Raw genomic sequence first — 57,671 nt, 5'->3', positions numbered from 1 at the left:
CGAATTTTCGGTGCGAAATTTTGCAAAATCAATGGAGGTAAAATGGAGGATTATATCGCAAAGTTAAGCAAAATAGGCAAGATTCGGCGTTACAAAGTCGATAACATTTTATTTTTTGAAGGCGAAATGCCACGCAAACTAACGCTACTTTTGAGTGGCAAAGTGCGATTAGAAAAGGCATTTGGCGATAGGCAAAAGGTGCTCCACACGCTAAAATCGCCCTGTTTCATCGCTGAATATCCCGCATTTGCAGAGAAAAGCTATCCTGCAAGTGCGATTTGCGCTAGTGAGTGCGAGATTTTAGAGATTGACTTAGCGACATTTCGCGCACACAGCGCAGAATCTAGCGCATTTTGCTTTGAGCTAATCGCCTCTTTGTGCCAGAAAATAGGCATTTTGGAGCGATACATCACGCAAAATACAAGTTCGCTAACGCAAAATCTAGCGCACTTTTTGCTAGAAAATAGCGCGAATCTCCCATCACAGCGCAAAATCGCCGAGATTTTAGGCACAAATCCGCAATCCCTCTCACGCATCATAAAATCACTCAAAGAAATGGGGATAATCACCACGCACAAGGGCAAAATCGTAGTTTTAGATTCAGCAAAATTGGGGAATTTTTAGATTTTGCGAATCGCTTAAAATCGCAGAATCTGCCCCTTTTTCTGTCATTGCGAGACTTGCTTGCAAGTCGTGGCAATCCACAGAATTGGATAAAGAAACTTCGGCTTTGCCTTGTTTTGCCAAATCCGCAAAAAATGCACCCAAATACAAATTGCTCCCTAAAATGCGTAAGATTCGCGCTCCCCTTTTGTAAAATTCACTGCCTTTTTGTAGCCTACTTTTCGTGCTAACGCTATCATTTTATCTTTATAAATCCCTGCGTTTTGCGGGGCGTGGGCGTCTGAGCCAAAAGAAATAGGGATTTCCATTTTATGTGCTAGGCTTAAAATCTCGCTGCTTGGGTAAATTTCAGCGATTGGCTTATCCAGCCCTGCGCCATTTATTTCTATTGCCATATCATTGTCTTTTATAGATTCAAGTGTGCGCCGAATCTCCCCTGCCACAGCGGGACTTGGGCGATTATTAAAAATTTTTAGCAAGTCAAAATGCCCAACAATGTCAAAATGCCCACTTTGCGCCATATTTGCGATGGATTTGAGATATTCGCGCCAAATGCTATCAATGTCCTTGTTTTCGTAATCGCCGATATACGCGGGATTATCAAAGCCCCATTCATTCAAAAAATGCACCGAACCGATTAGATAATCCACCTCACGCGCAGCTCTAAGCTCCAAAATCCGCGACTCAGTCATTTGTGGCTTTTTGTCGATAAAATCCACTTCAAAGGCTAATTTTATGTCGATTCGCCCACTAAATTCATCGCGAATCTCACGCACTTCGCGCATATAATCATCGACTTCATTTAAGCCCATTCGATAAGCCATATCGTGATTCATCGGCGCGTGGCAAGAAAAGCCAAAGGCGGTAATCCCGCGCGAAATCGCCATTTCTACATACTCTTTGCATTCGCCTACTGCGTGATTGCACCGCTTTGTGTGATTGTGTAAATCTGCAAATTTCATCTAACCATTCCTTTTTTTGTAGTCATTGTAGCCAAATTTTCGCACGATTTTAAGTTTGCCATTTTTTTTCAAAATCGCAAGGCTAGGGAGCGGAATGCCGTTGAATGAATTATTTTTTACAATCGTGTAGTGAATCATATCTTTGATGATGATTTTATCGCCGATTTTAAGGGGCTTTTCAAATTCGTAGTCCCCGATAATGTCGCCAGCAAGGCAACTAGGACAACCGAGTCGGTAAATGTTGTGTCGGGCGGTGGCAAATTCGTCTTGTGGCGATAAATCTGGGAGATTTGTTGTTCGCTTCGTCAATGAACCATCAGTTCTATTTTCTCGCTCACAACTGCACAACCCCGATTTCTCGCTCACAATACTAGAATTTGCATTTTGATTATTAGATTCTGCGTTTTTTTCATTAGATTCTGCGATTTTCGTTCGATTCGCAGAATCTAGCGCAGAATCTGCATTTTTTGCCTTTAAAACAACGGAAGGATTTTCGGGATGGCTTTCGTGGTTTTTTGAGATTTTTGGGGCAGAGACTAGACTAGCGGTCTGCGATGCCCCGAAAATCTCAAAATCCGCGGAATGCTTCTCTAAAGACAAATTGCCATCAAGCAAATCACCATTCAAAATTTTCGCTCCCAAAATCTCAGGCGTATATGGCATTTCAAGGCAATCTGGCATTTGTGTCGCCGCACTCAAATTTGTAATCGCAATATCCACGCCATTTCGCACAATATCCACTACTTCGCCCACAAGCACACCGCATTGCCATCCAATCGCCTCTCCGGGCTCTAAAATCACCTCTACGCCATATTTTTTGCGAAAGCGCGAAATGACGCGCACAAGGCGATTTAAGTCATAATCTTTGCGCGTGATATGATGCCCACCACCAAAATTTATCCACTCCATTTGCGCCAAATATTTGCCAAAATGTCGCTCAATAGCCTCTATCGTCCGCTCCAACGCATCGCTATTTTGCTCACAATGCGTGTGAAAATGAAGCCCCTTTATGCCTTTAAGTCCGTGCGTTTTTGCGCCTTTTTCAAACTCATCTGGCGTAATCCCAAGCCGACTAAATTTCGCGCACGGGTTATAAATCTCAGGCTCTACCTCCGAATACAGCGGATTTAGGCGCAAGGCAAGGTGCGCTTTTTTTGTAATGTCCCTAAAATGCGCGAGTTGATTGAAAGAATTAAAAATGATATGATTTGCAAAAGGCGCGATTTGGCGCATTTCACGAGCGGTAAATGCGGGAGAAAATACCGAAATCACAGCTTTTTTGTTATATTTGCGAAATTCCTCCAATCCCAAACGCGCCTCATAGTAGCCACTTGCAGTGATTCCGTCCAAATATTTTGCCACCATTTCAAAGCTACTCCAAAATGCAAATCCTTTTAGCGCAAGTAGTATTTTTGCCCCACTTTGCCTTTTGACCTTACCTAAAATCTCTAAATTTTCTTGCAATTTTGCTTCTTCTAAAATATAGCAGGGATTTTTTAGTTTTTTGGCGATTTTTGCGACAGATTCAAAGGATTCACGGCGTTTAAAGGATTTGTGGCACACAAGAGATTTGCGCGAATCTACCAAACTTTTCATATTTGTCCTTAAAATATTTTTAATCGCAGAATCTTTACAAATTTAAACTTTAAAAATATAATTTTTTGATAAAATTCGCAAATTTTTTTCGCAAAAAGGTAGAAAATGACGCAAGAAGAGTTAAACGAACTAATACTTGGCAACTTCGAAGGTGGCGAGATTTTAGGCGATGATGACGCAGAATCTAGCGCAGAATCTGCGAAGTTAGATGATAGAAATCCACTAGCGCAAGATGACAGCGAGGATGGCGAGGATAGCGACCCAAATGCCTACCGCGTGAGTGCCGATGATGAGTATCCGCCACCGCCCACGACAAAGCACAAGGTTGTAACACAGCTAGATGATGTCACAAAGGGCTTGGAGGTAAAGGCTACGCAGGTTTTTGACCAATTGGAGAATATCAGCGGTAATTTGGAGGCAAATATCAAAGATGTGAAAAATATCAAAAATTATCTTATCGCACAAAAGGATTTGTTTGAAAAACTCTCCGCGCAGTTCCCTAAAATAGCCACTTTTAAAGATTCGCTTCAATCGTGCAATGATATGATAAAGTGCGCAAATATCATCACCGATAGGTCAAATGAGAGCGCGGACGCGGTGCTTCAAGCGATGGATATAATGCAATATCAAGACATTCACCGCCAAAAAATCGAGCGCGTGGTGAATGTAATGCGGACTTTGGCGAAATACCTAAATGCGATGTTTGAGACGGATGTGAGCGATGAAAAGCGCGTAAGCTCGGCGAGTTACATTGATGGCGATAGTAAGGCAAATACGGTGGAGAGCGATGAGATTGAGAGACTTATCGCGGAGCTAGGCAAAAAATGAGTTTTCGCGGGGACAATTTGTCTTTGGGTATTCATTTCGCAGATTTAGCGAATCGCCACAAGGCACGGACACAAAGTCCGCTATCCTTGTGTCGATTCGCTAAAAACTACAAAAGCAACACCGCAAATACTTCGATTGTTGCTTCGCTTCGCTCGCAAAACAAGGCAAAGCCGAAGTTTCTTTATCCAATCCTACGGATTGAGATTCTGCGAATCGCAGAATCTAGTGAAAAAAACACGAATTTCGCAGAATCTAAACAAGATTCGTCATTGCGAGTGAGCGAAGCGAGCGTGGCAATCCAAAAAAAATTAAATCCGTGCGAAACACCAAAAACTCGCCCGCTTCGTGGTGCAAAAAATCGGATTGAAGGTTGCAGTAGTGCAACCGCCGATTTTTTGCTAGAAGCGGAAAAGCGAGGCTCTCCCCCTAAAAGCGAAAAGCGGCAGCTTTTGGGGACACAATTTAATAGTCGGGGGGAGCGGGCGGGGGGTGCAGCCCTTTTGCGAAAAGATTCAAGCGAATCTAAATGGCAAAATGGCGAAAATATCGCAGATTCTGCGAATAATATTTTATTTTGTCATATTGAGCGAAGCGAAATATCTCAAAAAAATAGAGATTTTTCGCCTACGGCTCAAAATGACAATTTTGTGGATTGCCACGATTTTGCTACGCAAAATCTCGCAATGACGGAAAACAGCGCATTAGATTCTGTGAATCAAATAAATTTCGCAGAATCTCGCGCCTAAAATTTCATAAATGAAAAAAGTCGAATTACTCTCCCCCGCAGGAAATTTAGAAAAACTCAAAATCGCCACCGCTTACGGCGCAGACGCACTTTATGGCGGAGTGAGCCATTATTCACTTCGCAATCGCGCAGGGAAAGATTTCACGCCAGAATCATTCAGCGATGGCATTGCATACGCACACAAAATGGGCAAAAAATTTTACATAACCATTAACGGCTTCCCATTCAACTCACAAATAAACTCACTCAAAAACCACATAGCGCAAATGCGCGACTTAAACCCTGACGCTTTTATCGTGGCGACAATGGGTGTTATGCGACTTTGCAAGGAAATCGCACCCAAAATCCCGCTTCACATCTCCACCCAAGCAAATGTGCTAAATGCGCTGGATGCGCAAGTATTCTATGATATGGGCGCAAAGCGCATTGTCGCGGCGCGTGAGATGAGCCTAAAAGATTTGTGCGAAATCAAAGCGCAGTTGCCACAGCTTGAAATTGAAATTTTTTGCCACGGCAGTATGTGCTTTGCGTTCTCAGGGCGTTGCCTTATCTCTGCGCTTCAAAATGGGCGTGTGCCAAATCGCGGGAGTTGCGCAAATGACTGCCGATTCGACTATGAATATTTCGTGCGCGACAAAGAGAGCGATAAATTAGTGGCGTTTGACGCACACGAATTTTATGCCAAAAACCCCGATAATGGCACACTTATGCGACTGCAAGAGAGCGAGTTTGGGACGCATATTTTTAACGCAAAGGATTTGAATCTCTCCGCACATTTGGGCGAAATCCTAAAAAGTGGCGCAGTTGATGCGCTAAAAATCGAGGGGCGCACGAAATCGCCCTACTATGCGGCAATCACAGCGCGGACTTATCGAATGATAATCGATGATTTTTATAGGGGGCAATCGCGCCAAAGTCTCTATGAATCCGAGCTAAACACACTTAAAAATCGCGGATTTAGCGATGGATATTTGGTGCGCCGTCCTTTTGAGCGGCTAGATACGCAGAATTTCAAAACCGCAATTAGCGAGGGGAGCTATCAAGTCAATGCCGAAGTGCTTGAAAATGGGGAGTTTGCGATTTGCAAGCACACGATTCGAGTGGGCGAGAAAAAAGAGCTAATCGCGCCTTTGGGTGCGCAAATCCAATGCGGACAAAGTGAAATAGGCGAGATTTACAAAGAAAATGACAAATATTTCGTCCGCTTTGATAAAATCATTTTGGCAGACGGCAGGGAGTTAGATGAGATTCACAGCGGAAATGTCAATGCCTTTAAAATGCCCGTAGGCGCACCAAAATTTAGCTTTTTAAGGGAGAAAAGTTCGTAGATTCTGCGAAAATTTGGCATTAGATTCTGCGAATCGCACGAAAATCGCAGAATCTGCGGTAAATTCTTATTAGATTCTGCAAATCACTTTGTCATTGCGAGGCAGTGGCGAAGCCACAACGAAGCAATCCAAGATACTGCGAACGCAGTGAAGCAACCATCCACAAAAAATAAAATGGATTGCCACGCTCACTTCGCTCGCTCGCAATGACGAAGTGGGGCAGATTCTGCGTTTTTGCAGAATCTAGCGCAGAATCTCGCAATGACAAAAAAATCGCACGAAATCGCAGAATCTAATAAGTCCTACATTTGCTTTTATCTTGCAATTTGCACTCATTTTTGTTTATATCATAAAAATCCACATAAAAGGCACTCACGCGCTTATCTTTATGCGTATTTATGAAGTCCGCCTCGTTAGTTGAAAATGTAAAAATGCACCCACCATTTGCGATAAATTCCTCTGCTAATTTCGCGCCCTTTTCATCACGCAAAATCTCCGTGTGCGTGGTTATCATAGGGATTTTGTGGCGCATTGCCATTTTGATACTCTCTGCTGAATCCCACGCACAAAACATTGGGTATTTAAAGCCCATTTTCCGCGCTTTGAAGTAGTTGCTTATGCTAAAAACTTCGATTAGTAGCCTATTTTTACCAAAATTTAGTTGCGATTCAAGCGCGGCAAAGTCATTTAGCTTGTCCGTTACCAAATATACGCTAGGATTCGCGCTAAAAATCGCATTTATATCCTGCAATGTAAGGGGGCTAAATCGCCCATAGATTTTGGCATTTTTTATATAATCCTTGCTTGGCGGGGCAAATGCGCTATCATCTAGAAAATCCACTAACGGCGCATTTGTGATTTTGTAGAAATGCTTATAATCGTGCGCAGCGAAAATCTCACCTTGCGAATCAAGCGATAAATCCAACTCAATAAACCTAAAACCCTCTTTTATGCTCTGCAACAATGCTTCTTTGGAGTTTGTATAAGTGAAAACTTCGCCTTTATCGATAATCGCGCCACCTGCGTGAGCGATGAAATTACGCGCATTTGGATTTTGCCCCCCCCCCGTTTGGATTCGCGCTATTTGCATTTTGAATCACAAGCGTATTAAAATCGCATTTGGGATTTTGCATATAATTTTGCAAATACGCCATTTTCACTCCCTTAAAATTCCAAAGTTTGAAATGATTATAAACGCCCACACTTGCGCCCACAATCGCCACAAATGCCACCGCCACACTTACCAAAATTTTAGTCTTTTTTGTCATTTTTGCACCTTTTTGATTTTTTTGATACCCACCCCCTAGCCCCCTCCGCAAGGGAGGGGGAAAAGTTAGATTCGCCCTCCGCAAGGGAGGGGGAATTTTAGATTCTACATATTTTATCCCCCCTCCCTTGCGGAGGGGGCTAGGGGGTGGGTATTATTCGCGCTTTTTCACTTGCCAAAAGCTATCATAAATTTTATTTCTCTGCATTAAAGATTTGTTAAAATCATCAATGCCAAATTCGTGCTCTAAAAGCGTCTCACCATAAAGCGGATTGCGCCCTAATCCAAATGCCTTTGTGCGAATCCCTATCGAATCTAAAATTAGTGGCGTTATGTCAAAATGACTTAATGTGCGATTTTTGGTGAGATTTGCGCGTGGCTTTTGGCTAAACTTCGCATTTATAAAGGCATTATAGACGAATCGCTTCGCACTTGGCGTGAAAATCTTACTTTCCATCGACAAATGGTCGCCCAAAATGATAATCGTAGTATTCTCCCCAAAGCGCGAATTTTGCACCCATTTCACAAAATCGCTGATAATTTTATCGGTGCAACGAATCGCACTTGCGTATGAAGAATCAAGTCCCGCACATTGCACATTATCCACCCACGCATTTTCCGTGCTATGCGTGTCAATCGTAGAAATATACAGCGCGAAAGGCTCTGAATCTGATAGATTTTCTATATGATTTTTAGCGAGTTTAAGTAATTCGGCGTCTTTTAGCCCCCAAATGCCTTGCAGATTTTGTGGCAGTGGATTTGGCAGAATATTTTGCGCCTGAAAATATGGCAAATCACGCACTTCTATACTATGCGATTCAAAGAAAAATTTATTGCCACCAAAACTCGAATCCGAATTGCTAAAATAAGCCTGTTTATAGCCCAACTCGCCCAAAATATCGCTCACACACACCGCCGAATCTAAAAAATGCTTATTTTTAAACTCATTGCCACCAATCGGCATATTTAGCGGAATCCCGCATAGATAGCTTATGCTCCCCGCAATCGTCCAGCCCGTGCCAGAAAGTTGCGTAATGCCACCAAGCGCGTCAGTGGTGGAAAAATTTGTATTTTTTAGCGCAAGTTGCGTAAGATTTGGGATTAGCTCACCAAAGGGCGAATATTCACTAGCAAGAGTGCGATTCCCCCCCCCCCCCGTTTGGTATATTTGCACCGCTGAAAGTGGATTCAAGCGATTCGGCTAAAATCACAATAAGATTTTGTTTGGGCGCAAATTCTGTGAGATTCGCGCTATCAAATGGCTTGTAATGCGCTTCATATAGATTTGAAAATTCGGTTTGCGTTTTTAGATAACGCGTGATTTTAAGTTTGTTGTTTGTGATATTTAGGCACAGCGCGAACAGCGCAAAGGCAAAGGCGAGTTTGCCTAGCGTTGCTTTTTTCAAAAATGCGTAAAATTTTGTCGCAAAATTTATGATGATTTTTAGCGTGATTTGCGGAAAAGTGATGACAAACGCACACGCAATGGCGGGGAGAATGACTTTTTTGACAAATGCGCCCACAAAAGGCGTGTTGTTATCTAACAGCGGAAATTGCAAGTGAAATAAAATCTGCCCGAAATCCACTTTGCCAAAGATATCTTTCACAAAATACGAGCTAAAAAGAATAACTCCGCCGATAAAAATTAGCGCGAAAACTAGCGTGAAAATAGCTACATTTAAGATTCTGCGTTTTTCCATAAAATGCCTTATTTTTAAAAATAAAACGCTAATTGTAGCAAAATTTATGCCACAAATCGCAGAATCTGCTATAATTCCCCCTTTTAGATTCTGCGAAAAGGACACATTTTGAAAAACATTCGCAATTTTTCTATAATCGCTCACATAGACCACGGCAAAAGCACACTAGCAGATAGAATCTTGCAAGTTTGCGGTGGCGTAGATTTGCGTGAATTAAGCGCACAAATGCTTGATACGATGGACATCGAAAAAGAACGAGGCATTACCATAAAGGCGCAAAGTGTGCGCCTAAATTACACACTTGATGGCGAATCCTACACGCTAAATCTCATCGATACGCCCGGACACGTGGATTTTAGCTATGAAGTTTCGCGCTCTCTTAGTTCGTGTGAGGGCGTGTTGCTAGTGGTTGATGCTACGCAGGGCGTGGAAGCGCAAACGATTGCAAATGTCTATATCGCGCTTGAAAACAACTTAGAAATTATCCCCGTGATAAACAAAATCGACCTCCCTGCCGCAAATATCGAGCGTGTAAAAGATGAAATCGAAAATGCGATTGGTATTGATTGTAGCGAATCTTACTGCGTGAGTGCCAAAAGTGGCGCGGGGATTAGCGAACTTTTGGAGGCGATAATCCGCAAAATCCCTCCGCCAAAAGGCAATGCAAATGCGCCATTAAAGGCGCTCGTTTATGATTCGTGGTTTGATAATTATTTGGGTGCGCTTGCTTTGGTGCGCGTGATTGATGGCGAAGTAGCGATAAATGATGAGATTTTGCTGATGAATACAGGTGCAAATCACAAGGTTTTGGGGCTTATGTATCCGCACCCACTGCGTCCGCAAAAATGCAACAAAATCGCGTGTGGCGAGATTGGCATTTTGAATTTGGGCTTAAAGCAAATTAGCGACATTGCCGTAGGCGATACCATTACGCTAAAAAATGCACAAGCCACGCAAGCGATTGCGGGATTTCAAAAGGCAAAGCCCTTTGTTTTTGCGGGGATTTATCCCATTCAAACGGATAGATTTGAGGATTTGAGAGACGCGCTTTTGAAATTACAGCTAAATGATTCATCGCTTAGCTTTGAGCCTGAGACTTCTATCGCGCTTGGATTTGGCTTTCGCATAGGCTTTTTGGGGCTTTTGCATATGGAGGTTGTAAAAGAACGATTGGAGCGTGAGTTTGGATTGGAGCTAATCGCCACTTCGCCCACCGTCCCTTACAATGTCTATCTCACAGATGGCAAAATGGTGGTTGTCGAAAATCCTAGCGAACTCCCGCCCGAGCAAAATATCGCGCGAATAAAAGAGCCCTTTGTCCGTGCGAGTGTGATTACGCCAAGCGAGTTTTTGGGCAATGTGATGAAGTTGCTGACAAACAAGCGCGGGATTCAAGAAAAAATGCAATATATTAACGAATCGCGCGTGCTTCTCATCTACCTAATCCCCACAAATGAAATCATTATGGACTTTTATGACAAGCTAAAATCCTGCACAAAGGGCTATGCGAGTTTTGACTATGAGTTTGTCGGCTACCGCGCGGGGAATCTTGTCAAATTAGACATAAAAGTCGCGGGGGACATTGTCGATGCGCTAAGCGTGATTGTGGATAAAAACAAGGCGTATGAAAAGGGCAAAAAGCTAGTGGGCGCGATGAAAGAGCTAATCCCGCGACAGCTTTTTGAAGTGGCGATTCAAGCCAGTATCGGTAGCAAGGTGATTGCACGGGAGACGATAAAGTCTGTCGGCAAAAATGTAACGGCAAAGTGCTACGGCGGGGACATAACGCGCAAACGAAAATTATTAGAAAAGCAAAAAGAGGGCAAAAAGCGAATGAAAGCAATCGGCAAAGTTGATTTGCCACAAGAGGCATTTTTAGCAGTGCTAAAAATTGACTAGATTCTGCGAAATTTATGAGATTTTGTGAGTTAGATTCTGCGATTTTTATGCGAGAGATTCTGCGCTTCGCATAAAAAATCGCAGAATCTGCGGTGTTTTCGCGCTAGATTCTGCGATTTAAATCATATTTTAGATTCTGCGCTATTTCGCAGAATCCGTCTTTAAGATTCTGCGAATTTCCACCGCACAATCCACAAAAAACACCACAAACAAACTCACCATCACACACGCAAGAATTACAAAAATATAGATTTTTTCGCCGTGTGTTTGGATATTTGCACTAATGATTTGCGCGGAAGTTAGCGTGTATCCGCGCTCAAACGCAATGCGATGCTTATCTAAATGAATATAATAGCGATTGATTGGCACACCAAGAAAACTCGCCTCTCTCGCCAAAAGTCCCGCCTCATCGCTATCCATCAACACCACAAATCCATCTTCGATAATGCGCTGTAAAAATGGATTTTTCTCGCTTAAAGTTTGCTGCAATAAATTAGCATCATTTTGCAAGTTTGTCGCAATGGGCGAAGAGTTTATAAACCCTACGATATTTTCTAAATGAAAATAAAGCGGATTCGCAGAATCTGCGTTTAATATTTGCGATTCTGCGATGGATTCTGCGTTTAAATCAAATTCACGCAAATTTATTTGCCAAATATCAAAATGTGGATGCGATGAATATTTTTTATACGCATCAATTAGGCGGTTGCTGTTGCGTAAAATATTGTGTATCACGCTATCTGGAAGCACGATATTGTTGTATTTATGCACTTTCAAAAATGCCTTTCGCAGTTGAAATCGCCCCTCCCTCTCCGCTTGAATTTGCGCTAGGACTTTGGCGTTGCTTTCATTTTGTGCTTTTATTTGCGCATTTATGTGCTCTAACTGCCAATGCGCAAAAGGCAACGCAATAATTAGCAAAACAATAAATGTATAGCAAAATAACTTCCATCGCCGTTTCAGCGTCAAAATAATCTCCAAACTATCGTAAGTTTTGAATAATTTTCGTGATTTTTTCATTGAACCAATCCTTTAAAAATGTAATAAAATGGTGCTAAATTTATCTCTGGATAATTGTAAAAATACATCGTTGTTTCTCTATCCAAAAGGTGCGGATTTTTGGTTAAATGTATATAAATAAATCGCAGGGCATAAATCATAAAAAATGGAATTATGATTAGATAAACTCGCCGTAACGCCACAAATACCACGAAATAAAATAGCATTTCATTTAATATAAAAAATGTCCGCCCCATTATAAATCCTACAAATTCATTCACCACGCACAGCAAGAAAAATATGCGGATATTTTTGGCAAGTGGGTCATTTGGAGATAAAAAATACAATCCAAATAAAGTAAGCGTGCTTAAAAATACCTGCGTTGCGCTAAGATGCGCTAAAAAGAATAAATTTGCCCCTTGTTTGCTTGTGTATGCTTTGAAATAAATGCTAACTTTTTGTGGCAAAATCCCGCTTAACATATTTGTAACATCAAGTACGAAATTATTTAGCATTACACTATCATAAACAAACGCCCCGCAGTAAGTCCAAATGAGCGTTAAGGAGATTTTAGGAAATGTGCGAATAATATAAAATCCACTAAAAATAAGCAACGAACTCAAATGAAACGCACTTGCGATAAATAAAAACAGCAATTTGAAACGCCACTTTTTCACACAAATCGCATAAAGCAAAATTACACTTCCAAATGCCTGCCTTGCAAGTCCAAGCACCCCAAGCAAAGGCACAAAAAATGTAAATGCCACACATCTTGCCCTTTGGTCTTTTGGAAAGTAGCGAAGCATAAATATTTCTAACCACACATAAAGCGCACTAAGAAAGCAAATATAACTAACTAAATCAAGCAAAATAGGTGAAAGGCGTGGAAAAATAAATGATAAGATTTTATAAAAACACGCCAGCCCGACTTCTAATCCATTCCCAAAAATAAAAAATGCCCCATCGATACCATCATAAATATCCAAATAATGCTGATAATATCTAGCAAAATCATCATCGGAGTTTAAAATACGCACAAAACGCGCCTTTGAAGCATAAATCACTGCTAAATTAAAAATCGTAGTTATGCCAAGCAAAATGCGCCACTCACGAGAAATAACGCCACTTAATGCAATCAGCACAAACATCGCAGAAATATACGCATAAAGCGGGGCAAATGGCGTAAGTGCCAAAGGCAAAATATATAAAAATGAAAGGTAATTTGCGCTGGTATTTTGGCGAGATTCTGCGGATGTTGCGCTATTTGCAGAATCTGTGGTAGATTCTGCGTTTTGTGAAATTTTCGCAGAATCTAGGGCATTTTTTATGAATTTAAAAGCATTTTTACAAGATGAAAGGGCGCAGAATCTGTCTAATTTTCTATTCTGCCCCCCCCCGATTTAGTTTCAAACATTTATTCATTATCCACCTTAAATTTTCGCAATAAAAAAGTTGCGATTGTAATATAAAAATAATTTAATTTTACTTAAAGCAGATTCTGCGAAATTATAATTTTTGCAGAATCTAATTATTTTGTCGCTTTAAAAAACATCGCAAGCCAATCGCGCTTTTTATTTTCTCGTCATTTTTCGTAGTTTCACCCACATTCTTTGCCATTCGCCTAGTTCTGTCAGTGGATGTCCGCCCCATTTGGTATTTGGCGGGAGATTTTTGCCAACAGCCCCGCGTCCAGCCACTTGCACGAAGTCGCCGATATGAATATGTCCGCCAGTCCCCGCCTGTCCGCCAAAAACGACATTGCGTCCCGTTGTCGTGCTACCCGCGAAGCCCACTTGTGAGACTAATAGGCTATGTTCGCCCACCACGCAATTATGCCCAAGTTGCACCAAATTGTCGATTTTCGCGCCCTTTTTGATAATCGTGCTTTCAAATACAGCCCTATCAATCGCCACATTCGCGCCGATTTCGACATTATCTTCAATCACCACATTGCCAAAATGCTCGATTTTGATATGCTCTCCAAACTTCGTGTGCGCATAGCCAAAGCCATCACTGCCAATCACGCTCCCCGCGTGAATCACCACGCCATTGCCGATGATTGTGTCGCGGTAAATGACGACATTTGGGTAAATGGTGGTATTTGCGCCGATTGCGACATTATCCATAATTACCGCATTTGGCATAATGGTGCTATTTGCGCCGATTGCGACATTTTCGCCGATAAATGCGCCACCAAAGATTCGCGCTGAATTATGAATCTTTGCGCTTTTTGGGGTGGATTTTAGGCTTTTTAGTTGTGGCGTTTTAAAAAATGCAGACGCCAAAGCAAACGCCAAATGCGGATTTTCTACAAAAATCGCGTTTTTGTGCGAAATTTTTTCGCCCATTTTTTTATGCACGAAAATCGCCCCCGCATTGCTTGAAGGCAATAAATCTAAATATTTATCTTTATCAATGTAGCTTATGTCATTTTGCGTTGCCAAATTTAGTGGCAAAAGTCCGCGCACTTCAAAATCATTCGCGCAAATCTCACCCACAAATGCCGAATCCGCCTTTTTAAAACTCTCAATTATTTCATATAATCGCATTTTGTCCCCTTTTTGCTGTAAAATCGCAGAATCTAGCGCAGAATCTCGCACGATTCGCAGAATCTAATTGCGCTCAATGGCAATCACGCCACTGCGGATAATCTCTTTTGGCTTAAATCGCTTCAAAGCCGAAATTAGGCTATCTATGCGCGAAGGCTTGTCAGTGGCAACGATTATGATAAATTTTTCATTTGCATTTGCGATTCGCCCATTATACGCCTTGCAAAGCACTTCAATGTCTGCGAGTGGCTCTGTGATGGCGATTTTGGCAAGTAGCGTTTCTTTTTCTAACATATCATTGTCCTCAATCACGCTTAAAACGGGGATTAGCTTGTGAAGTTGTTTGATAATCTGCTCCAAAACTTTTTCATCGCCACTTGTAACGATTGTGATTCGCGACAAACCTGAATCCACGCCATTATCTGGCTTTGGCGCAACGGTTAAGCTCTCAATATTATATCCGCGCCCAGCAAAAAGCCCTGAAATCCGCGCCAAAACGCTATGCTCATTTAGCACATTTACCGAAATAACTCTTCGTTTTTGCTTCATTTTAGCCCCCCCCCCCTAATTTAGCATCATATTATAAATCGCATCGCCTGCTGCAACCATAGGAAAGACGGATTCCATTCTATCGACTTTCACTTCCAAAAGGCAAGGCAATTGCCAATCTAGTGCGGTTTTGAATGCCTTTTCAAAATCCGCCTTTGTCGCCACGCTAAAACCTAATGCGCCAAAGGATTCGGCTAGTTTGACAAAGTCTGGCTGTGCGCTCAAATCCACGCTAGAATACCGCTCTTCATAGAAAAATGTCTGCCATTGTCGCACCATTCCTAAATAATTGTTATTTAGGATTATCGTAATTACGGGCAGTTTTTGCTCTACGCAAGTCATTAGCTCTTGGATATTCATTAGCACTCCGCCATCCCCCACGATTGCGATTGAATGCAAATCTTTTTTTGCGACTTTTGCGCCCATCGCAGCTGGCATTCCAAAGCCCATAGTGCCTAATCCTCCGCTTGTGATAGACTTTCGCGGACTTTTGAAATTATAAAACTGCGCAACCCACATTTGATGCTGTCCCACATCAGTGGTAATGACGGCATTATCTCCACAAATCTCACTTACGCGCTCAATAATCCATTGCGGTTTTAGGATTTTGTTTGAATCTTCATATTTGAAATGGTGCTTTTTGCGGTAAGATTCAAGTGTTTTTAGCCATTCTTTTGTTTTATTTTTGTCAAAATCGCCCAGATTCTGCGCCAAATTCACACATACGCGCTTCAAATCTCCCACGATTGGGAAATCCACATCAACGATTTTGCCTATTGAGCTTGGGTCAATGTCAATGTGCGCGATTTTGGCATTTTTGGCAAATTCGCTTAATTTGCCTGTGATTCTATCATCAAACCGCGCACCTAGCGAGATTAGCAAGTCGCATTCGCTAATTGCCATATTTGCAGAATAGCTCCCGTGCATTCCAGCCATCCCTAAAAATAGCGGATTATTATCGCCACAAACGCCCCGTGCCATTAGCGTTTCAACGGCTGGGATTTGTGTAGCCTCCATAATAGCGCGGATTTCACTAGCACAATTTGATAGATTCGCGCCACCGCCGACATAAAATAGCGGTTTTTTTGCCAAATCCATCGCGTTAATTAGCTTTGTAATCTGCCGTGAATTGCCCTCTAACTTCGGCTTATAGGTTTCTAGCACGATTTTTTCAGGGTAGCTAAATTCGCCTATCGTGTTTGAAATATCGCTTGGCAAGTCAATTAACACAGGTCCCGGGCGTCCGCTCTGCGCGATATAAAAGGCTTCTTTTAAGATTTTTGGCAATTCTTTAATCGACTTTACCAAATAATTATGCTTCGTGCATTGCCTTGAAATGCCCACCGCATCGATTTCTTGAAATGCGTCTGTGCCGATTTGCGTAATGCCTACTTGTCCGCTAATCACCACAAGCGGGATTGAATCCGTGTATGCGGTAGCAATGCCCGTAACGGCGTTTGTAAAGCCCGGTCCGCTTGTAACGATTGCCACGCCCACTTTGCCACTAGCCCTTGCATAGCCATCAGCTGCGTGAATCGCGCCTTGTTCGTGGCGCACTAAAATATGGCGAAAATATTTTTGCTTGTAAATTTCATCGTAAATAAATAGCACTCTCCCGCCCGGATAGCCAAAAACCACCTCCACGCCCTCCAAATGTAACGCTTCAATAAGCATTTTTGCGCCTGTCATTTTACTCATCGCAATCCCCCTTTTTAAAAAGTGTAGATTCTATTAAAAATATTGTAAATAAATCATAAAAAATCTACAATTTCACATTTACTTTTTACAAAATCGCAAAAAAGGACGCCAAAATGCCAAAAGCATTATCATTAAAATACCGCCCAAGCAAATTTAGCGACTTAATCGGGCAAGAATCCGTCTCTCAAACACTTTCCCTTGCGCTTACACTTGATAAAGTCTCACACGCCTATCTTTTCTCTGGGCTTCGTGGTAGCGGGAAAACAAGCTCTGCGCGAATCTTCGCCCGTGCTTTGCAATGTGAAAAATTTCCCGCACCTGAGCCTTGCAATGAATGCGCATTATGCATTGCTGCGATGGATGGCTCACATTTGGATATTATCGAAATGGATGCTGCAAGTTCGCGTGGCATTGATGATATAAAAAGTTTGATTGAGCAAATCGCCTATCCGCCGAGCTTTGGGCGATTTAAGATTTTTATTATCGATGAGATTCATATGCTGACAAAAGAAGCGTTCAACGCCTTTTTGAAAACGCTTGAAGAGCCCCCAAGCTATGTGAAATTTATCCTTGCGACAACTGACCCGATGAAACTGCCTGTTACAATTTTAAGCCGCACGCAGCATTTTCGCTTCAAAAAAATCGCGGTAAATGCGATAGAAGAGCATTTGAAGCGCATTTTGCAATTAGAAAATGTCGCATTTGAGGATAGCGCGATAAATCTGCTCTCACGCAACTGCGGTGGGAGTTTGCGCGATGCGATGACAAGCCTTGAACAGGCAATCATTTTTTCAAAAGAAAATATCACACTGCATTGCATTTCAGCGATGTTAGGCTCGCTAAATCCTACAAAAATCGATGAATTTTTTAGCGCGATTTTGGAGCGAAATGATGATAAAATCGATACGCTTTTAAGCGAATTTGAGGCGTATGAGGCGGAAAATGTGCTAAATGAGATGATTGATTTTTTGAAAAATAAATTATTAGAAAAAAATCCAAAGTTTAGTTTGGTTATTTTGGAGCGGTTTTTTAAGATTTTGGGCGAAGCGAAAAATATGCTAAATATTAACGCGGATTCGGGCTTTGTGCTACTTTTATCCGCGCTAAAAATGAAGGAATCATTAAAGATTCAAGATATTGATAAGGTGATTAGCAAATTAGAGAGAGAAGTTTTGGACAATTCGCAGAATCTGCTAGATTCTGCGAATCACACGAAAAACGCAGAATCTAATGCAAAAAACGCAGAATCTGACAATATTTCGTCATTGCGAGTGAGCGAAGCGAACGCGGCAATCCACAGGATTTGCGAACAAAGTGAAGCAACTATCCAAAAAAACAATAATATAGATTGCCACGATTCTGCTTCGCAGAATCTCGCAATGACAGGCAAATCAAATGCAGATTCTGCACCTAAAAATCAAACAGATTCAGCGCAAAAATTTAAAAAACTCATCGAAAAAATTTATGAACGCGATTACGAATTAGGCGAACTTTTTAGCAAAAATATTTCTTTTGTGAGTTTGGAAAATGGCATTTTGACTTGGGAGTCAAGGGCAGATTCTGCGGTGAAAGAAAAGTTGAAACCATATTTTAAAATCATCAAAGAGCTCGTAAATGAAGTTTTTGGCGAAGTGATAATCAAAAACGCAGAATCCAAAATCGCAGAATCTACCGCAGATTCAAGCAAAGTGATAGAAATGGTGGAGAGCATTTTTGACATAACCAAAAAGGAACGCGTGTGAGTGCTTTGGTGAGCGCAAATCTTGCGAATCTAAATGATATTTGCGAGGCGATTTGGGCGCGAATCAGTGGCAAAACTCACGCCATTTTTTTGCTAATTGGCGACATAGGCGCGGGGAAAACTACGCTTGTGCAGAATTTTGCGAAATTTATCGGCATAGATGAGAGTGTAACTTCGCCTACATTTAGTTTGCTACATATTTATGGCGATTCGCCCATTTGTCATATTGAGCGAAGCGAAATATCTCAAAGAGATTCTTCGGTCGCTTCGCTCCCTCAGAATGACAAAAACAATACAAATCAAACTGACAAAACAACTTACACGGCGCGAAAAATCTACCACTACGATTTATTCAACCGCGATTTAAGCGAAATGCTTGATTTAGGGCTTTTAGATTTGCTTGAATCAGACGGGATTCACTTCGTAGAATGGGGCGATTCGCGCCTTTTTAAGATTTTGAAAAATGCTTTTGAAAATATTTGTATTATTGCCATTAGCAAAACAAAAAATGCTAGAATCTACGCTTTTAAAGAGCAAATTTAAGGGAAAATAATGGATATTTTACGCGCAGAAAACCTAAATAAGCACATAAAAAAGACAAAAATCGTAAATGACATTTCGCTATCACTCGCTAGTGGCGAGGTTGTGGGGTTGCTTGGACCAAATGGTGCGGGGAAAACGACTACTTTTTATATGATTTGCGGGCTTTTAGTGCCTAGCAGTGGGAGAGTTTTTTTAAATGATGATGATATTACAAAACTGCCACTGCATAAGCGTTCAAATTTGGGAATCGGCTATTTGCCACAAGAATCTAGCATTTTTAAGGATTTGAGCGTGGAGGAAAATTTGGCATTTGCAGCGGAGGTAAATATCAAAGACAGCAGTGAACGAGAAAAGCGCATTGAAGAAATGTTAGATGCTTTTAACATTACGGCGATTCGCGCTAGAAAAGGCGTGAGTTTGAGCGGTGGAGAGAGACGGCGCGTAGAAATCGCCCGTGCGCTTACAAAAAGCCCCAAATTTATCTTGCTAGATGAGCCATTTGCGGGGGTTGACCCTTTGGCTGTGATTGATATTCAGCGCATTATTGAAAAGCTGGTATCCTTAAATATCGGTGTGCTAATAACCGACCACAATGTGCGAGAAACGCTATCCGTGTGCGATAGAGCCTATGTTATCAAAAGCGGGACACTTCTAGCGCAAGGCAGTAGCGAGGAAATCTATGACAATGAACTTGTGCGAATCCACTATTTAGGCGAGAATTTCAAACTATGAGCAAATTAAAGCTACGCCAAAGTCAAACTCTCAAAGCCAAATTAACGCCCACAATGCGCAATTTTTTGCCTATGCTAAAATGCGATACTTTGGAGATGAGCGAGACTTTGAGTGAATTTGCCGCGCAAAATCCCTTTGTCGAGGTGCAAAATAATCTCTGCACTTCTTTGCCATCAACGCCACCACCAAAGCCAAAGCCTTTTAAAAGCGAAAATTCCAAGCGATATATGAGCGATAAAATCGAGCAATTTACCACTTATGAAAAAAGCCTCTATGAAGTGCTTGAATCTCAAATCGTCCCCCCGCTTTTTCCCACGCCACTAAGCCAAGAAATCGCCTTTAAGATTATTGATAACATCAACGAAGAGGGCTATTTTGAGGGTGATTCGAGCGAAATTGCAGATTCGTTTGAATCGCATCTTGCGGTGGATTTGGCGATGGTAGAGCGCGTCCGTGCGAGATTTTCTAAAATCGACCCGCCGGGCGTGTGCGCGATAAACGCAAAAGAATCGATGATTTTTCAGCTTGATGATTTTGATTTGAGCGATGAGATTTATGATTTGGCGTTTGAAATCATCAATGATTTAGACAATCACAAGGCATTTAGCGCGAATCCGCACTATAAAATCGCAATGAAAATTATTTATAAGATTCGCCGAAGACTGCCCCCTGCGATTGAGTATTTTCCAAAGGATTCGCAAGTGTTGCCTGAAATCTTTATAAATCGCACGGTGGAGGGCTTTGAAGTGAGTTTGAATGATAGTTGCTACCCTGATATTTTAATCGATGAACGCGCCTTAAAGTCCAAAAATAGCGAAATTAAGGACAAATTACGCGAGGCGCGAGATTTGATAGATTCGATAAATATGCGAAAGGCGACTTTGAAAAAAATCGGGCTTATGATTTTGGAGTATCAATATGATTTTTTCGCTGGGGGCGATATAAAACCGCTTAAATTAAATGACATTGCCAAAGATTTGGGGCATAGTTCTAGCACCATTTCGCGCGCTGTGGCAAACAAATATTTGGAGTGCAATCGCGGTATTTTCCCGCTCAAGGCGTTTTTTAGCACGGCGATTAGTGAGGATACTTCAAATGCTTCGATTAAGGACTTTTTGCTTGAATGCGTGAGAAATGAGGACAAAAGCAATCCATTAAGCGATGTGAAGCTAAAAGAAATGATAGAGGGCAAATTTGCAGGTGTGAAAATCGTCCGCCGCACCATTACCAAATACCGCAAACAGCTAAATATCGAAAGCTCAAATGAGCGCAAAAAGCTATATGAAGTGGAGTTGTGATAGATTCTGCGAATGTGCTTTGAAAATATTGCTAGATTCTGCGTCAAATTCGCAGAATCTTGCGTGATTTTTGCACTAGATTCTGCGATTTGTCTTGAAAACAATGCGAGATTCTGCGATTTTATCGCAATATTTCGCCTATTTTCGCTCCGCATTTTTTAGCCGATTTGGGAATCTAAATTGCTTATTTTGGCATAACTTACAAATGGAGTTGTTTTATGCGCGTAACCTTTGGCACGAAATACAATCAAATGGATTATTACCAAAACACCTTGCAAAATCGATTGCAAAACGCAAATACCAAAATCGCTTCGGGTTTGAAAATCAAATACGGCTACGAAGATTCAAGCGTTTTTAACCAAAATCTAAAAATGGAATACGACATTCACTCACTAAATCAATCCATCGACATTGCCAATGACGCAAACACCCACACACTCCACACGGATAAGAGTTTGAGCGAAGTTTCAAAAACGCTTGATGAATTTAAAGTCAAACTCATTCACGCGGCAAATGACATTCACTCGCCCACTTCGCGCGGTGCGATTGCAAATGACTTACGCGCTTTGCGTAATCATATCCTTGCGATTGCCAATACAAGCGTGGGAGGCGAGTATATTTTCGCTGGGAGCAATATCAAAGTAAAGCCATTTAATGATGATGGTACTTACACGGGCAATGCCGAAAAGTTAGAGGCACTCATTGCCCCCGAAGTCAAAAGCGCGTATAATCTAAACGGCATTGAGCTTTTTCATAGCAGGGATTTGGATAGATATAAAAGCATTACAGCAAATATTCAAAGGCTAAATCAAAGCAAACTTCACCCTGCCATTATGGATAAGATGAATGCCACGCAAATCCCAAGCGAAGTTTTTATCGAAGAGGGCGATACACTGCGGGATTTGCTAGGCGACAATGACAATGATACGACAAATGATGAAATGGCGTTTTTTTATCTGCGTGGGAAACGCCCAGATGGCACGAGCTTTAAGGCGAAATTTGCCTTTGATGTAGCTTACAACAATCCACAATCCGCCACGCGAGTAAGCGATTTGCTCCGCAAAATAGGCGAGGCGTATGGCAACACTTCGCAAAATCAAGTCGTAGATGTCAAGCTAAATAAATGGGGGCAGATTGAAATCACCGAAACAAAGCCCGGTGGCTCAAATATCGACTTTCACTTAATCGCAGCAAATGCTGATGTCGATGATGTAAATACTTTGCACCAAAAGGGAGCGCGGGTAACAAGCTTTCAAAAAAGCGCGTTTTTAGGGGATTTTTCGCTCTCACAGATTCACGGAATCAAAAATAATTATGACGCAAGATACACGACTTTGGGCGTGGAGTTCGTTACAAATGACAATCAATACGCAAATAAGGCAACGCAATTAAGCGACATTTTTGGCGTGGAGGCACAGCGAATCGAAATTAGCGGAAAGCTACCAAATTCATCAACTCGATATGTGCTAGATTCTGCAATTGAGCCATTTTATATTGACATTGCAAATAACTCCGTGCAGGATTTGATGAATGCGATAAAGGCGCGATTTGGCGGGGATTTGAATGTCGAAATAAGCAATGGCAAAATAAATATCATCGATAATAATGTCGGCAGTTTGGAGCACGACCAAAAAGAGCCGCCGTTTAATGGACCAAGTGGCTTTGCGATAACTTTGCGGACGCTTGATTCGCAGGGCAATGAAAAAAATGCGATTCGCAATAGTTTTCAAACAAACTATGACAAAACGGCTTTCACGCACAAAGGCTCATCGCTAATCTCAAATATTTCGCAGATTCACGCTACAAGCGGAGAATACGCAAAAGATTGGACAAAATTAAGCGAAGTGGCAAACAAAGACTTAAATGGCGAAAAATACATTATGAAGCTAAAAGACCACAATGGCGCAGATATTGAAGCGGCAATCGAGCTAGGGGCTGAGGGCTCATATTTGCTTTTACCAAATCGTAGTAGTGGCAGTGGCGATTACCGAATCCCGCTTTATAATCCGCACGATAGACCGCCAGCCATTAGCATTACAGATGGCAATAATGTAACTTTTCGCCAGATTATGGACGCAATGACAATCGCACTAAATTACAGCAACCCCGAAGTGCAACGCTTTATCGATGCGCAAGGCAACGCTATTGATGGTGTGAGCGAGAGTGGCAAAAAGGATTATGAGCAACTCATCGAAATGGCAGGGCGCAATGTGAGCGTGTTTATCAATAATGATGGGCAAATTGAGATTCAAGATAAAATCCGCTCACTAAGTAGAATGAGTTTTATGATGTATAGCGCAAATAGTGATAATTTTAGCGCGGAGGCGATAGAAAATGGTGCGCCTAGCCTTACTTTTAACGCAAACAACGCGCTTACCATTGATAGGGCGCATATTAGTTTTTTTAAACAGCTTGATGAAATGATAGAAGCGGTGGATAAGGGGATTTACCGCCCTGACGCGCTTGGGGACAATTATAACGCTGATTTGCGCAATTTGGGCATTCAAAACGCACTCACGCTTTTTGACCACCTAAAAGACCACATTGAAAAAAATATCGCGCTAAATGGGAGCTATGGCAGGGTTTTTGAAAATAGCATAAGGCGCAATGAAGTCCTAAAAGTGCAGGTTGAATCAATAAAAAGCGACACAATCGGCGCGGATTTGGCAGAGACTTACAATAAATTCGCGCAACTTACAAATAATTATAACGCCGTTCTAGCATCGACAAGTAAGGTGAATCAAATGTCGCTAGTGGATTATTTGAGGTAGCGCAAATTTGTTCATTGCGTGGGTGCAATTTGTATTTGGGTGCATCTTTCGCGGATTTTAGGATTTTTGGGAGGCTCACAGACTCCAAGTCTAGCTTCGCTCCCAAAAATCCTAAAAAACCACAAAATCTCCACCGCAACTACTTCGATTGTTTGTAATGCTAATTTGTCATATTGAGCGAAGCGAAATATCTCAAACTCTCCCCCTCCCTTGCGGAGGGGGATTAAGGGGGTGGGTAAAAATCCATCATTACAAAAATTCGTGCAAATCGCAGAATCTTATAAAAAAAATTTGTCATTGCGAGATTCGGCGAAGCCGAATCGTGGCAATCCACACTGAATCGTCATTGCGAGTCCTTGCCAAAGGCAAGGCGAAGCAATCCAAATCACACGATTTTAAAAAGCAAATAAAATCAATGTTTCAAAATTGAATCAATAAATTATTTACATTTAGATTCGCCCAAAGTAAGCGATTCGCCTTTGTTTCAAAAGTCTCATTAGTGGATTGCTTCGGCGAATCTACGATTCGCCTCGCAATGACAAAAATATTTGTGAATCGCACAAAGTAACCCAAATCCCGCGAATCTAAATTCACATTAGATTCGCGACAAAAACCTAAAAGCTAAATGTATATCTAGCCATTATGCTAAATGTCTGCCCAAAAGTATCAGTTATCGTTCCTTCCGCGCCACCTTGCTTCAATTTATAAATCTCAATAGGCATAAAAGGCACTCGCACAGCCAACTCCACGCCGTGATGAGTGGCGATATTTGTCCGTAGCCCAAAGTTTAGCGCGACATCAAGCCCTGTGGTGCGGACACTCTGTCCCGCTTCTATCGCTTCTATCTCAACATATTTACCCATCAAAGTCGTAGCACCCACGCCAACGCCCACAAATCCGCCAAAATCAAGCATTTCATTTGACATAAAATTCCCCAAAAAATCCACATTAAAACCATAAGAAATCGCCATAATGTCAATTTTTCGTTTGCCACCGCTGATATGCTTTGATTTGCTGAGATTATGATAAAAGTCCGCATTTGTGTAGTATCGTAACCCCAAATATGGCGTGAAAAAATGCTTATGCCCCGCTACAAAGCCATAGTTTATCCCAGCTGAATCAGCGTTGTGCTTTATCGGTTTTGTTGTTGTTGTGGTTTGTTTTAAATGCTGTTGTGCGCCACCGCCACCGATACCAAAGCCTATGAATCCGCCACTTTCTTCGGCAAATGCGATATTTGCGCCACAAAAAATTAGTGATAAAGCGATTTTTGGGAGTTTGTGAGAAGTTGTAGAATGCGAGATTTTTAAACTCTTATTGCCCCCCCCCCTATTTGCGATTTTGCGTTGTCGAGTGTTTGTTTCATTTTGGTTTCTCCTTTTTGATTAAATTTCTCATAAACCCGCGCGAATCGACAATCCCCGCGAATCTATAAAGGGCGAAATTGTAGTGAAATTTTGATAAAAAATGCAAGTTTGTTTTTTTGGATGATTACTTCGCTTCGCTCGTAAATTCTACGAATTGCCACGATTTGCTTTGCAAGTCTCGCAATGACAAAACGAACATAGATTCTGCGATTTTCGTATAAATTTCGCAGAATCTCAAATCACGCTAGATTCTGCGATTCGCGTGAAAATTCGCATAAATTTCGCAGAATCTCAAATCACGCTAGATTCTGCGATTCGCGTGAAAATTCGCATAATTTTCGCAGAATATTGCAATTTATTTAAACTTTATTTAAATTTTTATGCTATAATGCGACATTTTATCAAAGGGGTTTTTGGTTATGAAAAGGATGAAAAAGTCGATAATTTCCGCCTGTGTGCTGTTTTCGCTAACTTCCGCACTATTCGCAGAATCTGCATACACTTTACGCAAACGCCCTAGCACCGCGCCTAGTGCCACGAAAAGTGCGCAAACTCGCCAAGCACCGCAAAGAGTGCAACGCACCACACCAAAAGCAACGCAAAATACGCAAAATCAATCGATGAGATTACGCAGAAACGCGCAGAATCTCAACACAAAAACCACCCCCAAAACGCAGAATCTACGCATCACAAACACGCAAAACCCACCCTCCACAAGCACGCAAAATCTACGCACTGCCACGCAAAACACTCGCGCCACTCGAAGTTTATCAAACGCCATTAGCACCACAAAAGGCGCAAGTGCTAGCACCATCACTTGGTCCTCAATCGGCGGGACGGCACTTGCAGGGGGCGTTGGCGGCGGGATTTATGCGCTTGTAAAACCGGATGAAAAGAAAGATAGCGCGACAAGCACTAGTGCGCCAAATCCCACACCACTGCCATTTTACAACCCGCCAAAGGTGAGACTTGGCGTAGTTGATTCAGGATATAATCCAAATCAAATCGCGCAACCTGACAAAAACTTCTACAATGTCGGTGGCGGCGGGCAAAATGAACCATCTCACGGCACAAATGTCGCAAAGTCCATTCGCGCACATAACGCAGAATCTGAAATGTATATGTATAGCGCAAGGTGCGGGAAAAACGGCATTTGCCCGACAAATGCAATGTATCAAAATCTTTATAAAAACGATGTGAGAATTATCAATGGTTCGTGGGGCGCGATGGTAAATACAGGCGGGACAAATACGCCTGTTGGGACGCTGAATTATTATTACACAAATCATTTTTATTACAATATGGCAAAGGAAGCGGCGAATAATAATCGCATTTTTGTATTCGCTGCGGGCAATCAAAGTTCGCGCCACGCGAATATGCAAAGCACAATGCCCTATGTGGTAAATGCGACAAGAAATCACGCAAATTTTGATAGAAAAGTGTGGGAAAACTCACGGCGCGGGTGGGTTGCCGTGACGGCGACTGCTCGGTGGAATAACTTGCTAGATACGCGCTATGCAAACTGGATAGGCGAGGAAGCGAAAAATTGGGGCATTGCCGTAGCACCGCATAATGTCGGCATTGGGACTTCGTATTCCGCCCCTGTAATCACAGGAATGCTTGGCAATATTTGGAATCAGTTCCCTTGGATGGATAATCATTTGGTTACGCAGACTTTATTCACCACTGCGGATAAATACACAATTAACAATACAAATAATTACAAAGGCGGAGGCGATAAGTGGCATAAGGGCGTAGTTACGGATGGTCCAAATAAAAAAGTCGGTTGGGGTGTGGCAAATCAAGCGCGTGCTTTGAAGGGTCCTGCGAGATTTGATACGCGCCTTTTGGTGTCTAGCGATAATGGCAAAGTGCAGGTAAATTTTGAGTGGCAAAACTATGAAAATTTAAATCAAGTAACTTTTGGTAACGATATCGCAGGTGATGCGGGACTACATAAATTAGGCAGTGGCGCACTTTATATGAGTGGGAAAAATACCTACACTGGGGAAACTCACATTGATGATGGGACGATTATTTTATCAAATGCGCTGACAAACTCAAAAGTGACGATAAACACGCAAGGCGCACTTTTCACGCAGAATCTTGCGTTTTTACCAAGTGGCACAACTCAACCAAACTCCGTAACTTTGGGGACACAAAATAGCGGTTATACGCTCACAAACTACGGATATTTTGGCGTTTTGAAAGATACGACTTTAAATGGAGATTACATAAGCAAGGGCAATGCCTCCACGCTAGGACTTGATGTGGATGCGAAGTTAGATGTGAAAGGTAGCGTGGATATGAGTGGCGGGAAGTTCGCATTTCACTCGCTATCCACCATTCCAAGTAGCAGTTACCAAACCAAAACTTTGCTTACCGCAAATGCTGTGAATAATTGGAATGAGAAGTGGAGCGTGGCGAGTGATTCAAGTGCGTTTTTACGCGTGAGTGGGGCAAAAATAAATGATAATAAAAATTTAAGCGTGACTTACAGGCGCGACTCTACAAATGGCGTTCTTACTCGCGCGATGGGTTACGCACCGCAGAATCTGCAAAATGTCGGGCAGGGCATTGATGCTGTGTTTAATAAACTATCGCGGAAAAAGCGTTCATTAGATTCTGCGGAAGATTCTGCAAAAGTGGCACAAATCGCAGAATCTACCGAATTCGCAGAATCTAGCGCAGTTATTGACGCAGAATCTGAGATAGATTTTTATAATGAAGCACTTGCACTTTTATCCATCCCGCTAAACCAAGCAGAGCAGGCGGTTACAAGCACGAGTGGGGAGATTTATGACTCAAATTTAAGCATTACACACAAAAGCGCAATGCTCTTAAATCGCACGATTGCAAGGCGACTTTACCAAATACACGATAGCAAAAAAAGTGGCATTTGGGCGGATATCGCCTACGCACGAAGCACATTGCAAGGCGATGGATTTGCGAGTGGTAAAATCACTCAATACGCCATAATGACGGGACTTGATGGCATTTATGATGCCAAAAATAGCGCGTTTGGCGGGGGCGTAATTTTTAGCGTGGATAGGGCAAGGGGCGATTTTGGCGCGGCAGGAAATAGCGATATGCTATCTTACGCACTTTCGCTCTATGGACTTGTATCTTATGAGGATTTTTATATGCTAGCAAGGGCGGGTGCGGGACTGCACGATACTAGCGTTATGCGAAAACTGCTCTTTGGCAGTAATGCGAACTTGCAAAATAAGCAAAAAGATATGTCTTATCACGGATACATTGAGATGGGTTATAACTTTAATGCAGGATTTTTTAGACTGACGCCATTTATCGCGTGGGAGGAAGACTTCCTAACGCGTAAAAAAGTGCAAGAGAATGGCACAAATGGTAGCAATTCAAGTTTTGCCCTAACCATCGATGCGGCGAAGTATCGGGTGAGTTCGGCGATTTATGGTGCGAAGGGATTTTTGAAATTTGGCGAGTTTAAGTTAGAGTATAGCGCGCTAAATATGTATGCGCCCACGCAAAATAGATTTTTATCAAAGGCGAGTTTTAGTGGCAATGGCGGGTCGCAATTTACAAGCGGTGGCATTCCACAAGCGAAAAATTTGGCGTTTGTAAGTCTTGGGGCGAGTTATGCCTTTTCAAATCTCATCTTGCGCGGGGAGTATAGTTTGTCAATAAATCCCGACACGAAAAGGAAAATCGAAGATGAGATTATAAATCTAAATTTAAGGTATGGATTTTAGATTCTGCGAAAATCGCAGAATCTAATTAAGATTTAAATCGCAGAATCTAGTGCAATTTTTTGGGATTTTTGGCGATTTTAAAGCAATTTTTTATGATTTTTTATATTTTTTTTGCGGAATTTAGATTCTGCTAAATATGGAGTTAGTATGAAATGGGAAGCAGGGCAGGACTTTATCGATAGATTGCGATTTGGTGTGATTAGCAAAGATAAATATAGGCGATTTAGGGCGGGGGTTCGCATCGCGCTTGGCAGTGCAAAATCTAGCGATTATCGCAATATTTGCGCTACGCACAGCATTTATGGTAAAATCTACTATCCATTTTATAATCTATCCGCACAAATGGGGGGGGGGGGGGAATCGCCCTTTATAATGAGTTTGGCGAAAAACTAGAAGTCTTTTTTATCCGCAATATTCATAACTCAAACGCCGGACTAAGACGCTCACGGCGCATTGTGTGGGATAATTACGACTTTGGATTAAAGAGGCATTTTTACACGGGGCATTCAATGTTGCAAACGATGGGACGCCCTACAAATCGCTACGGCGCACTTGTAGAATCTGAAAGTATCGCGCCTAGCGAATATAAAATTTTTAAAGAGCACAAGGGATTAGAAAAAGATTTTGATTTGATTTTTACTTATAGCGCAAGGATTTTGGATACGCTACCAAATGCGCGATTTGTGCCATTTGTGGCGCAAATTTGGAATGAAGATTCAATCGCGCCTGACTTGCATACCAAAAAGAGCAAAAATATAAGTTTTTTGAGTAGTGATAAGATTATGTGTGAATTGCATAAATTTCGCCTTGATTTGGCATTGCGTTGCAAGCGCGAAAATCTCTGCGACACCTTTGGGCGATTTGACGGCGGTGAGTATGTGAAAAATATCAGCGATACGCTCAATGACTACCGATTTACCATTTGTTTGGAAAACGACATAAGTCCATATTATTTCTCCGAGCGACTTACTAGCGCACTTGCAGCGCAAACTATCCCCATTTATTTGGGTGCAACGGAGATTGATAAGTTTTTCAATACTGATGGCATTATCCAAATCACCACAAAAAGCGACATTAAAGAAGTCCTAAAACAATGCACACCGCAAGAATACGAGCGCAGACTCCCAGCAGTGCTAGATAACTACAAACGCGTAATGGAGCAATACACAAGCAAAACGGATTATTTATGGGAGCATTATTTGGGGAAATGAGGGCGTAGATTCTGCGATTTTTTCGCAGAATCTAGCACAATTTTTGCAAAATCTAATTGCAGAATCGCAGAATCTAGCGCAATGTTTGCAAATTCGCAGAATCTCAATATTCCACCAGCGCGTAATAATCGCTCTCCCCAAGATACTTTGCATCGCTCAAAAATGCGCTATATCGCCTAAATTCGCTCTTTGGAAGCAAAATATAAAAACTCCCCTCCTTTGCCCTTAAATCCGCCGCAAACGCCTCAAACTGCCCATCTTTGAGATGCTCTCCAAAACTATAATGTTTATAGTATTTCCGCTCAAACGCCGGCACATAGGCGATTAACTGATTGTTTGTTAGCAAAAGTTTCGCGCCATTATTTTTAAACGCATTTAAAACAAGCGCATTTGTCGCCTCACCGCCTATTTTCATTTTTCGCTTGTATTCGCCTTTTATGACGCGCTCTTCGCTAAAATGCGCCACAATCAAACCGCCCACTACAAAAATCACAAAAATCGCCCCGACTTTTTTATACAAAAATGGCAAAATCCTCAAAATCACCTCAAAATAATAAATCATTATCGCGCTAATTGCAATCATCATCAAAGGCAGTCCGCCTTGCAAATTCCGCAAATCATAACTCAAATGCGTCCCCCAAAAGACAAAATACACAATCGAAGCAACACCCAAAAATCCAAAAATTCTATTTTTTATCCCAAGTGCCAAAATGCAAAGGCAAAAGAGTTGCGCGAACTTTTTATAGCGCGAAATCGCTTCATCAAATCGCTCAAAATATCCATTGCCAAGGTAGATTCTATGCCAAGTGTATTCGATATTTGTGGCGGGAGTGTTTAAAATGATTTTTTTATAAAGTGCGATAATCACCCAAGGTGCAAGAAAAGCGATGATGATAAAAATATTTAATATGATATTTTTGCCAATTTTGCGAAAAAATACTATTAACAAAAGCACATAAATCCCGCACCAAAATAACCCGCTTTGCTTGATTTCCGCGCTAATCCCAGCGGCAAAACTACCCAATAATAAAAATGCGCTAGATTCTGCGAAATTTATATGATTCGCAGAATCTATGACAGAATTTGCGCTAGATTCTGCGTTTTGCGCTAAATTCGCAGAATCTGCGTTTTTTAACAGCGCATTTGCCTTAATCAAAAGCAACGCAGAGATTAAAATCATCATCGCCACGGGCATATCCACATATCCCACATAAAATTCCCCGCTCCACCGAAAAAATGTCATATAAATCATCACGCAAAGTGCGATACCAAAGCAATTTGTGTTTAAAAAATTAGCACCAAAAATCTCGCCATCTTTTAAAATAAACAAACTTGCCACCGCCCCCACAAACATAAAATACCAATAAATCGCCACGCCGACGCCTTGAAAAGTCGATATTTGCGAACTTGCCACATATCCAAGCGACAAAAGCATTGGATAAAGTTGCGAGTAACCGCCCTCATTTAGGATAAATCGCCCCCTTGCCCACTCGCTTCCCCACCTATCCCACGAGACCACCGCATCCCACGCCCAAAAAATATCCGCCTTCAAAACTTTATTTAAAAAATAAAGTGCGATTAAAATGCTGATTGCAAATAAGATTTTTTCAAATCTTGTGCCTTTTTGCAAAATCTCATTTGGATTGATATTTGCGTAGATTCTGCGCCAAAACAAATATAAAAACACCAAAATTTCTAACGCAAAAATGCCAAGCACCACAAATTGCGTATAAAGTTTAGCAGTAACTAGCGCGTAAATTAGCACAAAATTAACACACAAACTAATCACAAAACTAAACACAATAAAAAACGCCACGCTAAAAAAGCGAATTTTTTTCGCCCTTTCAAGCACACCAAAAATAATACCACCCGGCAAAAACACCGCACTAAAAAATGACAAAATCGCAAAAATCATAATTCCTCCCTTTTATTTAATCTAAAAATTTTGCCCTAAGTCTAAAAATAAAAAATCTCTGCACCAAAAAACTAATGGCAAAGATTCCTGCTTCGCAAAATGGTTTTACCAAAATCTCGCTAATCCCGCTATGCGCGCTAAAAATAGCGATACTTTTCATAGAGATTAGCATTAAAATAATCGTTAACATTACATAAGATAGCATTTCAACCCACATATTGCCCTTACTTTTAAAGACAAATTTTTTCCCAACGATGAAATTAAAACTCCCCGCAACAATGCGTCCGCAAATCATCGCCCAAAGCAAAGAAAATCCCACCACAAAGCAAAACACAAACACCACATAATCAATTAGCGCGGTTAAAAGCGAGTTTCCAATATGCCGAAGCAAAACACAATAAATACTCAAACTATCAAAGATGGGATTAAAATGCGAACTTGCATTATTGTCAATGTAAATGGTTTTGATTGAGATTTGCAGGATTTTCACATCGCTATTTGCCGCTAAAATCAGCATTTGCATCTCAAACTCATATCCATTTTGTGGCAAGGAAAGCAAATTTTTGGCAAATGGAATATTAAATGCGCGAAGTCCGCTTTGCGTGTCTTTTATGTGTTTGCCAAAAAGTATTTTAAATGCGAGTGCTGTGAGTTTATTGCCAAATTTTGAGCGAAATGGCGTTTTAGATTCTGCGCTAAAACTTCGCACGCCGATGGCAAAATCAGCATTGTTTGCCAAAAATTTATCGCGCAAATTTAGCACATCTTTGATACTATGCTGCAAATCGCAATCCATTGTGATAATGCAAGAAGCATTTGGAAAAGCATTTATCGCATAATTTATGCCATTTTTTAGTGCCGCACCTTTGCCTAAATTTACCGCATTTTTTAGCACAATCGCAGAATCTAGCGCATTAAAAACGCAACCAAACGCACTTGGCGAACCATCATTTATGACAATCACAATAAAATTATATTTTTTCAAAGTGGAAGCAAGGGCGATTAACTCTTTGCTTGGTTTGTATGCTGGGATTAGCGCGATGGCGGAATGTAGATTAGATTCTGCGATTTTTGTGGGAAATGGCGCAGATTCTGCGATTTTTGCAGAATCTAAATTATTTTTTGTGATTTTCGCAGAATCTAAAATCCGCGAATACTTATTCTGCCCCCCCCCTATTTGTCATTTTAAAATTCATATTTTGCTCCAAATAAAAAATGCAAAATTCTAGCAAAAAATTTTAATATTTGCTAAAATTTCGCACTAAATTTTACAAAAAGGACAAATATGAAGTTTTTTTATATCAAGCGAAGTGAAGGCAACATCGCGCGAAATAGCGCATACGAAGCAAAATTATATCTTTTTGGCATTCCGCTAATTTCTAGATTGCAAATAGGGGGGGGGGCAGAAAGGGAAAAGTTGCATTTTGTTATAAAATCTTTGGCATCCCACTTTTCCAAAAATTCTCACGCAAAACTTTTTGCTTAGCGCACTCTCTAAATAGCGATATTGGCGAATACATCGCCACAAATGACAAAATCAAAGAGCATATTTTGCAATTGGTGGCAAACTTGTCATCGCAAGATAGAGATTTTATCATCCGCCAAATTGCTCGCATTTTAGAGACGCACAAATCGCAAAATCCAATCATTTCAAACCTTACGCAAGATGAAATCAAAGATTTGACAAAAATTTATTGGGAATTTTTCCAAAATATTTTTAAGATTAGCGAAAATCTCTATTATTACAGCGGATATTTTCTACCAATCAATCACTTTGAAATTAGCGTATTTTGGCATAAGCACAATCTTTTGAGACTTAAAAAGCAGACTTTGGAAATGATAAAAAGCAAAGATTTTATCGATGTGGGCGGATTTATAGGCGATAGTGCGATTATATTTGAGAGGGAATTTTGCGATAAAAATATTTATTGCTTTGAACCCACGAAAATAAATTTTAACTTAATGCAGCAAACCATCGCGCTAAATAATTCAATGCGAATAATCCCCATAAACAAAGGTCTTGGCGCAGAATCTACGGAGATGACGATAAATATCGCAGGGTCAAGTTCAAGCATTTGCTTTGAAAGCGATAGCAAAGAAAGTATCGAAATTGCCACGCTAGATGAGTTTGTAAGAGATAGGCAAATCGAAATTGGATTTATAAAAGTAGATATTGAGGGATTTGAAATGGAGTTTTTAAATGGTGCGAAAGAGACGATTGCCACGCAAAAACCAGCGATGTTAATTAGCATTTATCATCAAGCAAAAGATTATTTTGAGATAAAACCGCTGATTGAACGCTGGGATTTGGGATATAAATTTAAGATTTGCAAGGGAAGTGATTTTAGTTTGGTCGCCGAAACCGTGCTTTTGTGCGAGATTTTGTAGATTCTGCGATTTATGCAGAATCTCGTGAGGAATTTCGTAGATTCTGCGTTTTTCGCAGAATCTGGTGTGGGATTTTAGATTCTGCGAAATGATTTAAATTCGCAGAATCTTAGACTTTTACTTTGTTTCAATCAATTTTCTCCCAATTTTGCGGATTATAAATATCGCCCCTAACTTTCCAAACCGCCTCTTTTGCGTATTTATCTTTTGGATTTTTATTACCTTGAAAATATTTGGGATGAAAATGCACCACTTCCCTATTTTGCGGATAATTTTTCAGCGGATTTGGCGGGACTTTTTCACACCCGCCAATATATTCGCAAATCAAACTTGCCACATCGCTATTTATCATTAAACGCGAATCGCTTTTCATTTCGCCCCTAGCGTGCGGATTTTTCACTAGTAGCAAAGTATCGGTGTAATATCCGGGGAAATTATTCCCTGCGATTTTTAACTGCGGGTATGAATCCGCCCTCCCGTGGTCGCTCACAATAACAATCATCGTCCTATCATAAATACCTAAATTCTTTAATTTATCGATAAATCGCCCAATCTCACGCATCGCACACACTTCGGAGTTATATTTCCCCCAAAACATTTTTGGGATTAAATCCCTGTATTTTTGAGGTAATTTCGCCTTTGGATAGAGAGTGGGTAGGCAAGAGATATCATCCACCACAAAACTATCGTGCGTTAGTCCGCTTGCGATAAATTTTAGCGTTGGTTTATTTGCCCCAAGTGTGACATTATCGATGATTGTGCCAAGTTGCGAAATGTGGTGCGTAGCAAGATTTAGCGAGTGTGAGGATGCTCTAACCTCACCAAAGTGAATGCGCCACCTCGCTTCCTCAACTAGCAAAATCCGTGTGCGAAGCGAATATGGCGCATTTCGAAAAATCCCATAAGATAGCAAAGCATCCACATTCAAATCCGCCTTAATCTCCGCCAAAATATCCGCCAAAGCGAAATTATGCGTTTTTTCAAATGCGGTTTTGTAGTAATGATTATTTGTTTTCATCGAAAAATTTGGATTTGCGAGATTTTTGGTGATATTTGCTTCATTCACCGCATAGATGTCAAAATCCACGCGAAATCCCTTTTGCAAAAAATTAGAAGCGATATTTATGATAGCACTATCCCTCTCACTCTCCAAATCCGCCACGCCACGCGCATTTATTTGATACGAACTAAAATAGTCCCCACCAAAAACGCTAGGCAAAGAAGTATGCGTAAAACTCGATGCAGTCGTAGTATTATCGTAATGAATAAATCCATCTAGCATCGTTAGCAATGCAGGATTTTCCTCTTGCAAAATCTTAAAATGCGACCCGGTGAAGGCATCTAACATAAATACGATAATATTTAAACCATCCTTTGAAAACGCAGAAAAATGTGGATTTGGATTTTGTAAAATTGCAGAATCTGCGGAATTTTTGGAGTTAGATTCTGCGATTTTTGAGGCGTTTTGCGCTAATAAAATTTGCGATAATGAAATAAATGACAACGCCACAATGCTTAAAAACATAATTTTTATCCCTTTTAAAAATATATGCTTTGCAAAATATAGCACCAAAAACATCGCCACACAGGACAAAATTCCAATTGCCAAATCGATGAATTTATTATTTTTATGATAAATTTTGCTCGTATCTAAAAACATCATTTGCTCCATCGCTCCGTAATCGCCCACCAGCACGAAGCAATAAACAAACCCAATGCTTAAAACCACGCAAAATGCGAATGTGCCGATTTTCAAAAGTCTTGTTTTGTAGAAAAAACTCGTGGTGTAGATGATTGCACCGCTTGTGAGGATAAAAAATCCCGCTAGCGCGCATAAAGTCGAGGTCGTCTGCGTGGCGTCAAACTGCGTCACATCGCTTGAATACAGCGCAAATGGCGAGAAAACGCAGATTAAAAAGCAAATATTTAAAATCGCAAAGATGGAAATATCGCGGTAAGTTTTGTAGTCTTTGTCGCTCAAATCGCCGTGCGATGGGAAAATCGCACAAATTAGTTTGTGTGGGAATTTGGGATTTGGGGGAGATTCTGCGGATTTTTGGGGAGATTCTGCGAAATTCGTGCGATTCGTAGAATCTCGTGTAAAATTTGAAATTTTCGCAGAATCTAGCGCAGAATCTGTGTTATTTTTGCGATTAGATTCTGCGATTTTCGCAGAATCTTCGTTATTTAGCGCACCGCGCCATTCTCTCTCTCTCTCTCTCGTGGCGTTTCATTAAAATTCTCATCGAAAGTCTAAAAAATCTCATTTGCAAAATCCTAATTTGTGAAATTTAAAAGATGAAATTGTAGCAAATTTATCCCAAAAATAGTGCCATTTCATCGGCTAAAAAGTAGTTTGTGGCGTAGATTTTGCCGTTTTTGGTGCGAATCTTATCGCTGTCAAGCAAAATTTTTAAGCGATTTTGATTTGTGATTAGCGCGGGATTCACGCCTACTTCGCTACGAAATCCCAAAAAGATTTTTTCTAATCTTATGTCGCTTTGGCTTAAAATCTCGCACCGCACGGACAAAGGATTTGCCAAATACGCGCCAAAGTCGCTTTGCTTGTAGATTCGCGCCACTTGCAAATCGCCTTCAAATCGCGTCCTTTTGCCAACCGCCCCAAGCCCCACGCCGATATAGTCGTGGTAAGCCCAATAGCCCAAATTGTGGCGACTTTTTTGCAAGTCATCACGCGCAAAGTTTGAGACTTCGTATTGCGCAAATCCATTTTGCTCTAAAATCGCTTTTAGCTCGTAGCATAGGGAGGATTCGCGTGTGGGATTTTTGCCATTTTCAAAAAATGCGGAGTTTTTATCAATGCTTAATGTGTAGCAAGAAATATGTCCCACGCCCAAATTTAGGGCAGATTCAAGCTCGAATCGCAAGCGTTTAGGCGAATCCAAAATCGTGTCATAAATCAAATCAATGCTTGTTTTCACGCCACATTTTAGGGCGGATTCGATGAATTTTCGTGCGATTTTTGGGCTATGAGTGCGCTCCAAAAGGCGCAGCTTATCATCGCAAAAGCTCTGTGCGCCGATACTAAAACGATTTACCCCCAAATCTTTAAATGCGCGTAGCGTGGCGGTGCTTGAAACATTTGGGTTTAGCTCCATTGTGATTTCGGTGTTTGGGGCGATTTTTGGCTCTAAAATGCGAAAGATTCGTTCATAATCGCTTGGATTCAAAGTATTTGGAGTGCCGCCGCCTATGTAAATGGAGTGAAATTTTTGGATTTTACCCACCCCCTTAATCCCCCTCCGCAAGGGAGGGGGAGAATTTGATTCAATCTCCGCAAGGGAGGGGGAATTAACTACAAGTCCCTCCCCTTGCGGGAGGGATTTAGGGTGGGGTATAAAGTTCGCAAGGGAGGGGGGATTTTTGGATTCTGCAAATTTTACAGATTCTGCGTTTTTCGTGCGATTCGCAAAATCTGCCCCCAAATCAATTATAGTATTTGCGGTAGTGCTTTCGTTGCTTTTGGTAAATTTCGGGCGCGAGACTAGACTAGCGGTCTGCGAACGCCCAAAATTTGCCAAATCTGCGAAATGATTACCCAAAGACGAATTGTCCCACGAATCCATCTCATTTTGCAAATCCAAACACAACGCATCCAAATATTTTTGCTTAAAATTTAGCATATTTGTCATCGAGTTAAACCCGCAGTATCCGCACTTTGACGCACAAAATGGTATGTGAATATAAAGCAACATTTTCGCATTCTTAATATTTTTTTTACGAAAAATTTTATAAAATCCGCTTTTAAAAATCAAATTTTATGGATAAATCAAGTGAATCTAAATGAATACCGCCCAAATGTCGCCGCTGTAATATTATCAGAGCGATACCCCGAAGTGTGCGAATTTTTCATCGCAAAGCGGTGCGATATGAGCAAAAAAAAGTGCATTTGGCAATTTCCGCAAGGGGGGATTGACGAGGGTGAATCGCCGCAAGAGGCGTTATTTCGCGAGTTAGATGAAGAGATTGGCACAAATAAAGTTGAGATTTTAGCGCAATATCCGCAGTGGCTATCCTACAACTTCCCACCTGCCGTGATTAAAAGCAAAATGTATCCATTCAAAGGGCAAAGGCAAAAATATTTTTTAGTGAAATTAAAAAGCGACTCTACAATCAATCTAACCACGCAAATACCGGAGTTTGATAGCTATAAATTTGTCCCGTTTGAAAGCGTGCTAGAAAATGTCGTGTATTTCAAACGCAGAATCTACAAAAAAGTGCTAGAATATTTCAAAAAAGAGGGGTATTTTTAAATGTTAATCGTGCAAAAATTCGGCGGGACTAGCGTTGGCGACTGCGAGCGCATTCAAAATATCGCAAGGCGCGTGGTTGAGAGCAAAAAAGATGGCGTAAAACTCGTAGTTGTAGTCTCAGCAATGAGTGGCGAGACAGATAAGCTAATCGCCTACACAAAGCATTTTAGCGCGTTGCCAAATGAAAGAGAAGTCGATAAGGTTTTAAGCACCGGTGAGAGCGTGACAAGTGCGCTTTTGGCGATTGCGCTAAATGAGCTAGGGCATAAGGCGATTTCGATGAGTGGGCGCGTGGCGGGGATTTACACAGATTCAGCGCACACAAAGGCAAAGATTAAGGGCATTGAGACGAGCAATATTTGCAAATATTTGGACGATGATTTTATCGTTGTCATCGCGGGTTTTCAGGGCGTGGGTGATGATGGATTTATCACAACTTTGGGGCGAGGTGGGAGCGATTTAAGCGCGGTTGCGTTGGCAGGGGCGTTAAAGGCGGATATTTGCGAGATTTACACCGATGTCGATGGCGTTTTCACCACCGACCCGCGAATCGAAATAAACGCCAAAAAAATCGACAAAATCAGCTATGATGAAATGTTAGAACTCGCGTCTCTTGGGGCAAAAGTCTTGCTAAATCGCTCCGTTGAGATGGCAAAAAAGTTAGGCGTGAAAATCATCACACGCAATTCTTTCAATCACAATGAAGGCACAATTATCACAAACGAGGGGGAGATTATGGAGAAACCTATCATTTCTGGCATTGCGCTAGATAAAAATCAAGCACGAGTTAGCATTATCGATGTCGATGACAAGCCCGGCATCGCAGCGGAGCTTTTTAGCGCACTTGCGGAGGCGAATATAAATGTAGATATGATTGTCCAAACAATCGGGAGAGACGGCAAAACCGACATTGATTTCACAATCCCAAAGACGGACATTGAGCTATGCAAAAAGTTGCTAAATGACTACAAAGAAGTCGCGCAGGGCATCGAGTATGATGAAAGTATCGCCAAAGTCTCAATCGTAGGACTTGGTATGAAAAGCCATTCAGGCGTGGCGGGTAAAACTTTTAGCACGATGGCAAATGAAAATATCAACATTATGATGATTGGCACAAGCGAGATTAAAATCTCAATGATTATCGATTTGAAATACGCGGAGCTCGCCGTTCGCGCACTTCACAGCGCATTTGGATTAGAGAAATAATGCTTTTTGATTTGGCACTTAAAGGGCGAAAATGAGCGAAAATACAAATGTCCGCTTTGCAAATTGGACGCTTGGAGTGTTGCGAAAAGAGAATACTTTGGCACTCTCTTGGCTAGAAGAAATCCGCTATGAGTGGTGCAAGGTGGCATATCACTTCATCGATAGCGTGATTCACAAAGGTAGTTCGATTATTTTATGCACGGATTCAAAGCGCGAGTGGTTTGGCAGATATATTTTGCAACATATAAATATCGCAAAGTCTCGCCCGCTACTGCCGATTTTTTACATAAATAGCGTGGTTGAAAATAGCGTGGATTTAAACACGCAGTTGATGGAGGATATGTTTAATATCGCCTTTAAAAATCACATAGTTTGGTATATCGGGCGGACGGATAATCGCCTATCCACCCTTGCAATCGAGCATCAAAATAGTTTCATTTGGGCATTTGATAGCAACTTGCACACGGCGTTTCATTTAGATTCTGCGCCGGGCGTGGATATAAAACTCTTGCAACTTTATGATTTGCTAGATAAAAGTATCGATGCGATAATGTTTGGCGAGATAAATTATGAATGAAATAATCATCGCAAATGACATCTTTGCAAAGGTGCAGATTCTGCGAGATAGTATCCAAAATACGCGAATCTATCCCATTTCGCCTGATGAATTTAAAAAAGGCGAGTTTAAGATAAAGCACGCAAGGGAGGCGATAAATGAAAGCACAATCGCTGAATCTTCGCTAAAAACAATCATTTTAGTCGGCGAAAAGTTCAATATCGAAGCGCAAAACGCCCTTTTAAAAGTCCTGGAAGAATCACCGCAAAATGTCAAATTTATTTTGGTTACAAAATATAAAAGCGCGATTTTGCCGACAATCTTATCTCGTTTGCTGATTAAAAACGAGCGCACAAAAAGCGACATTTTGCCCTTTGCGCTTGATGTGTCGCGCCTAAATTTGGAGGGGATAATGGCGTTTTTGGAGGGATTTGGATTTGATGAGAAGCGAGAAAATATTAGGGCGAAAGTCGCAAGTCTGCTTTTTGCCGTGCGAGAAGCGGGACTATCGCTAAATGAGCGAGAACTAAACTGCTTTGATAAAGCGATAAGAGAGATTGAATCTTATGAACAACCAAAATATATTTTTTTAAAACTACTACTAATGCTTTTGGAGCACAATAAACGAGTGCGAAAATAGCGCGAGATTCTGCGTTTTTGGCGAAAAATCTCGCATTAGATTCTGCGATTTTGGCGAAAAATTACGCAAGATTCTGCGAATCGTGAAAAAATATGCGAGATTCTGTGATTTTTTGGCGAAAATTATGCAGATTCTGCGCTAGATTCTGCGATTTTGGCGAAAATCGTGCGAAGATTCTGCGAATTTGTAATTTTTTTCGTCATTGCGAGAATTTACGCAGTAAATTCGTGGCAATCCACAAAATAGATTGCTTTGGCACTTCGTGCCTCGCAAAGACAAAGTGCGGGTAGATTCTGCGTTTAGCAAAAATCACGCGAGATTCTGCAATTTCGCCAAAAATAGCGCAGAATCTCAAAATAATTGCTGTTCGTTTGATGATGGTATCAATTCTATCTCGCTCTGCTCTACTCCATAAATGACAAAAAAATGATATTTTTCAAGCATAAAATATTTTAGCAAATCATCATTATTTTTATAAATTTTCACTTCAAAATCGCCATTAGATTCTGCGAAGTTATCAAAATTTTCATTGCTTAAAATTAGCGTTTTGCCCCATTTTGCATTTTGCGTGAAAGTGATATATTTTTGAAACAAATCCATATTTTTACTCGCATAGATAAATCGCATAGATTGCCCGTAGTGCGACTTTTGCGCCGAAGTATTGATAAAAATCGGGAGCAATAAATCCTCATCAAAATTTATCTTAAAATCAATATGACGCATTTTAAAAAAATACATAATATCATTTAGATTGCTAATAAAAATGCTTGGCAAAACTAGCTCATAGAGTTTATTTTCATACTCGATTTTTAGCTCAAAAAGCGTTTGATAATTTATCTTAAAAATAAAATTTCTTGTATTTTTTATAGATTCTGCGTCAAAGAAAATCACCTCAAAATCAATAAAAATCATTCTAAAATGTAGCACCTCAACTAACTCAAAAATATCCCTTGCAAATGCGATATTTTTATCCCGCGCCATCGCCCGTGCAAGGGCGAAATTCGCAGAATCTAGCGCAAAAATCTCAATGCCATTTGTGAGCTTTGCGTATTTTGCGAACTTATGAAGGGCAACCTCCAAATTTTCAACCAAAATAAACGCCACCCACTCATCGCTAATCTCGCAATACACTTCGCTTACAATCGCATACGCACCGCGATTTATCGCCTCATCTAACTCGCCTTTATCGCGCAAAATAAAAATATCGCCCCGCATAATGCGATGTAAATGCGTGGTGACATTACCTAAAAGGTGCGCCTGTGTGGCGTTACAGACTTTTCCGCCGATAATCTCTACAAAATCATCTAAAAACATTTGAATCCTGCGTGTTTATGGCACATTAGCTAATCTTGCTTCCCGCATTTGAATCCGCAAAAAGCAACTTTACACCGCTTGAATCTTCTGTGGTTAAAAGCATTCCGCAACTCTCAACGCCCATAATTTTTGTAGGTTTTAGATTTACAATCGCGCAAATGTGTTTGCCGATAAGCGATTGCGGCGCGTAAAATTGCGCTATGCCTGAAATAATCTGTCGCTTTCCAAGTTCGCCAAAATCGATTTGAAAAACTAATAGTTTTTCGCTTTTTGGGACGCGCTTTGCGTGGAGAATCCGCCCCACGCGCAAATCAATCTTTTTAAAGTCATCGATAGTTGCGTTGTCTTTTGGCGATAAATCGGGGAGACTTGCCACTCGCTTCGTCAATGAACTATCAGTTCTATTTCCTTGCTCGTGGCTTCGCAACCCCGATTTCTCATCCAAAATACTTCCGCACTTGTCGTTGTTGTTGTTAGATTCGGCACTCAAATCTTTTGCTTCAATAATATTCTCAATTTTTGGGAAAAGCGGGGGGATTTTGGTAAGGTTGAAGCGATTTAAATACTTGCGATTTTTAATCAAATCAGCATAAGATTCAAGCGAAATCCCAAGCGAATGCGCCATCGCCTCCGCACTTTTTGGCAAAATAGGATATAGCAAAAGCGCGGATTTTGCCAAAATATTTGCGATAAAAACTAGCAGATTCGCCACTTCGCGCACTCTGCCCTCTTTTATCATAGCCCACGGCTCAAAGCGCGTAATTAGCCCATTTGCCAAGTCAAAAAGCTTCCAAAGTTCCTCCAAATAGCGATTTGGCGTCATATTTTCCATTAGATTATCAAGCGAATCAATAATCGAATCCACGCTTTTTTGCTCAAATTTTAGCCCTGTAAAATCCTGCGCCTCCAAACGCAAATCAAAATATTTCTCACTCATTCCAAGCAAACGATTTAGCAAATTCCCCAAACTATCGCTTAACTCGGCATTTGCGCGCTCTACCAAAGCACGAATCGCAAAGTCGCCATCTTGCCCAAAAGGCACTTCTCTTAAAAGAAAATATCGCAACACTTCTAACCCATAAGCGTCCGCCACCGCCTTTGGATTTATCACATTGCCGACACTTTTGCTCATTTTCGCACCCTCAATTAGCCACCAGCCGTGCGTGAAAATGCGCTTTGGCAAAGGCAGATTTAGGCTCATCAAAAACGCGGGCCAAAAAATCGCGTGAAATTTCAAAATATCTTTGCCGACAAAATGATGCGCGTTTTCAAAAAGCGACATTTGATTTTTGCGCTCACTTCCAAATCCTAGCGGTGTGATATAGCTTAAAAGCGCGTCCAACCACACATAAATGATATGCGAAGTATCTTTTGCGCTTTGTGGCAGGGCGATTCCCCAGCTAAAAGTGGAGCGCGTGATAGATAAATCGCTCAAACCATTTTCGACAAATTTGATGATTTCATTGCGCTTAAAAGCTGGCAAAATGACATTTGGATTGTCCGCATACCACGCCAAAAGTCGCTTTTCATATTTGCTTAACGCAAAAAAGTAGCTCTCTTCTTTGATTTCTTTTGTAGGCTTCCCACAATCTGGGCATTTTGCGCCATCAATTAGCTGTCTTTTTGTGAAAAATGTCTCGCAACTCACGCAGTAATTGCCCTCATACTGCCCTTTGTAAATGTCGCCTTTTTGTTGCATAATCTCAAAAGCGCATTTCACGCCCAAATCGTGGTAATCATCAGTCGTGCGGACAAAGTAGTCATAGTCGATTGCAAAGCTATCCCACAGATTGCGAAACTTCGCGCTAATCTCATCGGCGTATTGTTGCGGGGCTTTGCCTTTTGCCTTCGCGCTATTTTCGATTTTTTGCCCGTGCTCATCAGTGCCTGTTAGCAAAATCGCGTTGTTGCCTTTAAGGTTTTGATATTTTTTAAACATATCGGTAGCGATTGTCGTGTAGGCGTGTCCTATGTGCGGAATGTCATTTACATAGTAAATGGGCGAAGTGATGAAAATGTCTTTCAAATTACAATCCTTATTCTGTATTTTTCTTGTCATTCTGAGCCGTAGGCGAAGAATCTAAAAAAATAGATTCTTCGCTCCACTTCGTTCCGCTCAGAATGACAAAAAAGAGAGATTCTGCGAATTTCGTTTTAGATTCTGCGATTCGTGTGCCAAACGCAGAATCTATCATAAATCCCCTATCCATCAAAGTCAAAATAGCCACTTTCGCCATCATTCATACTTTGATAGACGGCATCGACATAGCTTTTTCGCAATTCACAGCCGATAAGATTCGCGCATTTTAGGCACGAATCTACGGCATTTTGATTTTGGCAAGATTCTAACTCCGCTATCTTTGAATCAATCTCGCCAATATTTTCTTTTACCGCGCCATCCATTGCAAACCCTTATTTATACGCGACTTTCACGCGCTCTATTTCGTATTTGCTACCAAAAAAGCAGGGCGTTTTTTGGTGAATCGAATCTATTTGCAAATCCAAAAGGCGACTTTTGCCACTAATCGCCCCGCCACCAGCGCGTTCAAAGATTAGCGCAAAAGGCAAAACCTCAAAAAGCGCACGAAGTTTGCCATTTGGTGCGTCCGTTGTCGATGGATAGCTAAAAAGCCCCCCGCCTTTTATTAAAATATTGTGCAAATCTGGCACCATTCCGCCACTATATCGCAATCGGTAGCCCTCCAAAAATAGCGATTCAATCAAAATCTTATGATTCGTGTGCCAATGCTTTTGAGTGCCACCGGGCGCGTTTATTTTGCCCTGCTCTTTTAGCATTAGATTGCCACTAAATCGCCAATGCGCCCCATCATACACGAATCTTGCGACATCTTCTTGTGCGACTATCAGCTCCAATCGCACGCCATACAGCACATAGCCACTTGCGATTAGATTTTGTGCGCTAAATTCGCCATTGTAAATGCCAAAAATGCTCCCCACGCTAAAATTTGAATCCACAATCGATGAGCCATCAAGCGGGTCAAATGCCACCAAATACGCGCCACCGCCGTTTTCTTTGTAAATGGCATTTTCCTCTTCCTCACTTGCTATGCCTTTGACAGCGTCCAAACTCAAAAGCGCGTTTTTAAAAATCTCATTTGCTTCCACATCTACGCTTAATTGCAAATCGCCCGTGCTATTTTTGCTACCACCCGAATCAACATTTGCGTAGTCAAAATTTGCCTTTTTCAAAATCCTATCAATCTCTAACGCGCTATGTTTTATCGCGCTGATTATCGAATCTAACATAATTTCACCTTTTAAATCTCTAACTTATTTGCGACTAAATATCGCGTGATTGCGTAGTAAATCGCGCATTTTATGACATTAAAAATGCTTGTATAAGCCCATAGCGTCATAAATGCAGACGAACTCTCCCCAACGGCTACCACAATAATCGCGCTTATTATGCCCTCAATCGTGCTAAAAAACAAAAATAGCGCGATTCCGCATATCACTTTAAATCGCGTGATTGCGCCGATATGCAAAATCGCCAAAATAAAAAGCACAAGCGCACTCATCGCAAAAATGCTAGTAATTTGTGTGATGATAGAAAGTGCCATCAAAAATGGCGAATCCATAAAATTGCCTAAAAGTCTCACCAAGCCACTTAATTCAGACGAAGTCGTAGCAAGGATTAACGCCCACAAGCCAATCACAACACCACTCAAAATCACATAAATCGAGCTAACCAAAATCTTTGAAGTCAAAATCGCATCTACACTCACAGGCAAAGCAAAAGTCAAATATCCATCGCTTGTAAAAAGGCGATTGTAAAGCAAACGAATGATAGTGATTGCCAAAAAAGCGATAGATAGCAAAAATCCAAGTGGCATTACAAATAGTAGCAACAGCCACGCCGCCGTAGAAGATGAATCCGTAATAATCGCATTTGAAATCGCCATAAGTGCGAGTAAAACGCCATTTATTAACACAATGCTATAAAAACTCTCCAAAAAATCATATTTTAGCAATTTGCCAAATCTATGAAAAACACCATAATTAGAATAATTAGATGGATTGGTTTGATTCATACTAATTCCTTAAAAATATCTTCTAAATTTTTATCGCCGTATTTTGCTTTGAGATTCGCAAGCGAATCATAAGCCACAACTTCGCCATAGCGCAAAAAAATCGCACTACTTAAAATGCTCTCCACATCGCGCACAAGGTGCGTTGAGATGATAATAGATGCGTCTTTGTTGTAATTATCCAAAATTAAGCGAAAAATCAAATCCCGCGCCTTTGGGTCAACCCCCGCAATCGGCTCATCAAACATATAGATTTCCGCATCACGGCTTAAAATTAGGCAAAGTTGCACCTTTTCTTTTGTGCCTTTGGATAGCGATTTGAATCGCGAATCCAAATTTATATCCAACTCCCTAAATAACGCCAACGCACGAGCTTTATTAAAATCATCAAAAAAATCGCCAAAAAATTCTAATAACCTTGCAATGCTCCAAGATTGTGGCACGAAATTGCTATCTGGCAAAAATGCGACTTTGCCTTTGGATTCGACATTTAGATTTTGCCCTAAGATTCGCACTTCGCCGTTGTAATTATTCACCAAACCATTGATAATTTTTAGCATTGTCGTTTTGCCCGAGCCATTTGGTCCCAAAAGCCCGACAATTTCGCCTCTTTCAATTTTGAGATTGACATTATTTAGCGCATTTGTCGCGCCGTAATTCTTGCATAAATCGCGTATTTCTAGCACATAATCCATATTTTCCCCTAAAAATTAAAAGCGAAATTATAGCGCAATTTAACAATTTTTATATTATAATTGCAAATTTGTTTCAAAAAATTCAAAGGACGCAAATGCCCATTTTGCCAAAAGACAATCATTGTTGCGGGTGTAGTGCGTGTTTTAATGCTTGTCCGCACGATAGCATTGCGATGATTCGCGATTTTGAAGGATTTTATATCCCAAGCGTAAATCAAACCACTTGCACCGAATGCAAATCCTGTGAAATCGCCTGTCCCACTTTGCCTTTTCTAAACTTCGCACCATATAACGCTGTGGCAAAAAAATCGCAATTTCCACTAATGGCAATTAGCGCAAACACCATAGGGGGGGGGGGAATCGCTATTTAGATTCTAACGAATCTTGCGAATCTAATGATTCGTCATTACAAGATTCGCAACGCGAATCAAAGCAATCCAAACCTTATAATTCCCCCTCCCTTGCGGATGTGGATTCGCACAAATCTTCCCCCTCCCTTGCGGAGGGGGTTAAGGGGTGGGTAGATTCTCTCCCATTCCACTTCCACAAAAACTCCCCCAAAGATTCCCAAACCCTAGCGTTTTCGCCAAAACTCACACGATTTACCGAGCCAAAGGCATTTGCACTAAAAGCCAAAGATGACGCGTTGCGCCTAAATTCTAGCTCAGGCGGTGCGTTTAGCCTTATCGCGCAATATATCCTAAATCGCGGTGGCGTGGTGTTTGGCGCGAGTTTTGATGAAAATCTAAATGTCGTCCATAGATTTATCGAAAATCCCGCCGAGCTGGACATTCTCCGCCGTAGCAAATATGTCGAATCCTTTATCGGCGATACTTACAAACAAGCGCGAGATTTTCTAAAAGCAGGGCGAATCGTGCTTTTTAGTGGCGTGCAATGTCAGATTCACGCGCTAAACGCATTTTTACGCAAGCCTTATGCGAATCTACTCACAATCGAAGTGATTTGCAACTCCATTCCTAGCCCAAAAATTTGGGATATTTATAAAGAGAGTTTGCTTGAATCGAACGATGAAAAATTGATAGATTTTAATTTTCGGGGTAAAGATTTTGGCTGGGAGAGCGGGATTTTCGCCGCAAAAACAAAAACAAAAACAAAAACAATGCCCCACTATGAATCCGTATTTTTTAACGCATTTTTAAACCACACAATCACGCGCAAATCTTGCGGTAATTGCTACTCAAAGGGCTTTGTAAGCGGAGCAGATTTGACTTTGGGTGATTTTTGGGGGATTCGCGAGTATCACGCGGATTTTGTCGATGACAAAGGCGTTAGTTGTGTTTTGGCACACAATCAAAAGGCATTGGATATTTTAGATTCGATTCGCGAATTGGCGCATATCATTGCCACAACCGCGCCTATTATCACGCTTGGCAATCCCGCCTCGCTTCGTAGTAACGGCATTCACGCGAATCGCGACTCTATTTTGCGCGAAGTTATAAACGCCTATTCGCACACCAAAGACGCCAAAAAAGCAATGGCGATTTTAGCGCAATACGCACAAAATCCAAAAAGCATATTGCGCCACTATTACCGCGCTTTCAAAAACGACCCACTTCGCAAAACTATCTCAAACGCACTAAAAAGAGCGCGAAAGTGGCTTTTAAACCCAAAAAAAAGAAAGGATTAAAAAATGAAAAAAGTTAAAATCATCACATTTTGTAGCTCGCTAGATAACTACGGGCAGGTGCTTCAAGCCTACGCGTTGCAGAGATTTTTGCGGGATAATTATAAGGATTTAGACATTAAGCTAATCTATGCGCATCCATTTGGCGCAACGCCACAAGAATCACAGCAAAAAAGAACGCCTTTGCAGGTATTTTTGGCGCATTTTAAAACGGCTAGGCGATATTTTAACGCTTATATTTTATGTATTGATAAATACGATAAACGCGTAAAGCGCGACAAAATGGAGATTTTAAAAAAGGCATTGCGTGAGGTTTTGGCGCAATCAAAATTTGGCAAAGACTTTGACAATGAAATGCGCATCGATTTTTTCAACAAAGCCCGTGAATTTGAGCGATTCAAAAGAGAGCATATTGCGCTTACTAGCGAATCTTTGCAAGAATTTCGCACTTTCACGCCCAAAATGGAAGCAGATTGCTATATCGTGGGGAGCGACCAAGTGTGGAATGTGTGGTGTGGTGAGCATTTCACGCAATGGGCAGATTTCTACACACTAGAATTTTTGCCACAAAACCACAAATCACGCAAAATCGCTTATGCCGCAAGTATCGGCAAACCAAAGTTTAGTAGATGGGGCGAAAAGGCGTATTTTAAAAACGCGCTATCAAAATTTGATGCGATTTCATTGCGCGAATCGTGTAATATTGCGACTTTAAAAGAGATAGGTTTGCAAAGCGTTTGTGTGCCTGACCCAAGTCAGCTTCTCACCAAAGCCGATTATGAAAAGCTAATTGATTCAAGCATAAAAAATGGCGAGTTTGATTCAACTAAAAGCGATGGTAAGATTCGCAAGGACAGCATTTTTGTTTATATGCTAGGCAATGAAACGAGTATGGATAAAAATAGCGTTATGGCGTATTTGGAGGCGCAAAGTGGCGTGATTTACACAAATGCAAATGTGGATTTTAGTTGCAAATGGGACTATAAAAGCGACTTTGCGCCAACACCGCAGGAATGGTTAGCGTGTGTGAGAGATTGCAAGGTGCTAATCACAAATTCTTTTCACGGGTGCGCTTTCGCGCTTGTGATGGGGACGCCATTTGTCGCGCTCAAACTCGGAGGCGGTGCTAGTGCGATGAATACGCGATTTTTTCAACTACTAGAACTTTTTGGTTTGCAAAATCGCCTTGTGGATAATTTGAGCGATTTAGAGACACAAATAAAAACGCCCATAGACTTTGAATCCGTAAATCAAAAGCTAGATTCGTGGCGCAAAGTGGGCATAGAATTTTTGGAGCGAAATTTAAAAGATTTATAGCTATAATTACGCTTTAATTTTCACATTTTGGAGATTTTATGGCAAAACGCATTATGATTGCGCCTAGTATTTTGAGTGCGGATTTTGGGCGATTAGATGATGAGATTTCGGCGATAAATCAAAGCGATTGCGAGTTTTTGCATATCGATATAATGGATGGGCATTTTGTGCCAAATCTCACTTTTGGCTTGTGCGTGGCAGAAGCGATTGCCAAAAAAAGCAAAAAGCCCCTTGACATTCATCTAATGGTCCAAAATGCGGAGTTTTTCATCAACTATTTTGCCCCACTCAAACCCGCATTTATCAGCTTTCACGCCGAATCTGAACGGCACATAAATCGCACGATAAATCTCATCAAAAGCCACGACATAAAAGCCGGAGTCGTCCTAAACCCGCACACTTCGCAAGAATGCCTTGAATATATTTTGCGCTATGTGGATTTGGTGCTACTAATGAGCGTGAATCCGGGATTTGCCGCACAGAGCTTTATTTCGGGCGTTTTGGAGAAGGCAAAAAAGGTGCGAAAAATGATAGATTCGCAAAATCCGCGCTGTCTGCTTGAAATGGATGGCGGAATCTGCGATAAAAATATCGATTTAGTCAAAGATTCGGGCGTAGATTTGGTGGTAAGCGGGAGCTATATCTTTGGCAATGATGATTACCAAAAGGCGATAGATTCGCTTCGCTAGGGGCAAAGCGCATTCGCAGAATCTGCGCTAGATTTTGCGATTTTGAGGAATTTTCGCAATCTGCGTTAGATTCTGCGAGGGCATTTGATGATTTAATATTTTATTATTTTAAGCAAATTTTAAGTTTATATGTTTAAGATTCGCACTTTTTTAAATCTAAACTTAAAGGACTTCATTATGAAAAGGTTATTTTTTGCATTGCTATTTTTGGTAAGTTTCGCATTTGGCGCGGTGAATCTCAACACTGCAACTAAAAAAGAGCTAATGACACTTGATGGCATCGGCGACAAAAAGGCAGAGGAAATCATCAAATACCGCGAGAAAACGCCATTCACAAAGCCAGATGATTTAAAAAATATCAAAGGCATCGGCGATAAACTTTTTGATAAAATCAAAGATAAGGTTAAAGTGAAGTAGATTTAGGGGAATTTGGCTTTTTTTGATTTGTGATTGCCTAAATTTAGCATTTAAAAGTGCCTAAACCTATCATTAAATATTTTAAAAAATAGTTCGTGGCAAGCTATATTTTATGGATTGCTTCGGTCGCTTTGCTCCCTCGCAATGACGAATCGTAGGTAGATTCTGCATTTTTTTAGCGCAGATTCTGCGAATTGCACTAGATTCTGCGATTTATAAAAATTCGTGCGAGTCGCAGAATCTAGCGCACAATTTTCGTCATTGCGAGGCGCAGAATCTAATGGATTTTTTCGCTAGATTCTGCGAATTTTCGCAATAATTCCTCCCACTTCTCCATCACCACCTCTTTGCTAAATCGTTCCCCCACAAGCCTTTTGGCTTCGCCTCCAAATGCAATGCGCATAGATTCATCACTCATTAGCGCAATTAAGTGCTTTGAGTAAGCCTCCAAGTCATTATCGCTCACCAAATAGCCACTTTTATTATGCGTGATAATATCGCTAGGTCCTGTGGCGATGTCAAAAGCAATGCAAGGCAACGCATAGCTACTCGCCTCCGCCAAAACCATACCAAAGCCCTCAAAGTGCGAAGCCATCGCATAGATGCTTGCCCCCAAATATTCGCGCTCTATTTCTTTGGTAAATGGCTTTAAGATTATAGAATCTTGCAAGTTTAGGGATTTGATTTTGGATTCTAATTCGCTTTTTAGGGGACCATCGCCTACGATAATAAGTCGCCATTCTTTATCGGTGAATCCTTTGTCTTGTGCCACAATATGCCAAATATCAATCAACCGCAAAAAGCCTTTTTCGCTTGAAAATCGCCCTGCGCTTAGCACCACTTTTTGCGCAGAATCTGTGCTTTTTTGCGGGATTTGTGGCAAAAAGTTTGGGATTACAAAGACATTTTTATGATATTTTTGCCAGATAGAGAGTTCATTTTTGCTTAAAATGATAAGTGTGTCAAAGTTCTTAATCCGCTCATAATACTTCTCATCCACGCTAAATCCATTTTTGTGAAATGCGGTATGCGTAAGTTTCATATACGCCGTGTTTCGATTTTTTGCGATGGGGTAATAACTATGCCACGAATTATCGATGATGAAATCATAATTTTTTGTGCGGTTTGCAACTTCGGGCGCAAAACTTTATCGCTCAGCAACCATAAGATTTCGCGTGTTTTGGGCATTTGTTTATTTTGTGCTAAAAATTTGATTTTATAAAAAAAGACTATGAGCTTTCGCAGAATCTTGCTTTCTTTTTTTGGTGGATAGTCGTTTATAAATTGGATTTTTATGGATTTGTGAAGTGGATAGGATGGATTTTTGTGTGAGCGATTTATGCTAAGGATTTCTATGTGATTCCCCCCCCCCATTAATAAACGAATTTGCGAGGTTGCTAACCACTCGCTCTGCTCCGCCTGTGATGGTGATATCATCTGCAATTAAGAGAATTTTCATATTTGCTCCATTTTTATAATTTGTAGAATCTGTGCTTTTTTTGTATTAGATTCTGCGAATTTTGACTTTTTTGTGCTAGATTCTGCGATTTCATAAAAATTTGTGTGATTCGCAGAATCTGGTGTATTTAATCTTCGATATCTAACTTAATGTTTTTATCGCTTTTTTTGGGGGCGGGTTTCGCTGCGGGTTTCACTGCGGGTTTTGGCGCAGGTTTAACAGCAGGTTTTACCGCAGGTTTTGGCGCGGGCTTAACAGTAGGTTTTACAACAGGTTTTGGTTCTACTTTTGGTTCAGGTTTGATAGTCGCCTCAGGTTCGATTATCGGCTCTGGCACTTTTTCGCTAACCTTAATCATCGCCTTAAATTCATTTGCAATGTATTTATTTTTATACGCGCGGTTGTAATTGAGATACGGCGCAAAGTCCCCATTTCCCTGCGCTAGCGTGATTTCATAATTCTCACTTTTATCGCTTAAAAATGTGATTTTTTGTCGCCCTTCAAATGCGGTATTTGAGTTTTTAATAGTCAATTTCCCGCCTTCTTTTTGTGCCTCTGCGCGATTTTTGCCCTCAACTTTATGTGAAATAAATCTATCGCGGATATAGAAATTATTTGGGTGCTGGGTGTTGATATACCAAAACTGCGATTCCGCCTCTGGTGTGCGTTGCAGGTATTTTGCAAGGATATTTTTATCGCAAGTTTTGCAGTATAGCGCGTATTTTGCAATCAAAAACGCAGAATCTTCCCCATTTATGTCGTCCGTTTGCAGTTTCCCGCGCACCAAAAGGACGCTTTCTGGATTTGACTTTTCGTCTAATTTGTCATAAACCTCCAAATTATCATACACAAACTGCGTTTTGCCACTTTTCAAGCGGAGGTTGAAAATAAAGTCAAACAGCGTGATTTCGGTTGGTTCAAGCAAGTCGCCCTGCGTGATTTTGCGAGCATTTTGATAACTATCAATAATCTTATTTATCCCAAAATACGCCTTGATGCTAGTGCCTTTATCGCTTGTGAAATCCCGCAAATACACGATGATTTTGGAGTTTAGTCTATCGCTTGAAGTGCGCTTAAACTCTATCAATTTATCGGTTTGCAATCCTAACTCAATGCTGCCATAATTGCAATTTTTATTTATATCAATCACCCCTCCATCGCTATCTAACGCCTCGATATCGACTTTTAAGAGCGGATTGTGCTTGAAGTTTAATTTATCTTCGAGCTGCCCGTAATATGCGACTTTATTGCTCGTGCTTAAAATGTCCGTTTTCACGCGGAAATTCGCGGGGATTATGCTGATTTCTTTTGTGATTTCTGCGCTCGTGCAAGTGGGTTTTAGTGTGTCTGCCGAAGTGGCGCAATTTTTGTCGTTATTTGCGATGGCGAAGTTTAGTTTCAAATTCCCAAATGCTACGATTTTTGCGACAATATCCATCGAGGCATTTTGCAAATATCCGCCCTTAAAGCGCAATCTTAAATCATTTGGCGCGGAAATGCCCTCTATTGCGTCACTTGCGCAGTATTCTTTTTGCGTGAAACTTACATTATCAAGTGTCAAATTTTGATTAAATCCGCTATCGATTTCGCCCTCCGCCGTGAGTGCCACGCCACTTTTGAAGTTGATTTTGACATTCCCTGCTTTTACAACCAAATCATCGTTTGCAAAACTATAATCCATATCAAATTTCGCTGGGGTGGCGATGATTTTATTTGTAGTTTTTTCCTGCTTTGCGCCTTTGCAGGTGATTTGCGTTGTGTCACTTGAAGTGGGGAACTTCAAATCGATAATGCCGATGGTGTTTGTGGCACTTAAAGTAAATGATTTTTTAATATTTTTGCCATAATGATTTTTCACTTCGCAAACTAGCGTCAAATCCTCATCGCTCACATTTAGCGCAAACACCTCATTTACCGCATTTTTCGATGACTTTTTGCTCCACACGACTTTATCATAGGGCAAAAGTTCATTATAAATGCACTGCAAATCCCCGTAGCACGACTTTTTAAACTGCTCGTAGGCATTTTTTTCCACGAGTAAAAATTCATCATTGATATCCAAAAGTTCCTTTTTCGCGGGTTTTACAATGTCTAATTCCGCAGAATCTGCGGTAGATTCTGCGTTTTGCTCGGATTTTTTAGATTCTGCGAGTTTTTCGCTATTGAATGTCGAAAGCAAATCTTGCAAATTTTCATCTAACTCCGCGTTTAACTCCGCAGCGATGGGCGATTGCTGCTCGTCAGTTTGCGCGATTTGCGAGTCTTGCGTAGATTCTGCGATTTTGTCCGCAGAATCTGTTGCAGAATCTTGCGTAGATTCTGCGTTTTTCGCCAAAGTTTCGCTTTTCGCAGAATCTAGCGCATTTTGGGCGATTTTCATTTCAGATTCTGCGTTTTGCGTTGCAGAATCTTTTGCAGAATCTAATGTGCTTTTTTCCGCAGATTCTGCATTTTTCGCAGAATCTAGGGCGATTTTTTTGGCATTTTCTACTTCCAAATCCGCCAAATATTTTTCCACCACTTTTTTATCAAATGCTAATTTCGCAGGTTTGTCGCACGCACCGCCATTTTGCCCCTTAATTTTGGCACTTGGAAATATGTCTTTTATCGCGCGATTGTCGCTTGAAATAATCTTGCCACTTTCGATGAAAATGTCATAAGTGGGGATAATTTTCGCATTTGCAGAGGCGATTTTGAAACTTTTGCCATCAAATTTGCGATTATTAAAGGCAAGTAGATTTTCAAAGCATTCGCCTTCTTTCACGGAGCAAATCGCATTTTTATCGCTTGGTGCGTCAATTGAGGCATTTTTCACACGATAAAGTCGCTTTAAGATATAATTTTTATTTTTCAAATCAAGCGGATTTACCTCCGGTCCGCAAAAAACGCCACCATTAAAGTCGCTTAACTCGCTTCCATCCGGACTTAGCGCAATCACATCATCCACGCTTAATATTGTCTCCATTTCGCCACGCGAGGCAGGGGACTTTTGGTTAATCAAATCGATGAATTCCTTTTCATAAATCCCGCCATAAAAGGTATTTAGAACAACATTTGAGTTGCCACCCTCAGGCATAATTAGCATATTTGCGTTAAGTGCCGCGCCTCGCTGTAAAATGACATTACTTTTCGCATTTGTCCCCTCAATCATCTCAACGATGAATTTTTTAGCATTTTTTGTATTAAATCTAATGCCACTATCCACCACAAAATCCCCTGCTACGCGAAGCAAAACATTATCTTGTTTGATTGTAACAATGCGATTTTTTATAAGATTTTTGCCATTACTAATGGTAACTCCCTCAGTCAAAGCACCATTTTTATTCTCCACCATCGAGCAGTCAAGCACCTCATAGCGCACATCATCAATCTCAATGTCGCCCCCATTTATGCACGAATGATATTCGCTAAACGCGCTCCCATCGTCTTTTATAAACTTATGCTCCATCAAAGGCGGATTTTTGATATCAATCTCGCATTCATCTTGTTTGTCATCCTTAAAATCGCAAGTCCTAGCAAAAGCAAAAAGCAGTGTAAATCCCATCAGCAAGATACTTCTAAACATTTCTAAATCCCTTCAAATTTGAATTTCGCAAAAAATTTTATTAAATATCGTAAAAAGTTAAAATTGCATTAGATTCTGCGAAAAAAATGCGAATTATAATTTTTTAAGATTAGTTTTACTTTAAAATGCTAAAATTTCGCTTTCATTTTTACGAAAATTACAAAATTCAAGCGCATTTATCCTTATTTAGTGGAGATTCGGTTCGAATCTTTATCAAAGAATGCGCTAGTTTTAACTAAATATCAAAAGGAGAAATTATGGTAACAATGAAAGATTTGCTTGAATGCGGTGTGCATTTTGGGCATCAGACGCGTAAATGGAATCCAAAGATGAAAAAATTCATCTTCTGCTCTCGCAAAAATATCCACATAATCGATTTGCAAAAGACTTTGCGATATTTTCGCTATGTTTATAGTGTCGTGCGTGAGGCAAGTGCGGAGGGCAAAAGTATAATGTTTGTCGGCACAAAAAAGCAAGCAAGTGAGACGATTCGCGAGTATGCAAATAGCGTGGGAATGCCTTATGTGGATTATCGATGGCTTGGCGGAATGCTTACAAACTTTGGGACGATTAAAAAAAGTATTCGCCGTTTGGAGCTAATCGAAGAGATGGAATCTAGCGGACAAATCGAGCTTTTAACAAAAAAAGAAAAGTTAAGTTTGCTTCGCAAAAAAGAAAAATTAGAGCGATATTTGGGCGGTGTGCGCAATATGAAAAAGTTGCCTGATATGATTTTCATCATCGACATTGTGAGAGAACATATCGCAGTGGAGGAAGCGCACACACTTGGAATCAAAGTCATCGCGCCACTTGATACAAACTGCGACCCTGATAAAGTGGATTATCCAATCCCGGGAAATGATGATGCGATTCGCTCAATCCAGCTATTTTGCAAGGAAATCACAGAGGCAATAATCGAAGGACGCGAAACAAACAAAGATGAAGCGATTAGCGCGGATTCGAGTGATTATAGCGACAAAAATGACGAAAATTTCGAGGAAATGATGAACAAAATGGAAGCCGAATCTGATGAGTCTAACGAATCAAGCGAGGTGCGCTAATGGAAATCTCAGCATCACTTGTAAAAAAACTGCGCGATATGACAGACGCAGGAATGATGGACTGCAAAAAGGCGTTAGTCGAAGTCAAAGGCGACATTGAAAAGGCGGTGGAATATTTGCGCCAAAAAGGGCTATCCAAAGCCGCCAAAAAGGCAGATAGAGTTGCCGCCGAAGGCACAATCGCTTTGTTTGCCGAAAATGGACGCGCCATTATGGTAGAAATCAACAGCGAAACGGACTTTGTCGCAAAAAATGAAAACTTCAAAAATCTCTGCGCCAAAACGCTAGAACTAATCAACGCAAACAATATCAGCGACATAGATTCGCTAAACGCGCTAAAAGTAGA

The 57,671-nt window shown here is 41.0% G+C and carries 61 protein-coding genes and 2 pseudogenes (1 of these 63 only partly in view); 31 read left to right on the top strand and 32 right to left on the bottom strand.

The window, feature by feature from the left end; translation table 11 throughout:
- Positions 1 to 42: 42 nt before the first annotated feature.
- Positions 43 to 624, top strand: coding sequence for a Crp/Fnr family transcriptional regulator (locus ACWIUD_RS06065; protein WP_454147662.1), 582 nt, complete (start codon positions 43 to 45; stop codon positions 622 to 624).
- Here the strand turns inward: ACWIUD_RS06065 and ACWIUD_RS06060 are convergent.
- The 4 genes and pseudogenes from ACWIUD_RS06060 to ACWIUD_RS06045 form a co-directional block, all read right to left on the bottom strand.
- The gene (locus tag ACWIUD_RS06060; protein WP_454147660.1) at positions 601 to 774 is read right to left on the bottom strand and encodes a hypothetical protein; all 174 of its coding nucleotides are present in this window, start codon (positions 772 to 774) and stop codon (positions 601 to 603) included. The genes ACWIUD_RS06065 and ACWIUD_RS06060 overlap by 24 nt on opposite strands.
- An 8-nt stretch (positions 775 to 782) precedes the next feature.
- Positions 783 to 1,586 (bottom strand): histidinol-phosphatase, encoded by an 804-nt coding sequence (locus ACWIUD_RS06055; protein WP_454147658.1) that lies wholly within the window; start codon positions 1,584 to 1,586, stop codon positions 783 to 785.
- A pseudogene (locus ACWIUD_RS06050) lies at positions 1,587 to 1,823 on the bottom strand (carboxynorspermidine decarboxylase); the annotation flags it as partial.
- Positions 1,824 to 2,372: 549 nt separating this feature from the next.
- Positions 2,373 to 2,819 (bottom strand): annotated as a pseudogene (locus tag ACWIUD_RS06045) (carboxynorspermidine decarboxylase); the annotation flags it as partial.
- Positions 2,820 to 3,287: 468 nt separating this feature from the next.
- Here ACWIUD_RS06045 and ACWIUD_RS06040 point away from each other — a divergent pair.
- Genes ACWIUD_RS06040 through ACWIUD_RS06030 form a run of 3 tightly spaced genes read left to right on the top strand, consistent with a single transcriptional unit; the run spans position 3,288 to position 6,083 of the window.
- Positions 3,288 to 4,010 (top strand): hypothetical protein, encoded by a 723-nt coding sequence (locus ACWIUD_RS06040; protein WP_454147656.1) that lies wholly within the window; start codon positions 3,288 to 3,290, stop codon positions 4,008 to 4,010.
- The gene (locus tag ACWIUD_RS06035) at positions 4,007 to 4,756 is read left to right on the top strand and encodes a hypothetical protein (RefSeq protein WP_454147654.1); all 750 of its coding nucleotides are present in this window, start codon (positions 4,007 to 4,009) and stop codon (positions 4,754 to 4,756) included. Before ACWIUD_RS06040 ends, ACWIUD_RS06035 begins: the two co-directional genes overlap by 4 nt.
- A gap of 10 nt (positions 4,757 to 4,766) precedes the next feature.
- A complete protein-coding gene (locus ACWIUD_RS06030; protein WP_454147652.1) occupies positions 4,767 to 6,083 on the top strand; it encodes a peptidase U32 family protein in 1,317 nt (438 codons plus the stop codon).
- Positions 6,084 to 6,152: 69 nt separating this feature from the next.
- Here the strand turns inward: ACWIUD_RS06030 and ACWIUD_RS06025 are convergent, their stop codons facing one another.
- The 5 genes from ACWIUD_RS06025 to ACWIUD_RS06005 all read right to left on the bottom strand — a co-directional run bounded on the left by ACWIUD_RS06025 (position 6,153) and on the right by ACWIUD_RS06005 (position 9,194).
- The gene (locus tag ACWIUD_RS06025; RefSeq protein WP_454147650.1) at positions 6,153 to 6,275 is read right to left on the bottom strand and encodes a hypothetical protein; all 123 of its coding nucleotides are present in this window, start codon (positions 6,273 to 6,275) and stop codon (positions 6,153 to 6,155) included.
- Between the two features lie 100 nt (positions 6,276 to 6,375).
- Entirely contained in the window at positions 6,376 to 7,173 is a 798-nt protein-coding gene (locus ACWIUD_RS06020; protein ID WP_454147648.1) for a hypothetical protein, read from the bottom strand.
- Complete coding sequence (locus ACWIUD_RS06015; RefSeq protein ID WP_454147646.1) at positions 7,121 to 7,351, bottom strand: hypothetical protein; 231 nt, start codon at positions 7,349 to 7,351, stop codon at positions 7,121 to 7,123. Before ACWIUD_RS06015 ends, ACWIUD_RS06020 begins: the two co-directional genes overlap by 53 nt.
- Before the next feature lie 153 nt (positions 7,352 to 7,504).
- The gene (locus ACWIUD_RS06010) at positions 7,505 to 8,542 is read right to left on the bottom strand and encodes a sulfatase-like hydrolase/transferase (RefSeq protein ID WP_454147644.1); all 1,038 of its coding nucleotides are present in this window, start codon (positions 8,540 to 8,542) and stop codon (positions 7,505 to 7,507) included.
- Positions 8,478 to 9,194: a hypothetical protein gene (locus ACWIUD_RS06005; protein WP_454147642.1), complete on the bottom strand. Its 717-nt coding sequence runs from the start codon at positions 9,192 to 9,194 to the stop codon at positions 8,478 to 8,480. Before ACWIUD_RS06005 ends, ACWIUD_RS06010 begins: the two co-directional genes overlap by 65 nt.
- Here ACWIUD_RS06005 and lepA point away from each other — a divergent pair.
- A complete protein-coding gene (lepA, locus tag ACWIUD_RS06000) occupies positions 9,159 to 10,949 on the top strand; it encodes a translation elongation factor 4 (RefSeq protein ID WP_454147640.1) in 1,791 nt (596 codons plus the stop codon). The genes ACWIUD_RS06005 and lepA overlap by 36 nt on opposite strands.
- Positions 10,950 to 11,090: 141 nt before the next feature.
- On the opposite strand, the gene ACWIUD_RS05995 is transcribed toward lepA, so the two are convergent.
- The 5 genes from ACWIUD_RS05995 to ACWIUD_RS05975 all read right to left on the bottom strand — a co-directional run bounded on the left by ACWIUD_RS05995 (position 11,091) and on the right by ACWIUD_RS05975 (position 16,744).
- On the bottom strand, positions 11,091 to 11,969 hold the full coding sequence (locus tag ACWIUD_RS05995; RefSeq protein WP_454147638.1) for a hypothetical protein: 879 nt from the start codon (positions 11,967 to 11,969) through the stop codon (positions 11,091 to 11,093).
- Positions 11,966 to 13,141 (bottom strand): hypothetical protein, encoded by a 1,176-nt coding sequence (locus tag ACWIUD_RS05990; RefSeq protein ID WP_454147636.1) that lies wholly within the window; start codon positions 13,139 to 13,141, stop codon positions 11,966 to 11,968. Before ACWIUD_RS05990 ends, ACWIUD_RS05995 begins: the two co-directional genes overlap by 4 nt.
- A gap of 378 nt (positions 13,142 to 13,519) precedes the next feature.
- Entirely contained in the window at positions 13,520 to 14,497 is a 978-nt protein-coding gene (lpxD, locus tag ACWIUD_RS05985) for a UDP-3-O-(3-hydroxymyristoyl)glucosamine N-acyltransferase (RefSeq protein ID WP_454147634.1), read from the bottom strand.
- A gap of 63 nt (positions 14,498 to 14,560) precedes the next feature.
- Positions 14,561 to 15,046, bottom strand: a complete 486-nt coding sequence (gene ilvN / locus ACWIUD_RS05980) for an acetolactate synthase small subunit (RefSeq protein ID WP_454147632.1) — start codon at positions 15,044 to 15,046, stop codon at positions 14,561 to 14,563.
- 15 nt (positions 15,047 to 15,061) lie between these two features.
- On the bottom strand, positions 15,062 to 16,744 hold the full coding sequence (locus tag ACWIUD_RS05975; RefSeq protein ID WP_454147630.1) for an acetolactate synthase large subunit: 1,683 nt from the start codon (positions 16,742 to 16,744) through the stop codon (positions 15,062 to 15,064).
- Between the two features lie 113 nt (positions 16,745 to 16,857).
- On the opposite strand from ACWIUD_RS05975, the gene ACWIUD_RS05970 reads away from it, so the two are divergent.
- The 7 genes from ACWIUD_RS05970 (at position 16,858) to ACWIUD_RS05940 (ending at position 24,259) form a co-directional block, all read left to right on the top strand.
- Positions 16,858 to 18,486, top strand: a complete 1,629-nt coding sequence (locus tag ACWIUD_RS05970) for a DNA polymerase III subunit gamma/tau (protein WP_454147628.1) — start codon at positions 16,858 to 16,860, stop codon at positions 18,484 to 18,486.
- Positions 18,483 to 19,028, top strand: coding sequence for a tRNA (adenosine(37)-N6)-threonylcarbamoyltransferase complex ATPase subunit type 1 TsaE (locus ACWIUD_RS05965; protein ID WP_454147626.1), 546 nt, complete (start codon positions 18,483 to 18,485; stop codon positions 19,026 to 19,028). Before ACWIUD_RS05970 ends, ACWIUD_RS05965 begins: the two co-directional genes overlap by 4 nt.
- 9 nt (positions 19,029 to 19,037) lie before the next feature.
- Positions 19,038 to 19,760: an LPS export ABC transporter ATP-binding protein gene (gene lptB / locus ACWIUD_RS05960; RefSeq protein ID WP_454147624.1), complete on the top strand. Its 723-nt coding sequence runs from the start codon at positions 19,038 to 19,040 to the stop codon at positions 19,758 to 19,760.
- Positions 19,757 to 21,058 carry an RNA polymerase factor sigma-54 gene (locus ACWIUD_RS05955; RefSeq protein WP_454147622.1) on the top strand — a complete coding sequence of 434 codons (1,302 nt, stop codon included), beginning with the start codon at positions 19,757 to 19,759 and terminating at the stop codon, positions 21,056 to 21,058. The genes lptB and ACWIUD_RS05955 overlap by 4 nt, the downstream gene beginning before the upstream one ends.
- 12 nt (positions 21,059 to 21,070) lie before the next feature.
- Positions 21,071 to 21,220: a hypothetical protein gene (locus ACWIUD_RS05950; protein WP_454147620.1), complete on the top strand. Its 150-nt coding sequence runs from the start codon at positions 21,071 to 21,073 to the stop codon at positions 21,218 to 21,220.
- A gap of 56 nt (positions 21,221 to 21,276) precedes the next feature.
- Positions 21,277 to 23,829 (top strand): flagellar hook-associated protein FlgL, encoded by a 2,553-nt coding sequence (flgL, locus tag ACWIUD_RS05945; RefSeq protein WP_454147618.1) that lies wholly within the window; start codon positions 21,277 to 21,279, stop codon positions 23,827 to 23,829.
- Positions 23,830 to 23,977: 148 nt separating this feature from the next.
- Entirely contained in the window at positions 23,978 to 24,259 is a 282-nt protein-coding gene (locus ACWIUD_RS05940; RefSeq protein WP_454147616.1) for a hypothetical protein, read from the top strand.
- Here the strand turns inward: ACWIUD_RS05940 and ACWIUD_RS05935 are convergent.
- Both ACWIUD_RS05935 and ACWIUD_RS05930 read right to left on the bottom strand, forming a co-directional pair.
- A complete protein-coding gene (locus ACWIUD_RS05935; RefSeq protein WP_454147614.1) occupies positions 24,250 to 24,423 on the bottom strand; it encodes a hypothetical protein in 174 nt (57 codons plus the stop codon). The two genes, ACWIUD_RS05940 and ACWIUD_RS05935, sit on opposite strands and share 10 nt — an antisense overlap.
- A gap of 20 nt (positions 24,424 to 24,443) precedes the next feature.
- Positions 24,444 to 24,938 (bottom strand): outer membrane beta-barrel protein, encoded by a 495-nt coding sequence (locus ACWIUD_RS05930; protein ID WP_454147700.1) that lies wholly within the window; start codon positions 24,936 to 24,938, stop codon positions 24,444 to 24,446.
- 43 nt (positions 24,939 to 24,981) lie between these two features.
- Between ACWIUD_RS05930 and ACWIUD_RS05925 the strand changes: the two genes are divergently transcribed.
- From ACWIUD_RS05925 to ACWIUD_RS05905, 5 genes are all read left to right on the top strand, one after another.
- Positions 24,982 to 25,113, top strand: coding sequence for a hypothetical protein (locus ACWIUD_RS05925; protein WP_454147612.1), 132 nt, complete (start codon positions 24,982 to 24,984; stop codon positions 25,111 to 25,113).
- A gap of 345 nt (positions 25,114 to 25,458) precedes the next feature.
- Positions 25,459 to 25,716 (top strand): hypothetical protein, encoded by a 258-nt coding sequence (locus tag ACWIUD_RS05920; protein WP_454147610.1) that lies wholly within the window; start codon positions 25,459 to 25,461, stop codon positions 25,714 to 25,716.
- Positions 25,616 to 28,924, top strand: coding sequence for a S8 family serine peptidase (locus ACWIUD_RS05915; protein ID WP_454147608.1), 3,309 nt, complete (start codon positions 25,616 to 25,618; stop codon positions 28,922 to 28,924). Before ACWIUD_RS05920 ends, ACWIUD_RS05915 begins: the two co-directional genes overlap by 101 nt.
- Positions 28,925 to 29,071: 147 nt before the next feature.
- A complete protein-coding gene (locus tag ACWIUD_RS05910; protein WP_454147606.1) occupies positions 29,072 to 29,317 on the top strand; it encodes a hypothetical protein in 246 nt (81 codons plus the stop codon).
- Positions 29,318 to 29,379: 62 nt separating this feature from the next.
- The gene (locus tag ACWIUD_RS05905; RefSeq protein WP_454147604.1) at positions 29,380 to 30,135 is read left to right on the top strand and encodes a glycosyltransferase family 10 domain-containing protein; all 756 of its coding nucleotides are present in this window, start codon (positions 29,380 to 29,382) and stop codon (positions 30,133 to 30,135) included.
- Here the strand turns inward: ACWIUD_RS05905 and ACWIUD_RS05900 are convergent.
- From ACWIUD_RS05900 to ACWIUD_RS05890, 3 genes are read right to left on the bottom strand one after another with little or no spacing between them, the layout of a single operon-like run.
- Positions 30,120 to 30,242, bottom strand: a complete 123-nt coding sequence (locus tag ACWIUD_RS05900; RefSeq protein ID WP_454147602.1) for a hypothetical protein — start codon at positions 30,240 to 30,242, stop codon at positions 30,120 to 30,122. The genes ACWIUD_RS05905 and ACWIUD_RS05900 overlap by 16 nt on opposite strands.
- Complete coding sequence (locus tag ACWIUD_RS05895; protein WP_454147600.1) at positions 30,239 to 32,050, bottom strand: hypothetical protein; 1,812 nt, start codon at positions 32,048 to 32,050, stop codon at positions 30,239 to 30,241. Before ACWIUD_RS05895 ends, ACWIUD_RS05900 begins: the two co-directional genes overlap by 4 nt.
- Positions 32,051 to 32,066: 16 nt before the next feature.
- Entirely contained in the window at positions 32,067 to 33,035 is a 969-nt protein-coding gene (locus tag ACWIUD_RS05890) for a GtrA family protein (RefSeq protein WP_454147598.1), read from the bottom strand.
- On the opposite strand from ACWIUD_RS05890, the gene ACWIUD_RS05885 reads away from it, so the two are divergent.
- The gene (locus ACWIUD_RS05885) at positions 33,004 to 33,279 is read left to right on the top strand and encodes a hypothetical protein (protein WP_454147596.1); all 276 of its coding nucleotides are present in this window, start codon (positions 33,004 to 33,006) and stop codon (positions 33,277 to 33,279) included. The two genes, ACWIUD_RS05890 and ACWIUD_RS05885, sit on opposite strands and share 32 nt — an antisense overlap.
- Positions 33,280 to 33,610: 331 nt before the next feature.
- A complete protein-coding gene (locus tag ACWIUD_RS05880) occupies positions 33,611 to 34,438 on the top strand; it encodes an FkbM family methyltransferase (protein ID WP_454147698.1) in 828 nt (275 codons plus the stop codon).
- 127 nt (positions 34,439 to 34,565) lie between these two features.
- On the opposite strand, the gene ACWIUD_RS05875 is transcribed toward ACWIUD_RS05880, so the two are convergent.
- Positions 34,566 to 36,419, bottom strand: a complete 1,854-nt coding sequence (locus ACWIUD_RS05875) for a hypothetical protein (RefSeq protein WP_454147594.1) — start codon at positions 36,417 to 36,419, stop codon at positions 34,566 to 34,568.
- Between the two features lie 46 nt (positions 36,420 to 36,465).
- Here ACWIUD_RS05875 and ACWIUD_RS05870 point away from each other — a divergent pair, with 46 nt between their 5' ends.
- On the top strand, positions 36,466 to 36,675 hold the full coding sequence (locus tag ACWIUD_RS05870; RefSeq protein ID WP_454147592.1) for a hypothetical protein: 210 nt from the start codon (positions 36,466 to 36,468) through the stop codon (positions 36,673 to 36,675).
- Positions 36,676 to 36,753: 78 nt separating this feature from the next.
- On the opposite strand, the gene hemW is transcribed toward ACWIUD_RS05870, so the two are convergent.
- Entirely contained in the window at positions 36,754 to 38,154 is a 1,401-nt protein-coding gene (gene hemW / locus ACWIUD_RS05865) for a radical SAM family heme chaperone HemW (RefSeq protein WP_454147590.1), read from the bottom strand.
- A gap of 69 nt (positions 38,155 to 38,223) precedes the next feature.
- On the opposite strand from hemW, the gene ACWIUD_RS05860 reads away from it, so the two are divergent.
- From ACWIUD_RS05860 to ACWIUD_RS05845, 4 genes are read left to right on the top strand one after another with little or no spacing between them, the layout of a single operon-like run.
- Positions 38,224 to 38,712 (top strand): RNA pyrophosphohydrolase, encoded by a 489-nt coding sequence (locus ACWIUD_RS05860; protein WP_454147696.1) that lies wholly within the window; start codon positions 38,224 to 38,226, stop codon positions 38,710 to 38,712.
- Positions 38,713 to 39,918, top strand: coding sequence for an aspartate kinase (locus ACWIUD_RS05855; RefSeq protein WP_454136936.1), 1,206 nt, complete (start codon positions 38,713 to 38,715; stop codon positions 39,916 to 39,918).
- A gap of 31 nt (positions 39,919 to 39,949) precedes the next feature.
- A complete protein-coding gene (locus ACWIUD_RS05850; protein ID WP_454136937.1) occupies positions 39,950 to 40,495 on the top strand; it encodes a HobA family DNA replication regulator in 546 nt (181 codons plus the stop codon).
- Positions 40,488 to 41,114, top strand: a complete 627-nt coding sequence (locus ACWIUD_RS05845) for a DNA polymerase III subunit delta' (RefSeq protein WP_454147588.1) — start codon at positions 40,488 to 40,490, stop codon at positions 41,112 to 41,114. The genes ACWIUD_RS05850 and ACWIUD_RS05845 overlap by 8 nt, the downstream gene beginning before the upstream one ends.
- Positions 41,115 to 41,313: 199 nt before the next feature.
- On the opposite strand, the gene ACWIUD_RS05840 is transcribed toward ACWIUD_RS05845, so the two are convergent.
- From ACWIUD_RS05840 to ACWIUD_RS05805, 8 genes are read right to left on the bottom strand one after another with little or no spacing between them, the layout of a single operon-like run.
- Entirely contained in the window at positions 41,314 to 41,469 is a 156-nt protein-coding gene (locus ACWIUD_RS05840) for a hypothetical protein (RefSeq protein ID WP_454147586.1), read from the bottom strand.
- Positions 41,466 to 42,428 carry a hypothetical protein gene (locus tag ACWIUD_RS05835; RefSeq protein ID WP_454147584.1) on the bottom strand — a complete coding sequence of 321 codons (963 nt, stop codon included), beginning with the start codon at positions 42,426 to 42,428 and terminating at the stop codon, positions 41,466 to 41,468. Before ACWIUD_RS05835 ends, ACWIUD_RS05840 begins: the two co-directional genes overlap by 4 nt.
- A 25-nt stretch (positions 42,429 to 42,453) precedes the next feature.
- Positions 42,454 to 44,487 carry a methionine--tRNA ligase gene (gene metG / locus ACWIUD_RS05830; RefSeq protein WP_454147582.1) on the bottom strand — a complete coding sequence of 678 codons (2,034 nt, stop codon included), beginning with the start codon at positions 44,485 to 44,487 and terminating at the stop codon, positions 42,454 to 42,456.
- Positions 44,465 to 44,665, bottom strand: coding sequence for a hypothetical protein (locus tag ACWIUD_RS05825; protein ID WP_454147580.1), 201 nt, complete (start codon positions 44,663 to 44,665; stop codon positions 44,465 to 44,467). The genes metG and ACWIUD_RS05825 overlap by 23 nt, the downstream gene beginning before the upstream one ends.
- The gene (locus ACWIUD_RS05820; RefSeq protein WP_454147578.1) at positions 44,631 to 44,831 is read right to left on the bottom strand and encodes a hypothetical protein; all 201 of its coding nucleotides are present in this window, start codon (positions 44,829 to 44,831) and stop codon (positions 44,631 to 44,633) included. The genes ACWIUD_RS05825 and ACWIUD_RS05820 overlap by 35 nt, the downstream gene beginning before the upstream one ends.
- A 9-nt stretch (positions 44,832 to 44,840) precedes the next feature.
- On the bottom strand, positions 44,841 to 45,695 hold the full coding sequence (locus ACWIUD_RS05815) for a class 1 fructose-bisphosphatase (protein ID WP_454147576.1): 855 nt from the start codon (positions 45,693 to 45,695) through the stop codon (positions 44,841 to 44,843).
- 11 nt (positions 45,696 to 45,706) lie between these two features.
- Positions 45,707 to 46,480, bottom strand: a complete 774-nt coding sequence (locus ACWIUD_RS05810; RefSeq protein ID WP_454136945.1) for a hypothetical protein — start codon at positions 46,478 to 46,480, stop codon at positions 45,707 to 45,709.
- Positions 46,477 to 47,172, bottom strand: coding sequence for an ABC transporter ATP-binding protein (locus ACWIUD_RS05805; RefSeq protein ID WP_454136946.1), 696 nt, complete (start codon positions 47,170 to 47,172; stop codon positions 46,477 to 46,479). Before ACWIUD_RS05805 ends, ACWIUD_RS05810 begins: the two co-directional genes overlap by 4 nt.
- A 95-nt stretch (positions 47,173 to 47,267) precedes the next feature.
- Between ACWIUD_RS05805 and ACWIUD_RS05800 the strand changes: the two genes are divergently transcribed.
- The 5 genes from ACWIUD_RS05800 to ACWIUD_RS05780 all read left to right on the top strand — a co-directional run bounded on the left by ACWIUD_RS05800 (position 47,268) and on the right by ACWIUD_RS05780 (position 51,240).
- The gene (locus tag ACWIUD_RS05800) at positions 47,268 to 47,543 is read left to right on the top strand and encodes a 4Fe-4S dicluster domain-containing protein (protein WP_454136947.1); all 276 of its coding nucleotides are present in this window, start codon (positions 47,268 to 47,270) and stop codon (positions 47,541 to 47,543) included.
- A 98-nt stretch (positions 47,544 to 47,641) separates the two neighbouring features.
- Positions 47,642 to 48,820, top strand: coding sequence for a Coenzyme F420 hydrogenase/dehydrogenase, beta subunit C-terminal domain (locus ACWIUD_RS05795; RefSeq protein ID WP_454147574.1), 1,179 nt, complete (start codon positions 47,642 to 47,644; stop codon positions 48,818 to 48,820).
- A gap of 3 nt (positions 48,821 to 48,823) precedes the next feature.
- Positions 48,824 to 50,134 carry a polysaccharide pyruvyl transferase family protein gene (locus tag ACWIUD_RS05790; RefSeq protein ID WP_454147572.1) on the top strand — a complete coding sequence of 437 codons (1,311 nt, stop codon included), beginning with the start codon at positions 48,824 to 48,826 and terminating at the stop codon, positions 50,132 to 50,134.
- 50 nt (positions 50,135 to 50,184) lie between these two features.
- A complete protein-coding gene (gene rpe, locus ACWIUD_RS05785; RefSeq protein WP_454147694.1) occupies positions 50,185 to 50,823 on the top strand; it encodes a ribulose-phosphate 3-epimerase in 639 nt (212 codons plus the stop codon).
- A gap of 177 nt (positions 50,824 to 51,000) precedes the next feature.
- Positions 51,001 to 51,240, top strand: coding sequence for a ComEA family DNA-binding protein (locus ACWIUD_RS05780; protein ID WP_454147570.1), 240 nt, complete (start codon positions 51,001 to 51,003; stop codon positions 51,238 to 51,240).
- 277 nt (positions 51,241 to 51,517) lie between these two features.
- On the opposite strand, the gene ACWIUD_RS05775 is transcribed toward ACWIUD_RS05780, so the two are convergent.
- From ACWIUD_RS05775 to ACWIUD_RS05765, 3 genes are all read right to left on the bottom strand, one after another.
- Positions 51,518 to 52,282, bottom strand: coding sequence for a glycosyltransferase (locus tag ACWIUD_RS05775; RefSeq protein ID WP_454147568.1), 765 nt, complete (start codon positions 52,280 to 52,282; stop codon positions 51,518 to 51,520).
- Entirely contained in the window at positions 52,279 to 52,614 is a 336-nt protein-coding gene (locus tag ACWIUD_RS05770) for a hypothetical protein (RefSeq protein ID WP_454147566.1), read from the bottom strand. Before ACWIUD_RS05770 ends, ACWIUD_RS05775 begins: the two co-directional genes overlap by 4 nt.
- A gap of 212 nt (positions 52,615 to 52,826) precedes the next feature.
- Positions 52,827 to 56,264: a hypothetical protein gene (locus ACWIUD_RS05765; protein ID WP_454147564.1), complete on the bottom strand. Its 3,438-nt coding sequence runs from the start codon at positions 56,262 to 56,264 to the stop codon at positions 52,827 to 52,829.
- Positions 56,265 to 56,521: 257 nt separating this feature from the next.
- Between ACWIUD_RS05765 and rpsB the strand changes: the two genes are divergently transcribed.
- Both rpsB and tsf read left to right on the top strand, forming a co-directional pair.
- Positions 56,522 to 57,325, top strand: a complete 804-nt coding sequence (gene rpsB, locus ACWIUD_RS05760) for a 30S ribosomal protein S2 (protein WP_454147562.1) — start codon at positions 56,522 to 56,524, stop codon at positions 57,323 to 57,325.
- Positions 57,325 to 57,671, top strand: the beginning of a protein-coding gene (tsf, locus tag ACWIUD_RS05755) for a translation elongation factor Ts (RefSeq protein ID WP_454147560.1). The gene runs 712 nt beyond the window's last position; 347 of the gene's 1,059 nt are visible here — the first part of the coding sequence; its start codon is at positions 57,325 to 57,327; the stop codon falls past the right edge of the window. The genes rpsB and tsf overlap by 1 nt, the downstream gene beginning before the upstream one ends.

The organism is Helicobacter sp. 23-1044 (assembly GCF_053654695.1).
This window is presented reverse-complemented; position numbering and strand designations above follow the sequence as displayed.

Coding starts and splice junctions, on each gene's coding strand:
- ACWIUD_RS05765 (WP_454147564.1), bottom strand. CDS start 56,264: ATGTTTAGAAGTATCTTGCTGATGGGATTTACACTGCTTTTTGCTTTT.
- ACWIUD_RS05915 (WP_454147608.1), top strand. CDS start 25,616: ATGAAAAGGATGAAAAAGTCGATAATTTCCGCCTGTGTGCTGTTTTCG.
- ACWIUD_RS06015 (WP_454147646.1), bottom strand. CDS start 7,351: ATGACAAAAAAGACTAAAATTTTGGTAAGTGTGGCGGTGGCATTTGTG.
- ACWIUD_RS06055 (WP_454147658.1), bottom strand. CDS start 1,586: ATGAAATTTGCAGATTTACACAATCACACAAAGCGGTGCAATCACGCA.
- ACWIUD_RS05800 (WP_454136947.1), top strand. CDS start 47,268: ATGCCCATTTTGCCAAAAGACAATCATTGTTGCGGGTGTAGTGCGTGT.
- ACWIUD_RS05775 (WP_454147568.1), bottom strand. CDS start 52,282: ATGAAACTTACGCATACCGCATTTCACAAAAATGGATTTAGCGTGGAT.
- ACWIUD_RS05780 (WP_454147570.1), top strand. CDS start 51,001: ATGAAAAGGTTATTTTTTGCATTGCTATTTTTGGTAAGTTTCGCATTT.
- ACWIUD_RS05845 (WP_454147588.1), top strand. CDS start 40,488: ATGAATGAAATAATCATCGCAAATGACATCTTTGCAAAGGTGCAGATT.
- ACWIUD_RS05770 (WP_454147566.1), bottom strand. CDS start 52,614: ATGGGGGGGGGGAATCACATAGAAATCCTTAGCATAAATCGCTCACAC.
- ACWIUD_RS06035 (WP_454147654.1), top strand. CDS start 4,007: ATGAGTTTTCGCGGGGACAATTTGTCTTTGGGTATTCATTTCGCAGAT.
- ACWIUD_RS05950 (WP_454147620.1), top strand. CDS start 21,071: ATGTGCTTTGAAAATATTGCTAGATTCTGCGTCAAATTCGCAGAATCT.
- ilvN (WP_454147632.1), bottom strand. CDS start 15,046: ATGAAGCAAAAACGAAGAGTTATTTCGGTAAATGTGCTAAATGAGCAT.
- metG (WP_454147582.1), bottom strand. CDS start 44,487: ATGACAAGAAAAATACAGAATAAGGATTGTAATTTGAAAGACATTTTC.
- ACWIUD_RS05855 (WP_454136936.1), top strand. CDS start 38,713: ATGTTAATCGTGCAAAAATTCGGCGGGACTAGCGTTGGCGACTGCGAG.
- ACWIUD_RS05975 (WP_454147630.1), bottom strand. CDS start 16,744: ATGAGTAAAATGACAGGCGCAAAAATGCTTATTGAAGCGTTACATTTG.
- ACWIUD_RS05895 (WP_454147600.1), bottom strand. CDS start 32,050: ATGATTTTTGCGATTTTGTCATTTTTTAGTGCGGTGTTTTTGCCGGGT.
- ACWIUD_RS05850 (WP_454136937.1), top strand. CDS start 39,950: ATGAGCGAAAATACAAATGTCCGCTTTGCAAATTGGACGCTTGGAGTG.
- lpxD (WP_454147634.1), bottom strand. CDS start 14,497: ATGCGATTATATGAAATAATTGAGAGTTTTAAAAAGGCGGATTCGGCA.
- ACWIUD_RS05790 (WP_454147572.1), top strand. CDS start 48,824: ATGAAAAAAGTTAAAATCATCACATTTTGTAGCTCGCTAGATAACTAC.
- ACWIUD_RS05885 (WP_454147596.1), top strand. CDS start 33,004: ATGACAATCACAATAAAATTATATTTTTTCAAAGTGGAAGCAAGGGCG.
- flgL (WP_454147618.1), top strand. CDS start 21,277: ATGCGCGTAACCTTTGGCACGAAATACAATCAAATGGATTATTACCAA.
- ACWIUD_RS06020 (WP_454147648.1), bottom strand. CDS start 7,173: ATGCAAATAGCGCGAATCCAAACGGGGGGGGGGCAAAATCCAAATGCG.
- ACWIUD_RS05815 (WP_454147576.1), bottom strand. CDS start 45,695: ATGTTAGATTCGATAATCAGCGCGATAAAACATAGCGCGTTAGAGATT.
- lptB (WP_454147624.1), top strand. CDS start 19,038: ATGGATATTTTACGCGCAGAAAACCTAAATAAGCACATAAAAAAGACA.
- ACWIUD_RS05820 (WP_454147578.1), bottom strand. CDS start 44,831: ATGGATGGCGCGGTAAAAGAAAATATTGGCGAGATTGATTCAAAGATA.
- ACWIUD_RS06030 (WP_454147652.1), top strand. CDS start 4,767: ATGAAAAAAGTCGAATTACTCTCCCCCGCAGGAAATTTAGAAAAACTC.
- ACWIUD_RS06040 (WP_454147656.1), top strand. CDS start 3,288: ATGACGCAAGAAGAGTTAAACGAACTAATACTTGGCAACTTCGAAGGT.
- ACWIUD_RS05910 (WP_454147606.1), top strand. CDS start 29,072: ATGAAATGGGAAGCAGGGCAGGACTTTATCGATAGATTGCGATTTGGT.
- rpsB (WP_454147562.1), top strand. CDS start 56,522: ATGGTAACAATGAAAGATTTGCTTGAATGCGGTGTGCATTTTGGGCAT.
- ACWIUD_RS06065 (WP_454147662.1), top strand. CDS start 43: ATGGAGGATTATATCGCAAAGTTAAGCAAAATAGGCAAGATTCGGCGT.
- ACWIUD_RS05810 (WP_454136945.1), bottom strand. CDS start 46,480: ATGAATCAAACCAATCCATCTAATTATTCTAATTATGGTGTTTTTCAT.
- ACWIUD_RS05970 (WP_454147628.1), top strand. CDS start 16,858: ATGCCAAAAGCATTATCATTAAAATACCGCCCAAGCAAATTTAGCGAC.
- ACWIUD_RS05955 (WP_454147622.1), top strand. CDS start 19,757: ATGAGCAAATTAAAGCTACGCCAAAGTCAAACTCTCAAAGCCAAATTA.
- ACWIUD_RS05805 (WP_454136946.1), bottom strand. CDS start 47,172: ATGGATTATGTGCTAGAAATACGCGATTTATGCAAGAATTACGGCGCG.
- ACWIUD_RS05835 (WP_454147584.1), bottom strand. CDS start 42,428: ATGTTTTTAGATGATTTTGTAGAGATTATCGGCGGAAAAGTCTGTAAC.
- hemW (WP_454147590.1), bottom strand. CDS start 38,154: ATGTTGCTTTATATTCACATACCATTTTGTGCGTCAAAGTGCGGATAC.
- ACWIUD_RS05995 (WP_454147638.1), bottom strand. CDS start 11,969: ATGAAAAAATCACGAAAATTATTCAAAACTTACGATAGTTTGGAGATT.
- ACWIUD_RS05825 (WP_454147580.1), bottom strand. CDS start 44,665: ATGGCGAAAGTGGCTATTTTGACTTTGATGGATAGGGGATTTATGATA.